At 40.6% G+C, this 57,468-nt stretch carries 61 protein-coding genes, 1 tRNA gene and 2 pseudogenes; 52 read left to right on the top strand and 12 right to left on the bottom strand.

Going from position 1 to position 57,468, the window contains the following annotated elements; genetic code table 11:
- The first annotated feature begins 44 nt into the window (after positions 1–44).
- The 14 genes from CEF17_RS09235 (at position 45) to hfq (ending at position 16,543) form a co-directional block, all read left to right on the top strand.
- Complete coding sequence (locus tag CEF17_RS09235; protein ID WP_232725479.1) at positions 45–728, top strand: GntR family transcriptional regulator; 684 nt, start codon at positions 45–47, stop codon at positions 726–728.
- A 475-nt stretch (positions 729–1,203) separates the two neighbouring features.
- The gene (locus CEF17_RS09230; RefSeq protein WP_100399276.1) at positions 1,204–2,973 is read left to right on the top strand and encodes a 2-oxoacid:acceptor oxidoreductase subunit alpha; all 1,770 of its coding nucleotides are present in this window, start codon (positions 1,204–1,206) and stop codon (positions 2,971–2,973) included.
- On the top strand, positions 2,945–3,811 hold the full coding sequence (locus tag CEF17_RS09225) for a 2-oxoacid:ferredoxin oxidoreductase subunit beta (RefSeq protein ID WP_100399275.1): 867 nt from the start codon (positions 2,945–2,947) through the stop codon (positions 3,809–3,811). Before CEF17_RS09230 ends, CEF17_RS09225 begins: the two co-directional genes overlap by 29 nt.
- Positions 3,812–3,901: 90 nt before the next feature.
- Positions 3,902–4,297, top strand: a complete 396-nt coding sequence (locus CEF17_RS20945; RefSeq protein WP_332835293.1) for an ABC-ATPase domain-containing protein — start codon at positions 3,902–3,904, stop codon at positions 4,295–4,297.
- Positions 4,270–5,583 (top strand): ABC-ATPase domain-containing protein, encoded by a 1,314-nt coding sequence (locus CEF17_RS09220; protein WP_332835292.1) that lies wholly within the window; start codon positions 4,270–4,272, stop codon positions 5,581–5,583. The genes CEF17_RS20945 and CEF17_RS09220 overlap by 28 nt, the downstream gene beginning before the upstream one ends.
- 125 nt (positions 5,584–5,708) lie before the next feature.
- Positions 5,709–7,325, top strand: coding sequence for a tRNA (N6-isopentenyl adenosine(37)-C2)-methylthiotransferase MiaB (gene miaB, locus CEF17_RS09215; RefSeq protein ID WP_100399274.1), 1,617 nt, complete (start codon positions 5,709–5,711; stop codon positions 7,323–7,325).
- Positions 7,326–7,757, top strand: coding sequence for a YlbF/YmcA family competence regulator (locus CEF17_RS09210; protein ID WP_100399273.1), 432 nt, complete (start codon positions 7,326–7,328; stop codon positions 7,755–7,757).
- Positions 7,758–8,294: 537 nt separating this feature from the next.
- The gene (gene cotE, locus CEF17_RS09200) at positions 8,295–8,870 is read left to right on the top strand and encodes an outer spore coat protein CotE (protein ID WP_100399271.1); all 576 of its coding nucleotides are present in this window, start codon (positions 8,295–8,297) and stop codon (positions 8,868–8,870) included.
- Positions 8,871–9,044: 174 nt separating this feature from the next.
- Positions 9,045–11,633 carry a DNA mismatch repair protein MutS gene (mutS, locus tag CEF17_RS09195; RefSeq protein ID WP_442857451.1) on the top strand — a complete coding sequence of 863 codons (2,589 nt, stop codon included), beginning with the start codon at positions 9,045–9,047 and terminating at the stop codon, positions 11,631–11,633.
- Positions 11,634–11,657: 24 nt separating this feature from the next.
- On the top strand, positions 11,658–13,550 hold the full coding sequence (gene mutL / locus CEF17_RS09190; RefSeq protein WP_100399269.1) for a DNA mismatch repair endonuclease MutL: 1,893 nt from the start codon (positions 11,658–11,660) through the stop codon (positions 13,548–13,550).
- Positions 13,551–13,592: 42 nt separating this feature from the next.
- The gene (locus CEF17_RS09185; protein WP_100399268.1) at positions 13,593–13,886 is read left to right on the top strand and encodes a hypothetical protein; all 294 of its coding nucleotides are present in this window, start codon (positions 13,593–13,595) and stop codon (positions 13,884–13,886) included.
- Between the two features lie 652 nt (positions 13,887–14,538).
- Positions 14,539–15,327, top strand: a complete 789-nt coding sequence (locus CEF17_RS09180) for a class I SAM-dependent methyltransferase (RefSeq protein ID WP_100399267.1) — start codon at positions 14,539–14,541, stop codon at positions 15,325–15,327.
- A complete protein-coding gene (miaA, locus tag CEF17_RS09175; protein ID WP_100399266.1) occupies positions 15,324–16,265 on the top strand; it encodes a tRNA (adenosine(37)-N6)-dimethylallyltransferase MiaA in 942 nt (313 codons plus the stop codon). Before CEF17_RS09180 ends, miaA begins: the two co-directional genes overlap by 4 nt.
- 35 nt (positions 16,266–16,300) lie before the next feature.
- Positions 16,301–16,543, top strand: a complete 243-nt coding sequence (hfq, locus tag CEF17_RS09170) for an RNA chaperone Hfq (RefSeq protein WP_054635421.1) — start codon at positions 16,301–16,303, stop codon at positions 16,541–16,543.
- Positions 16,544–16,683: 140 nt separating this feature from the next.
- Here the strand turns inward: hfq and CEF17_RS09165 are convergent, their stop codons facing one another.
- On the bottom strand, positions 16,684–17,667 hold the full coding sequence (locus CEF17_RS09165; protein WP_100399265.1) for a tyrosine-type recombinase/integrase: 984 nt from the start codon (positions 17,665–17,667) through the stop codon (positions 16,684–16,686).
- A gap of 144 nt (positions 17,668–17,811) precedes the next feature.
- Here CEF17_RS09165 and CEF17_RS09160 point away from each other — a divergent pair.
- The 4 genes and pseudogenes from CEF17_RS09160 to CEF17_RS09145 form a co-directional block, all read left to right on the top strand.
- Positions 17,812–18,411, top strand: a pseudogene (locus tag CEF17_RS09160) (AAA family ATPase); the annotation flags it as partial.
- A 79-nt stretch (positions 18,412–18,490) separates the two neighbouring features.
- Positions 18,491–19,426 (top strand): EamA family transporter RarD, encoded by a 936-nt coding sequence (gene rarD, locus CEF17_RS09155; RefSeq protein ID WP_100399263.1) that lies wholly within the window; start codon positions 18,491–18,493, stop codon positions 19,424–19,426.
- 88 nt (positions 19,427–19,514) lie between these two features.
- The gene (locus tag CEF17_RS09150) at positions 19,515–19,955 is read left to right on the top strand and encodes a Dps family protein (protein WP_100399262.1); all 441 of its coding nucleotides are present in this window, start codon (positions 19,515–19,517) and stop codon (positions 19,953–19,955) included.
- A gap of 157 nt (positions 19,956–20,112) precedes the next feature.
- On the top strand, positions 20,113–21,042 hold the full coding sequence (locus CEF17_RS09145) for a nucleoside hydrolase (RefSeq protein WP_100399261.1): 930 nt from the start codon (positions 20,113–20,115) through the stop codon (positions 21,040–21,042).
- Positions 21,043–21,085: 43 nt separating this feature from the next.
- On the opposite strand, the gene CEF17_RS09140 is transcribed toward CEF17_RS09145, so the two are convergent.
- Together CEF17_RS09140 and CEF17_RS09135 are read right to left on the bottom strand one after the other, a co-directional pair.
- Complete coding sequence (locus CEF17_RS09140) at positions 21,086–21,961, bottom strand: STAS domain-containing protein (RefSeq protein ID WP_100399260.1); 876 nt, start codon at positions 21,959–21,961, stop codon at positions 21,086–21,088.
- Between the two features lie 175 nt (positions 21,962–22,136).
- Positions 22,137–22,212: transfer RNA gene (locus CEF17_RS09135), tRNA-Asn, on the bottom strand.
- A gap of 193 nt (positions 22,213–22,405) precedes the next feature.
- Between CEF17_RS09135 and CEF17_RS09130 the strand changes: the two genes are divergently transcribed.
- Positions 22,406–22,966, top strand: a complete 561-nt coding sequence (locus CEF17_RS09130; RefSeq protein WP_100399259.1) for a general stress protein — start codon at positions 22,406–22,408, stop codon at positions 22,964–22,966.
- A 286-nt stretch (positions 22,967–23,252) separates the two neighbouring features.
- Here the strand turns inward: CEF17_RS09130 and CEF17_RS09125 are convergent, their stop codons facing one another.
- Positions 23,253–23,696, bottom strand: a complete 444-nt coding sequence (locus tag CEF17_RS09125) for a universal stress protein (protein WP_100399258.1) — start codon at positions 23,694–23,696, stop codon at positions 23,253–23,255.
- 104 nt (positions 23,697–23,800) lie between these two features.
- A complete protein-coding gene (locus tag CEF17_RS09120) occupies positions 23,801–24,550 on the bottom strand; it encodes a Crp/Fnr family transcriptional regulator (RefSeq protein WP_198508936.1) in 750 nt (249 codons plus the stop codon).
- Between the two features lie 325 nt (positions 24,551–24,875).
- On the opposite strand from CEF17_RS09120, the gene CEF17_RS09115 reads away from it, so the two are divergent.
- The 5 genes from CEF17_RS09115 (at position 24,876) to CEF17_RS09095 (ending at position 28,579) form a co-directional block, all read left to right on the top strand.
- Positions 24,876–25,517: a response regulator gene (locus tag CEF17_RS09115; protein ID WP_100399256.1), complete on the top strand. Its 642-nt coding sequence runs from the start codon at positions 24,876–24,878 to the stop codon at positions 25,515–25,517.
- Positions 25,510–26,586 (top strand): PAS domain-containing sensor histidine kinase, encoded by a 1,077-nt coding sequence (locus tag CEF17_RS09110; protein ID WP_100399255.1) that lies wholly within the window; start codon positions 25,510–25,512, stop codon positions 26,584–26,586. Before CEF17_RS09115 ends, CEF17_RS09110 begins: the two co-directional genes overlap by 8 nt.
- A gap of 111 nt (positions 26,587–26,697) precedes the next feature.
- A complete protein-coding gene (locus CEF17_RS09105; protein ID WP_100399254.1) occupies positions 26,698–27,504 on the top strand; it encodes a hypothetical protein in 807 nt (268 codons plus the stop codon).
- A gap of 2 nt (positions 27,505–27,506) precedes the next feature.
- The gene (locus CEF17_RS09100; protein ID WP_100399253.1) at positions 27,507–27,881 is read left to right on the top strand and encodes a GntR family transcriptional regulator; all 375 of its coding nucleotides are present in this window, start codon (positions 27,507–27,509) and stop codon (positions 27,879–27,881) included.
- Positions 27,878–28,579 (top strand): ABC transporter ATP-binding protein, encoded by a 702-nt coding sequence (locus CEF17_RS09095; RefSeq protein ID WP_100399252.1) that lies wholly within the window; start codon positions 27,878–27,880, stop codon positions 28,577–28,579. The genes CEF17_RS09100 and CEF17_RS09095 overlap by 4 nt, the downstream gene beginning before the upstream one ends.
- Before the next feature lie 164 nt (positions 28,580–28,743).
- On the opposite strand, the gene CEF17_RS09090 is transcribed toward CEF17_RS09095, so the two are convergent.
- Entirely contained in the window at positions 28,744–29,004 is a 261-nt protein-coding gene (locus tag CEF17_RS09090; protein WP_100399251.1) for a DUF6154 family protein, read from the bottom strand.
- 155 nt (positions 29,005–29,159) lie between these two features.
- Here CEF17_RS09090 and CEF17_RS09085 point away from each other — a divergent pair, with 155 nt between their 5' ends.
- The 5 genes from CEF17_RS09085 to CEF17_RS09065 all read left to right on the top strand — a co-directional run bounded on the left by CEF17_RS09085 (position 29,160) and on the right by CEF17_RS09065 (position 31,478).
- Positions 29,160–29,351 (top strand): hypothetical protein, encoded by a 192-nt coding sequence (locus CEF17_RS09085; protein WP_100399250.1) that lies wholly within the window; start codon positions 29,160–29,162, stop codon positions 29,349–29,351.
- A gap of 12 nt (positions 29,352–29,363) precedes the next feature.
- Positions 29,364–29,672 (top strand): spore coat protein, encoded by a 309-nt coding sequence (locus CEF17_RS09080; RefSeq protein ID WP_054635384.1) that lies wholly within the window; start codon positions 29,364–29,366, stop codon positions 29,670–29,672.
- Between the two features lie 131 nt (positions 29,673–29,803).
- On the top strand, positions 29,804–30,229 hold the full coding sequence (locus tag CEF17_RS09075; RefSeq protein WP_100399249.1) for an acyl-CoA thioesterase: 426 nt from the start codon (positions 29,804–29,806) through the stop codon (positions 30,227–30,229).
- 58 nt (positions 30,230–30,287) lie between these two features.
- Complete coding sequence (locus tag CEF17_RS09070) at positions 30,288–31,121, top strand: STAS domain-containing protein (RefSeq protein ID WP_100399248.1); 834 nt, start codon at positions 30,288–30,290, stop codon at positions 31,119–31,121.
- Positions 31,122–31,205: 84 nt separating this feature from the next.
- Positions 31,206–31,478 (top strand): hypothetical protein, encoded by a 273-nt coding sequence (locus CEF17_RS09065; RefSeq protein WP_100399247.1) that lies wholly within the window; start codon positions 31,206–31,208, stop codon positions 31,476–31,478.
- Positions 31,479–31,504: 26 nt separating this feature from the next.
- On the opposite strand, the gene CEF17_RS09060 is transcribed toward CEF17_RS09065, so the two are convergent.
- Positions 31,505–31,717 (bottom strand): methionine aminopeptidase, encoded by a 213-nt coding sequence (locus CEF17_RS09060; RefSeq protein ID WP_100399246.1) that lies wholly within the window; start codon positions 31,715–31,717, stop codon positions 31,505–31,507.
- Between the two features lie 78 nt (positions 31,718–31,795).
- On the bottom strand, positions 31,796–31,957 hold the full coding sequence (locus CEF17_RS09055; RefSeq protein ID WP_232725478.1) for a hypothetical protein: 162 nt from the start codon (positions 31,955–31,957) through the stop codon (positions 31,796–31,798).
- Between the two features lie 237 nt (positions 31,958–32,194).
- Here CEF17_RS09055 and CEF17_RS09050 point away from each other — a divergent pair, with 237 nt between their 5' ends.
- Positions 32,195–32,578 (top strand): hypothetical protein, encoded by a 384-nt coding sequence (locus CEF17_RS09050; protein WP_100399244.1) that lies wholly within the window; start codon positions 32,195–32,197, stop codon positions 32,576–32,578.
- 276 nt (positions 32,579–32,854) lie between these two features.
- On the opposite strand, the gene CEF17_RS09045 is transcribed toward CEF17_RS09050, so the two are convergent.
- Positions 32,855–33,733 carry a helix-turn-helix domain-containing protein gene (locus CEF17_RS09045; protein WP_100399243.1) on the bottom strand — a complete coding sequence of 293 codons (879 nt, stop codon included), beginning with the start codon at positions 33,731–33,733 and terminating at the stop codon, positions 32,855–32,857.
- Positions 33,734–33,910: 177 nt separating this feature from the next.
- Here CEF17_RS09045 and CEF17_RS09040 point away from each other — a divergent pair, with 177 nt between their 5' ends.
- The 9 genes from CEF17_RS09040 (at position 33,911) to glnA (ending at position 43,809) form a co-directional block, all read left to right on the top strand.
- Positions 33,911–35,656 carry a PAS domain-containing sensor histidine kinase gene (locus tag CEF17_RS09040; protein WP_100399242.1) on the top strand — a complete coding sequence of 582 codons (1,746 nt, stop codon included), beginning with the start codon at positions 33,911–33,913 and terminating at the stop codon, positions 35,654–35,656.
- Between the two features lie 95 nt (positions 35,657–35,751).
- Positions 35,752–36,747 carry an aldo/keto reductase gene (locus CEF17_RS09035; RefSeq protein WP_100399241.1) on the top strand — a complete coding sequence of 332 codons (996 nt, stop codon included), beginning with the start codon at positions 35,752–35,754 and terminating at the stop codon, positions 36,745–36,747.
- A 346-nt stretch (positions 36,748–37,093) separates the two neighbouring features.
- Complete coding sequence (locus CEF17_RS09030) at positions 37,094–37,282, top strand: hypothetical protein (protein ID WP_100399240.1); 189 nt, start codon at positions 37,094–37,096, stop codon at positions 37,280–37,282.
- Positions 37,275–38,792, top strand: coding sequence for a recombinase family protein (locus tag CEF17_RS09025; protein WP_198508935.1), 1,518 nt, complete (start codon positions 37,275–37,277; stop codon positions 38,790–38,792). Before CEF17_RS09030 ends, CEF17_RS09025 begins: the two co-directional genes overlap by 8 nt.
- Positions 38,793–38,813: 21 nt before the next feature.
- A complete protein-coding gene (locus CEF17_RS09020) occupies positions 38,814–39,221 on the top strand; it encodes a hypothetical protein (protein WP_232725569.1) in 408 nt (135 codons plus the stop codon).
- A 20-nt stretch (positions 39,222–39,241) separates the two neighbouring features.
- On the top strand, positions 39,242–40,495 hold the full coding sequence (gene hflX, locus CEF17_RS09015) for a GTPase HflX (protein WP_198509019.1): 1,254 nt from the start codon (positions 39,242–39,244) through the stop codon (positions 40,493–40,495).
- A gap of 105 nt (positions 40,496–40,600) precedes the next feature.
- Positions 40,601–41,857 carry a methionine gamma-lyase family protein gene (locus tag CEF17_RS09010; RefSeq protein ID WP_100399236.1) on the top strand — a complete coding sequence of 419 codons (1,257 nt, stop codon included), beginning with the start codon at positions 40,601–40,603 and terminating at the stop codon, positions 41,855–41,857.
- 119 nt (positions 41,858–41,976) lie between these two features.
- Positions 41,977–42,372, top strand: coding sequence for a MerR family transcriptional regulator (locus tag CEF17_RS09005; protein ID WP_100399235.1), 396 nt, complete (start codon positions 41,977–41,979; stop codon positions 42,370–42,372).
- A gap of 84 nt (positions 42,373–42,456) precedes the next feature.
- Complete coding sequence (gene glnA / locus CEF17_RS09000) at positions 42,457–43,809, top strand: type I glutamate--ammonia ligase (RefSeq protein ID WP_054635423.1); 1,353 nt, start codon at positions 42,457–42,459, stop codon at positions 43,807–43,809.
- Between the two features lie 389 nt (positions 43,810–44,198).
- Here the strand turns inward: glnA and lexA are convergent, their stop codons facing one another.
- Positions 44,199–44,825, bottom strand: coding sequence for a transcriptional repressor LexA (gene lexA, locus CEF17_RS08995; protein WP_100399234.1), 627 nt, complete (start codon positions 44,823–44,825; stop codon positions 44,199–44,201).
- Between the two features lie 157 nt (positions 44,826–44,982).
- On the opposite strand from lexA, the gene CEF17_RS08990 reads away from it, so the two are divergent.
- The 8 genes from CEF17_RS08990 to CEF17_RS08955 all read left to right on the top strand — a co-directional run bounded on the left by CEF17_RS08990 (position 44,983) and on the right by CEF17_RS08955 (position 53,033).
- Positions 44,983–45,174: a hypothetical protein gene (locus CEF17_RS08990; RefSeq protein WP_100399233.1), complete on the top strand. Its 192-nt coding sequence runs from the start codon at positions 44,983–44,985 to the stop codon at positions 45,172–45,174.
- A 76-nt stretch (positions 45,175–45,250) separates the two neighbouring features.
- Positions 45,251–45,919, top strand: coding sequence for a YneB family resolvase-like protein (locus CEF17_RS08985; RefSeq protein WP_100399232.1), 669 nt, complete (start codon positions 45,251–45,253; stop codon positions 45,917–45,919).
- A gap of 134 nt (positions 45,920–46,053) precedes the next feature.
- A complete protein-coding gene (locus CEF17_RS08980; RefSeq protein ID WP_054637204.1) occupies positions 46,054–46,281 on the top strand; it encodes a DUF896 domain-containing protein in 228 nt (75 codons plus the stop codon).
- A gap of 184 nt (positions 46,282–46,465) precedes the next feature.
- A complete protein-coding gene (gene tkt, locus CEF17_RS08975) occupies positions 46,466–48,466 on the top strand; it encodes a transketolase (protein ID WP_100399231.1) in 2,001 nt (666 codons plus the stop codon).
- A gap of 173 nt (positions 48,467–48,639) precedes the next feature.
- A complete protein-coding gene (gene sirA, locus CEF17_RS08970; protein WP_100399230.1) occupies positions 48,640–49,080 on the top strand; it encodes a sporulation inhibitor of replication protein SirA in 441 nt (146 codons plus the stop codon).
- Between the two features lie 114 nt (positions 49,081–49,194).
- Positions 49,195–49,419, top strand: coding sequence for a YneF family protein (locus CEF17_RS08965; protein ID WP_054637207.1), 225 nt, complete (start codon positions 49,195–49,197; stop codon positions 49,417–49,419).
- 70 nt (positions 49,420–49,489) lie between these two features.
- Positions 49,490–51,262 (top strand): ABC transporter transmembrane domain-containing protein, encoded by a 1,773-nt coding sequence (locus tag CEF17_RS08960; RefSeq protein ID WP_100399229.1) that lies wholly within the window; start codon positions 49,490–49,492, stop codon positions 51,260–51,262.
- Positions 51,246–53,033, top strand: a complete 1,788-nt coding sequence (locus tag CEF17_RS08955; RefSeq protein WP_100399228.1) for an ABC transporter ATP-binding protein — start codon at positions 51,246–51,248, stop codon at positions 53,031–53,033. Before CEF17_RS08960 ends, CEF17_RS08955 begins: the two co-directional genes overlap by 17 nt.
- A 180-nt stretch (positions 53,034–53,213) precedes the next feature.
- Here the strand turns inward: CEF17_RS08955 and CEF17_RS08950 are convergent, their stop codons facing one another.
- Complete coding sequence (locus CEF17_RS08950) at positions 53,214–53,411, bottom strand: aspartyl-phosphate phosphatase Spo0E family protein (RefSeq protein ID WP_232725477.1); 198 nt, start codon at positions 53,409–53,411, stop codon at positions 53,214–53,216.
- A gap of 128 nt (positions 53,412–53,539) precedes the next feature.
- On the opposite strand from CEF17_RS08950, the gene copZ reads away from it, so the two are divergent.
- From copZ to CEF17_RS08930, 4 genes are all read left to right on the top strand, one after another.
- Entirely contained in the window at positions 53,540–53,749 is a 210-nt protein-coding gene (gene copZ / locus CEF17_RS08945) for a copper chaperone CopZ (RefSeq protein ID WP_100399226.1), read from the top strand.
- Positions 53,750–53,820: 71 nt separating this feature from the next.
- Positions 53,821–54,381: a TlpA family protein disulfide reductase gene (locus tag CEF17_RS08940; protein WP_157842997.1), complete on the top strand. Its 561-nt coding sequence runs from the start codon at positions 53,821–53,823 to the stop codon at positions 54,379–54,381.
- Entirely contained in the window at positions 54,365–54,982 is a 618-nt protein-coding gene (locus CEF17_RS08935) for a prolipoprotein diacylglyceryl transferase (protein ID WP_100399224.1), read from the top strand. Before CEF17_RS08940 ends, CEF17_RS08935 begins: the two co-directional genes overlap by 17 nt.
- Before the next feature lie 117 nt (positions 54,983–55,099).
- Entirely contained in the window at positions 55,100–55,597 is a 498-nt protein-coding gene (locus tag CEF17_RS08930; protein WP_100400861.1) for a CcdC family protein, read from the top strand.
- 354 nt (positions 55,598–55,951) lie between these two features.
- Here CEF17_RS08930 and CEF17_RS08925 read toward each other — a convergent pair.
- Positions 55,952–56,155 (bottom strand): annotated as a pseudogene (locus CEF17_RS08925) (transposase); the annotation flags it as partial.
- A 794-nt stretch (positions 56,156–56,949) separates the two neighbouring features.
- Between CEF17_RS08925 and CEF17_RS08920 the strand changes: the two are divergent.
- The coding region (locus CEF17_RS08920) for a reverse transcriptase domain-containing protein (protein WP_269799478.1) at positions 56,950–57,468 on the top strand (519 nt) is incomplete at its 3' end.

Below are 57,468 nucleotides of genomic sequence, written 5' to 3'. Positions count from 1 at the left end.
GGTATACTTTTAGGAATAAGGTAGAAAACAAGGGGGGGATTTCATTGAAAGGCTGGTTTGAAGAGGAAATTATATCCATCAGGGAGCGAGCATATATATATTTGAAAAATATGATTCTAGAGGGCGAGTATAAAGCTGGTGATCGTTTGGTTGAACGAGAACTGGCTGAAAAAATGAACATTAGCCGAACGCCAATCAGGGAAGCACTATTTCGATTGGAGTCTCAAGGCTTTGTTAAAACGGTTCCTCGAAAAGGAGTGCTTGTTTCACAAATTTCCACGGAAGAAGTTATCGAAGTGTTTACGATTTTATCTTCACTAGAAGTGTTGGCGGCGAAGTTGGCTGCACAGAAAATTTCAGAGACTGAAAAAGAGAAGTTTGATCAATATATACAAAAGATAACGACAGCTCTGGAGAAAAAGGATTCAGCTGAAATTTCTCAACTTCATATTGAAATAAGCCACGCTTTATATAGAGCGGCAAGAAGCCCTAAGCTTTATGAAATGCTGACAGACTTAATGGACTATATCCGCGCTTTTGCCTCCACCGGCCATAAGCTTAAAGGGCGGATGGAGGAGTCCATGAGAGAGCATTTAGCTGTCTTAAAAGCTGTGAGAGACCATGAGGTCGAGATGGCGGAATACCTTACGAAGATTCACATCGAAAACTCCAAGAGAGCCTACATTGAAGCAATTAACAGTAAAAACAAACAAGTTTCTGAAGGGTAATGATAAATTCTTGTCATCGCCCTTTTTTTATTGCTGAAACTGTTGTCTGAAAATTCTTATTATGGTATATTGTATACCATAATAAGAATTTTTCTTTTAGGAAAGGTGGAGGAAGAAAAATGATCTTAGTTTGCAGCGACCATGTTAAGGATGGAATTGAATTGCTCCACGCACCCCATATTAAAAGAAATGACATGAAAAGCCCATGCCGGTTTTGTCACAACGAGGCAAGTTTTGAAATTTATTATTTTAAAGTTTTGGAGGAGGTAAATTAATAGTGAAAAATCGGAAGGTCAAGGGCCTCTGATTACCGGTATGCAGTGATATTTTTAAGGTTTTGCGTTCTTGCTTTTTGCTACGCTTCATTCTAAGATTAAAAAAGGAATTTAGGCGGCAATTCTGGCCTGAATAGGAATCTATATCGTTGTTTGCATATACCTTATTTCTATAAATGGACAAGAAGGAGTTGGATGATATGATTGATCAACTTTCCTGGAAAGTTGGCGGTCAGCAAGGTGAAGGGATTGAGAGTACAGGAGAGATCTTCGCTATTGCTTTAAATCGTTTAGGATATTATTTATATGGATACAGGCATTTTTCTTCACGAATTAAGGGCGGACATACTAATAACAAGATCCGTGTAAGTACCAAACCGTTAAATTCTGTCTCGGATGATCTTGATATATTAGTAGCGTTTGACCAGGAAACAATAGATGTGAATGTTCATGAATTAAAGGAAGGCGGCATTGTGATTGCCGATGCAAAGTTTTCTCCTATTCTTCCTGAGGAAGGAAAGGCAGAACTTTATCCTGTCCCTTTTTCAGAGATTGCTAAGGAATTAGGAACTTCCTTGATGAAAAATATGGTAGCTGTCGGAGCTTCTGCTGCTGTTTTGGGCCTTGCTCCTGAATTGTACCGAAACGTCGTGCAAGAGATATTCGGGAAAAAAGGGGAAGCGGTAGTTGAGAAAAATATGGAAGCTTTACAGCAGGGCGCAGCCTTTTTCAAAGACCAGGCTGGTGAAGTAGAGAGATATCATTTAATAGAAGCTGACGGGAAAAAGAGAATGTTTATGATCGGCAACGACGCGATCGGACTGGGAGCTGTCGCTGGCGGTGCCAGGTTTATGCCGGCCTATCCGATAACCCCCGCCTCTGAAATTATGGAATATCTCATTAAGAAATTTCCAGAGTTTGGCGGAACTGTTATCCAAACAGAGGATGAAATTGCGGCAGCAGTTATGGCCATTGGGGCTAACTATGCAGGGGTAAGAGCATTAACAGCGTCAGCCGGGCCCGGACTTTCTCTTATGACAGAAGCGATCGGTCTGTCAGGGATGACAGAAACTCCTCTGGTAATTGTTGATACACAGCGGGGCGGCCCGAGTACCGGACTGCCGACAAAGCAGGAACAATCGGATTTAATGGCGATGATTTACGGCACGCATGGAGAAATCCCTAAGATTGTGATGGCTCCAAGTACAGTAGAAGAAGCCTTTTACGATACGATAGAAGCTTTTAACCTGGCAGATGAGTACCAGTGCCCTGTCATTATGGTTACAGATCTGGCACTTTCACTCGGGAAACAGACAGTAGAGCCTCTTGATTATGAAAAAATCACCATTAACCGTGGAAAATTGGACTTTCATCCAGACCTTCCGGAACAGGATCCGGCAGAATACTTTAAACGTTTTGCCGTAACGGATGATGGCGTTTCCCCTCGTGTGGTCCCAGGTACAAAAAATGGAATTTTTCATGTGACTGGAGTAGAGCATGATGAAACAGGAAAGCCTTCTGAACACCCGGTTAATCGTAAAGACCAAATGGACAAGCGAATGAGGAAGCTTTCCGCTGTTTCAGACCGATTTGATACACCGGTGGCTTATACAGACACCCATGACCATGCTGACCTTTTGGTTATTGGCGTTAATTCAACAAGGGGGACGATCAGTGAAGCAATTCCTCGTCTAGAAGCAGATGGTGTCAAGGTAAACCATGCACAAATCAGGCTTCTTCACCCTTTCCCAAGCGATGAACTTAAGCCGCTTATGGACCGAGCTGATAAAGTAGTCGTTGTTGAAAATAATGCCACCGGACAGCTTGCCAATATTATTCGCTTAAATACAGGGGCTGCCCATATCGAAAATATTTTGAAATATGACGGTAACCCATTTCTTCCATCAGAAATTCATAATAAATGCAAGGAGGCTGCACATCGTGGCAACATTGAAAGAGTTTCGCAATAAGGTTAAACCTAATTGGTGCCCGGGGTGTGGAGATTTTTCCGTCCAGGCAGCGATTCAAAGAGCAGCTGCCAATTCAGGCCTGGAACCTCATGAACTAGCTTTGGTCACAGGAATTGGCTGTTCAGGACGCCTTTCCGGCTATATTAATTCATATGGGTTTCATGGCGTGCATGGAAGAGTTTTGCCTTTAGCACAAGGCGTGAAAATGGCCAATCGTGACCTTACAGTGGTTGCTTCCGGAGGAGACGGAGATGGTTTTGCTATCGGAATGGGCCATACGATCCATTCGATCAGAAGAAACATCGATATTACCTATATCGTCATGGACAACCAAATTTATGGACTGACCAAAGGACAGACTTCCCCACGCAGTGAAATGGGGTTCAAAACCAAAAGCACGCCTGGAGGATCGATTGAATCGTCACTTCATGTTATGGAAACAGCGTTGACAGCTGGCGCCACATTTGTTGCTCAAAGCTTTTCAAGTGACTTAAAAGAATTAACATCCTTAATTGAGCAAGGAATGGCTCACAAAGGATTCTCGTTGATTAACGTCTTTAGTCCATGTATTACGTTTAATAAGGTCAATACTTATGATTGGTTTAAAGAGAATCTAACGAAATTAAGTTCAGTAGAAGGATATGATCCATCCAGCCGCATGCAGGCAATGCAGACGCTCATGGAAAACAATGGCCTAGTAACCGGATTAATCTATCAAGATACTGAGAAGCCATCCTATCAGGAGTTAGTGGAAGGCTATAAAGAAACTCCTCTCGCACACGAGGATCTCGACTTGGATGAAGAAAAGTTTAATGAATTGTTAAATGAATTTATGTAATCGAAGGGAAGGATCTTCTTAGATCCTTTCCTTCTTTTTATTTCCTTTGGTAAGCTAGGGGAGGAAAATGTAAGCAGGAGGGTACACGTCATGAAAGAATTAAAACAATTGTTGCATCGAATTGATCATAAAGGATACAAAGCGTACAAAGATTGTAAAGGCACCTACCGTTTTCCTCGTTTTATTTTACACATTGATCATGTGCAGGCAGATCCCTATGCTAGTCCTTCGAAAATAAGAATTGAAATCAAGCAGGAATCGTTTCCGATGAAAAAAGAGTGGTTCTCCTCTCGTGCCAGAAAGATTGCTGTAGAAGATTATTTTGCACGAAATGCAGCCGAGAGGATAAAGAAAAATCATTTTCGCTCTTTAACCATAGACGCACCTGGTCAGGAGGTCTTAGAGCGCAGTGCTTGCGTTGCAGCTGATAAAGGTCTTGAGCTTCGTCTGTCCCTTCCTTGCCGGCAAGGGGACGGACAATCTTAGGAAAGCAGGCTGCAGTTATTCTTACTGAAGAACTGCCTGTTCTAATCAATGAGGCAGTCTTTGGTTTTGAGGAAAGCAGGCTAACAGAACAATTAATCCTTACTGACCAGCAAGAAGCCATTCGTACCTATTTACATAAAAACAAACTCGTTTCTTTTGTAGCCAATGGCTCAATTCTTCCCAGGGAAAGCGGGATAAGCAATAAACCGTTGCAATCTTCAAGGACAGTGAGCTTTCAATCCCCGCCTTCCATGGAAATTGAGATACCAGTTCCCCACCGTTCTCCCATCAAAGGCATGGGATTGACCAAAGGAGTAAACTTAGTCGTTGGCGGCGGATACCACGGGAAAAGCACTCTCCTTGAAGCCATTGAGCGAGGAGTATATAACCATAGACCAGGTGATGGCCGTGAATACGTGATTACCGAAGAAAGTGCATGTAAAATCAGGGCTGAAGATGGACGCAGTGTGAAGGGAGTGGATATTTCACCTTTCATTTCGAATCTTCCCATTCAAAAGAATACACAACACTTTTCCACTGATAATGCCAGCGGGAGCACGTCACAGGCAGCAAATATTATGGAAAGCATTGAAGCAGGTGCAGAAACATTGCTTATTGATGAGGATACAAGCGCTACTAATTTTATGATTCGAGACAGTCGAATGCAGGCTCTTGTTGCTAAAGAGAAAGAGCCGATTACTCCGTTTATAGATAAGGTTACAAGTCTGTACCAAGAGCACGGCATCTCAACAATCCTTGTCGTAGGAGGATCAGGAGATTATTTTGAAGTTGCTGATAAAGTGGTCATGATGGATGAATACACCCCTGTGGATGTTACGGAGAAGGCCAAAGAAATTGCAATGGGCGGCAAACAAAGAAGGGATTTATTTGATGAATCGTTTGGAGATTTCAAAAAAAGAATGGTGAAAAAAGAAAGCTTTAACGCCAGAAAAGGCAAGAAGGAAAAAGTGGACGCCAAAGGGAGAACCACCATTTTTTATGGCCGGGAAGCGATCGATCTTTCTTTTGTCGAACAACTGGTTGACCCCAGTCAGACAAGGGCTGTAGCTGCCGTTATAAAGTACTGTGCTGACAAGCTTTTTGATGATCAAACATCTCTGCCTGAAATTCTTGATAGAGTTGAAAAGGAAATGGAGGAAAAGGGAATTGACATGGTTTCTTCTTTTCAAGGTAAGCATCCGGGGGAGCTTGCCAAGCCAAGACGCTTGGAAGTAGCCGCAGCCATCAACCGCCTTCGTTCCCTTCAAGTGGCAAAGCCCCGTTAAATATAAGGAATTATTGTGTTTGTAGTCATTTGGAGTTATAATTTACTATTGTATCTTTGTCTTCCAACAGATCATTTTGTTTATATAAATAGAAGTGTACCACCTGTAAGAAAGGAGTTAACACAATGAATGAAGAACAGCGCAGGCAGCAGCAAGGGTTAGAACCTGAAGCTGAGACAGAGTCAGTGGAAAAGAAACAGACTCCAAAGGAATACAATAAATACTTCGACTTTTCAAAAGCAAGCATTGAATCTTCAGAAGACGGCAAACAATATATGAAAATAGGCGGCCGCAGTATTTTAATTAATGACCAGCCTGATTATAAAAAGGGAAAGCGAAGAGGGAAAGAGGAAGTGGAGGTTCATTATGATTTCTCTATCCCTGAAGAAATGAAAGAGATTGGCAAAGGGAAAAAGTACCTCATTCGCACATATGGCTGTCAAATGAATTACCATGATACGGAAAACATGGCTGGCATACTAGAAGGTATGGGCTTTGAAGCAACAGAAGAAACAAACGAAGCCGATTTTATTTTGCTTAATACCTGTGCAATCCGGGAAAATGCGGAAAACAAGGTGTTTGGCGAAGTAGGACACTTAAAGCCTCTCAAGCAGGAAAAGCCCGAGCTTATGTTGGCAGTATGTGGCTGTATGTCCCAGGAAGAAGCCGTAGTGAACCGAATTATGCAAAAGCATCAGCATATTGACTTAATCTTTGGAACGCACAATATTCACCGCTTGCCTCAACTCGTTCAGGAGGCACTTTATGGGAAAGAAATGGTGATTGAAGTCTGGTCCAAGGAAGGTGACGTTGTTGAAAATATGCCGCGAAAGCGGGAAGGCAAAACCCAGGCGTGGGTGAACATTATGTATGGATGTGATAAGTTCTGTACGTACTGTATTGTACCCTACACTAGAGGCAAAGAACGAAGCCGGGTACCAGAGGATATTATCGCTGAAGTAAGGGATCTTGCCAGACAGGGATACAAAGAAATTACCCTCCTTGGCCAAAATGTTAATGCATACGGCAAGGATTTAGATCAAGAGTACGGCTTGGGAGATTTGATGGATGAAATCAGAAAAATAGATATCCCCCGTGTTCGCTTTACGACAAGCCACCCGCGTGACTTTGATGATCATTTAATTGAAGTACTTGCAAAAGGCGGAAATCTGGTTGAGCATATTCATCTGCCGGTTCAGTCAGGCAACAGTGAAGTGCTGAAGCTTATGGCCAGAAAATATACAAGAGAACACTATGTGAAGTTAGCTAAAAAGATTAAAAAAGCTATTCCTAATGCTTCCTTTACTACAGACATCATCGTTGGTTTTCCTAACGAAACAGAAGAACAATTTGAGGATACCCTTTCGCTGATGAAAGAAATGGAATATGATAGTGCATATACGTATATTTATTCTCCTAGAGAAGGAACGCCAGCAGCTAAAATGAAAGACAATGTTCCCATGGAAGTAAAAAAAGACCGCCTGGCCAGGTTAAACAAAGTGGTCAATGATATTGCAGCTAAAAAGAACCTGGCACTTCAGGATCAAGTGGTTGAGGTGCTTGTGGAAGGTGAAAGCAAAAAGAATCCAAATATCTTGTCAGGAAGAACACGTACCAATAAACTCGTAAACTTCGCTGGTCCAAAGTCTGTAATAGGTGAAATAGTATATGTAAAAGTAACAGAGGCTAAAACGTGGTCGCTCGATGGCCAACTTGTTGAACATGCAGAGGTGAATAAGTAGATGTCAGAACAATTTGTTTCAAAAAAAGAAGTTCTTTCCCAGGCAAAGGAACTAGGAAAGTTAATTGCAGGAACAGAAGAGGTTGATTTTTTTAAGCGAGCCGAAAAACAAATCAACCAGAACTTAAAGGTGCAGGAATTAATTGGTCAAATTAAGAAAAAGCAAAAAGAGGCTGTTAATCTTCAACATTACCAAAAAGGTGAAGCATTGAAGAAGGTTGAAAAAGAAATTGATGAATTGAATGTCCAGCTTGATGAAATTCCAATTGTCAATGAGTTTAAAAGCAGCCAGACAGAAGTGAATGAACTTCTGCAGCTTGTTTCCGGAACCATCTCTAATAAAGTGACAGATGAAATTATTACTTCGATGGGCGGAGATATGCTTCAAGGCACAACAAATAAGAATCCGTTTTTAAACATTAATAACAAATAAGATCCAAAGAGGGTATCTCCAAAAGGCTGACTTTTGGAGATACCCTCTTTTTTTGGTCTAGATAGGATCCACGTAAACGATTACAACTGATTTCAAGAGCAAGGGCAGCATCCTTCCTGACCCTTTAGATCCCCATTTACCCGACAGGTCTTTCTTCCTGGAAAGCCTGAGCAGATTTCGCGATACTCTTTCGGTAAACAAGAAGTTCAAGACCCTGCAGCTCATAATTTTCAGCTTGAAAAATCGAAGCGGCCTGGCTCCTCTCCCTAAAAAAGGCGCAGAAGGGCAACGTCTTGATAAGTAAATTATTTTTTTCCTTACACTTGTATTTTTCTTCATTTGCTGAGGAGTCGGACAATATTTTGTTCATGTTTTTAGAGCCTGTGCATAGGTATTAGGGGTGAGGACTACTTTTCTTATTTACATCATGAGATAAAGGATAGGCAAATTCACCATTAGTTCTGCATAGGTATAGGTAAAAGCCTGATTGTACGTGCTGCGTCCAACAGGGGGCTATTCAAGAAGGAGGGAAGGGAAATGTCTCACAGTGAAGAAATAAAATATCGAGAGATTATCACGAAAGCAGTTTGCGGGAAAGGGAAAAAATATTCAAAAGAGCATCATGTCGTTAAAACGCCGCACAAACCTTCAAGTATTTTAGGGTGCTGGATCATTAACCATAAGTATGAAGCTGACCGCAAAGGAGATAGTGTTGAAATAGCCGGGTTCTACGATATTAACATTTGGTATTCTTATGAGGATAATACAAAAACGGAGGTTACCACTGAGAATGTGCAATATAAAGAGTATGTCCCTTTAACCATGAGAGATAAAGAAGTCATGTCTGATGATTTTGATGTGATTGCAAGGACCATTAAACAGCCAAATACATTGGAAGCATCCATTGGAGACAAAGACAGAGAGGTAAGGGTAGAAGTGGAGCGCGAGTTTGCAGCTGAAATTGTCGGAGAAACAAAGGTATGCATCCAAATTCATCCTGATGCTGAAGACCATGATTATGAGGACATTAAGTGGGATGAGCAAGTATCTGATGAAGAATTAAAAGAAATTGATACGGATTTTCTAGGAGGCAAACACGATTATAAAGACTAAACACCTGTAACCCAGGTGTTTTTCTTTTGTCTTTGTTTTTTCCATTATTACTATTTATTCTTCATGTACTGCCCCTCTGATGAAGAGAAAGAGAGTATGATATAATATGTGACAGCAAAATTGTACGAGTAGAAAGATAGACTTGGAGGAATTGTTGTGGCGAAAGAAACACCTATGATGAAACAATATAAACAAATAAAGGCCGATCACCAGGATGCCTTTCTTTTTTTTAGACTTGGAGACTTTTATGAGCTCTTTTTAGAAGATGCGGTAAAGGCCGCCCAAGAGCTTGAAATCACGTTAACAAAAAGAGGACAGGGCGAAGACAGCATTCCGATGTGCGGTGTTCCTTACCATTCAGCCGAGCATTATATTACACAGCTGATAGCTAAAGGATATAAAATAGCCATCTGTGAACAGGTGGAAGACCCTCGGACAGCCAAAGGAGTAGTGAAGAGGGAAGTCGTTCAATTAATTACCCCAGGCACTGTAATGGATGGAAAAATGATTGATGAGAAGGAAAACAATTTTATAGGAGCTGTACATGACTTTGAGGACGGAACGGTTGCGTTGGCAAGAATTGACTTGACTACAGGGGAGTCTGTGGCCTCTCTTCTTACTGATGATCCAAAAGATTGGACCAGAGAACTTGCCGGGACCTCTGTGAAAGAAGTAGTTGTCTGCAGGGAAGCACCAGAACGGATTCTTGAAGAAGTCAAGAAGCTGGGGATCACGGTTTCCTATGAAGACAATGCGGAGGTTGACCATGCGTTTCACTCCTTATGCCGCCATGTACAGCAGGATAAGATTATACAAACGTATGCCAGGCTGACCAACTATTTGTCAAGCACCCAGAGAAGGTCGCTAGATCATCTGCAGGCCGTGGAAATCTATAACCCTAACAATCATATGCAAATCGACGTTTTTTCTAAACGCAATCTGGAACTCACTGAAACGATCCGTGAAAAAACAAAAAAAGGCTCCTTGTTATGGCTGCTTGATAAAACAGTGACTGCGATGGGAGGACGATTACTGAAAAGATGGATAGAGCAGCCTCTATTAGAAAAAGACAGTATTAAGGAACGCCATTCACTTGTGTCCTCCTGGCTTGAAAATTTTTTTGCAAGAGAAGATGTCAGAGACAAATTAAAAGAAGTCTATGATCTTGAGCGTTTATGTGGGAAGGTAGCATACGGAAATGTCAATGCGAGAGAGCTTGTGCAATTAAAACGATCTCTTTTACAAGTTCCAGGAATCATTGAAATCATATCTTCTTTAAATAATGAGTACGCGAGCAAACAAATAGAAAGCGTGGATATATGCAGCCCATTAGTAGACTTACTGGAAAAAAGTCTGGTAGACGAGCCACCCATTTCTATTAAAGAAGGCGGCATGATTAAAGACGGCTACCACGAGCAGCTGGATGAATACAAGCATGCCAGCCGAAACGGCAAGGAATGGATTTCTTCTCTTGAGAAAAAAGAAAAAGAACGAACTGGCATCAAATCTTTAAAAATTGGCTACAACAAAGTATTTGGATACTACATAGAAGTCACCAAGGCAAATATCCCTTACCTTGAGGAAGGCTTATATGAAAGAAAACAAACGCTCACGAATGCCGAACGCTTTATTACTCCGGAACTTAAAGAGAAGGAAGCTTTAATACTGGAAGCGACCGAGAATATTGAACAATTGGAGTATGATCTGTTTCTTGCCATACGCGAACGGGTGAAAGACTACTTGGCTCCTTTACAGCAATTGGCAAAAATTATTAGTGAAATAGACGTTCTTCAGGGCTTTGCTGTGTTAAGTGAAGAACAAAACTATGTAATGCCTTCGTTTTCAGAGAACAGAAAGGTTGTAATCAGAGAAGGAAGACACCCTGTCGTAGAGCAAATGATTGAGCGGGGTGAATACGTGTCCAATGATGTCACCATGGACAAAGAATGTGAAATGCTGCTTATCACTGGTCCAAATATGGCGGGGAAAAGCACGTACATGAGACAGCTTGCCTTACTTTCAATTATGGCTCAAGTAGGGTGCTACGTACCAGCTGCAAAGGCAGAGCTTCCTTTATTCGACCAGGTCTTTACAAGAATAGGAGCAGCAGATGATCTGGCAGCCGGGCAAAGCACCTTTATGGTAGAAATGCTTGAAACTCATCATGCGTTATCCAAGGCTACAGAAAACAGTTTAATCTTATTAGATGAAATTGGACGAGGAACCTCTACCTATGATGGCATGGCCCTGGCACAAGCGATTATTGAACACATTCATAATAACATTGGAGCCAAAACCCTGTTTTCCACCCATTATCACGAGTTGACAGCCCTGGATCAGAATCTTCCTCGTATGAAAAATGTGCACGTATCCGCGATGGAAGAAGACGGAGAAGTTGTTTTTTTGCATAAAGTCATTCCAGGGCAGGCTGATCGAAGCTACGGAATTTATGTAGCGAAGCTTGCGAGCCTTCCTGATTCTGTCATAGAGAGAGCTGAGGTGATCTTAAAAGAGCTTGAAGGTGGACAGTCTTTAGTAAAAACAAGATCTCTTGAAGATAATGAGAAAGAGTCGTCTCCTCAGCAGCTTTCACTGTTTCAGGAAGAGCCAGCTGCTTTAAAGCACACAAAAGCTTCTGAAGAAAAAGCTTCCTCCCAGGCAAAGGGCGTGCTTACAGAGTTAAAGAAAGCAGATGTGTTGAACATGAGCCCTATTCAGGCACTGCAGACTTTATATGACTTGCAGCAAAAAATAAAAGACTGATAGACGCAGTATGGAGGTGAGGGCATGGGAAAGATTATTATGCTTAATGATGAGCTTTCAAATAAGATTGCCGCAGGCGAAGTTGTAGAGAGACCAGCTTCTGTGGTGAAAGAGCTGGTTGAAAATTCAATTGATGCTAATAGCTCAAGGATTGAAATTGATGTGGAAGAAGGCGGGCTTTCAAAAATCCGCATCTTAGATGACGGAGAAGGAATGACGAGAGAAGACGCAGAAAATGCTTTTTTCCGCCATGCGACAAGCAAAATAAAAGATGAGCAGGATCTTTTCAAGATTTCCACACTTGGATTTAGAGGAGAAGCTCTGCCAAGTATTGCCTCTGTGTCCCGGCTGACCGTTGAAACCGGAAATGGAGAGGGGCCGGGCACAATGATTCGTTATCAAGGCGGCAAGCGAATCGCCTCCTCTTCTTCAAAAAGCAGGAAGGGAACCGAAATTACGGTTTTGGATTTGTTTTTTAATACGCCAGCCCGCTTAAAGTATATGAAAACCATTCATACAGAGCTCGGCAATATTACGGACGTGGTTAACCGTCAGGCCCTTGCCCATCCGGATATTTCTTTTCGGTTGACTCATAATGGACGCCAGCTGTTATTTACTAATGGAAATGACGATCTGCTCCCGGTGATTGCAGCCATATATGGAAGGCAGACGGCAAGGAAGTTTTTACCTTTATCGGTGAAGACTCTTGATTACGAGATAAAAGGATACATTGCAAAGCCAGAAGTGACCAGAGCCACGCGCCAGTACATTTCTATTTTTATTAATGGACGATATATCAAGCATTTCCCTCTTCACAAAGCCATTGAGAAGGGATACCACACCTTGCTTCCCATTGGCAGGCATCCTCTTGTGGTGCTTCATATTACAATGGATCCGGTTCTTCTTGACGTCAATGTCCATCCCTCTAAATTGGAAGTCCGTTTAAGCAAGGAAGAGGAACTGTTAAAAGCCTGTGAAGAAGGAATACGAAATGCTTTTCGAGGGGAACAGCTGATTCCCCAGGCGGAACTTCCAAAAGCAGCAAAACCAAAATCAGAACAAATAAGTCTCTCTTTGAATCGTTTTTCCTCTTCTTCTGAAACGAGGACACACGCTCCTGAGGATCAGCCTCCTCCCATGGAAAGAAAGATGGTTCCTCCGATTGAAGAAAGGAAAGAAGAGGAAGATGAACATCCGGTGATAGAATCGACGGTTAAAGAATCATATCCACTTTCAGAGCTATCATCTGACGTTCAAAAAGGTACTAAAGATAAAGATTTGAAAGAGACCGAAATACAGGAGGATTGGACGTCAGCAGAAGAAACACAGGCCGCTCGCGTGCCGCCTATGTACCCTATCGGCCAGCTTCACGGGACATATATCTTAGCTCAAAATGAACAAGGATTGTACATTATAGATCAGCATGCAGCTCAAGAACGAATTAAGTATGAATATTTCAAAGAAAAAATTGGAGAAGTAGAACCATACTTGCAAGAGTTGCTGGTTCCTATTACTCTGGAGGTTTCACAGCCTGAAGCAGCCATTCTCGAATCCCACTCAGAAGCATTACAGGAAGTCGGGATCTTTCTGGAGTCTTTTGGTCCTTTAACCTATAGAGTGACGTCTCACCCTGTTTGGTTTCCTATAGGAGAAGAGGAAGAAACCATCAGAGAAATTCTTGATCAGCTTTTTGAGGAAAGAAAGATCGATCTTCATCAGCTTCGTGAAGAAGCAGCTATTCTTATGTCGTGTAAAGCGGCCATCAAAGCGAACAGGCATCTAAAAGAGGAAGAGATCTTTTCCTTACTGGAGACGCTTAGAAAAAGCACAGACCCGTTTACTTGTCCTCACGGACGCCCTATCATTGTTCATTATTCCACCTATGATATGGAAAAAATGTTTAAGAGAATTATGTAGGTTGAAGCACCAGGACAATGATGGTTTTAAGGAGGGAGCTTTGTGGAAAGATATAAGCTTGAAAGTGTCTGGATTGACGGGGAAGAGGTACATTTTCATACAGGTCTGATAAAGGTCCCGAACTCTGGAGAAAATCACTCCTGGACGATTACGATTGAAACGGCCTATAGTGATTTTTTAAGTGATCTGCAGCAGCAAGGGAAGTTAGCCACGATAGAAATGAATGATGAAATTGGCAGAAATCTGAAAGGACGGATATTTGTTTCCAGCTCGTCGTATACAAAGGAGTATCAGCGTTTTTTACTAACTGGAACGGCCCGGCTTTCCGTCTCATAATGTTCACTTTCTCCTCGTTAATCAATCGGGAAATGTGGTATAATAAGTCAAAAAGACGTAAGGGGAGCGTGAAAACATGACAGGATTGGATCTAATCGCGATCTTAGGAATCTCCGCTTTTGTAATTGGAGTTGGTATTATCATGGGGATTTACTTTCTTAAGCAGTCTGAATCAGATAAGTCTTAATTGGACAAGCAAAAAGCACCGGATGCCGGTGCTTTTTTTGGTGCCTCTTTTTGTGGTGCCTGGCACCCTTATCTTATGTAATATTACTGTAACACGGAAGAGAGCAAAACCCTTGGTAGATAGGGATTCTATTATTTTTTAAACTTTGGGTGCCAGGCACCGGCATAAAAAGAAACAGCTGACATAGAAATAAAGAAAAGCTTTCCTATAAAAAGGAGGAAGATACAATGTCGGCTGGTGAACTGCTTCTCATTATCAGTTTATCTACATTTATGCTTGGCATCGGCTTAATGGTTGCTTTTTCATTTTTATACCAGGCAAGAAAAAAAGACAGGTAAAAGAAATGAAAATCGCAGACATGCGGTTTTTTTTCTTTTTAAGGGCTAGGAAGCTTTTTATAGTCAAGTTGCCTCTTCAAGGGGTGAAAAATGGTATACTTGGAAAAGATAAAAAGCAGGTGATACCTTGATCATTACGACAAGTAAACAAGCAAAAGGCAATAAAATACAACGAGCTCAATACCTTGCCGACAAGTGGGAGGTGCCGTTTGTCATTCGCAAAAAGGCATCGATGAAAGCATTATTAAGAGAATGGAATCAGCCGGTCTACGTAGTGGAAAACGATACGGAAAAAATCTATCATCCCGATGAAGAGCATCCGTTTTATTTTCATCCAAGCATGGCCTGGTTGAGAGCAAAACGGCTTCTCAATAATGAAAGGGACACTTTCGTGGAAGCTGCTGGCCTTCAGGAAGGTATGTCGGTATTGGACTGTACAATGGGGCTGGCTTCAGACAGCATAATAGCAAGCTTCTCTGCAGGAAAAAAGGGAAAGGTGACCGCTTTAGAAGGGAATCGGTATATGGCTGAAGCCGTGACCTGGGGACTTAAGGAGTGGAAAAGCGGGAATGACTCTTTTGATGAAGCTTGTCAACGAATAAACGTGGTGGTCTCTGACCATGTAACGTTTCTTCAAAAGCAGCAGTCAGAAAGCTTTGATATCGTATATTTTGACCCTATGTTTCATGAAACGATTGATGCATCGACTCATCTGCATCCCCTCAAAAAGCTTGCATGGTATAATGATTTGACCGCGGAAGCAGTAGAAGAAGGAAAGAGAGTGGCCAAGGAAAGAGTTGTGTTAAAAGATGAGGTCCATAGTCCTCGTTTTCATCGTCATGGCTTTACACCAAGAAAAAGAAAGAGCTCAAAGATTGCTTTTGGAACCATTGAAAAGAAAGAAGGAAACACATGAAGGAAAAATTGATCGCTGTGGTAGGACCGACTGCCGTAGGAAAAACAAAAGCAGGAGTGGAAATCGCCAGGCATTTTAATAGTGAAATCATCAGCGGCGATTCCATGCAAGTTTATAAAGGTCTTGATATCGGAACAGCTAAGGTGACTCCTGAAGAAATGGGGGAGGTCCCCCATCATATGATCAACATTAAAGAGCCAGGTGAATCTTTTACCGCTGCCGAATTTCAGGAAAAAGCCCGCCGTCTGGTTACACATATAAACCAAAAGGGAAGTATACCTATTGTGGTAGGAGGGACCGGATTATACATACGAGCACTGACAAGAAACTTTTCATTTAATGAAGCAGAGAAGGATGAAGATTTCAGAAAGAGCCTGGAGGAGAAAGCAGAGAAATTTGGGAAAGAGGCAGTACACCAAAAGCTTTGGGAAACAGATCCAAAGAGCGCCAAAGAGATCCCGCCTCAAAACCTTAGAAGAGTAATACGTGCTCTTGAAATCCACCATCTGACAGGCAAAACAATGGATCGATTTTACGAACAAGAAGAGGATGAAACGCCCTATGATCTCCAATTGATCGGGTTATCGATGGAGCGTGAAAAATTATATCAACGAATAAATGAACGAGTAGATAAAATGATGAAGGAAGGCCTTCTTGAAGAAGTTCAGTGGCTCTACGATAGAGGGCTTCAAGCCAGCCAGTCAGCTAGAGGAATTGGCTATAAGGAACTTCTTATGCATCTCGAAAGGAAGGTGTCATTGCCAGAAGCCGTAGAGCTGCTGAAAAGAAATTCACGAAGATATGCCAAGCGGCAGTTAACATGGTTTCGAAATAAGGAAAACGTGGAATGGTTTGATATGTCTCAAGACAATTATGATGAAAAAATAATAGAAATGATAAGCTTTTTAGAAGGAAAGTATGAAAAGGGCGTCGAATGAAAAGAAGTAGAGAAAAGAGAAGGGGATGGAAGCACATGAAGCAATCTGTCAATATTCAGGATCAATTTCTGAACACATTACGCAAGGATAATATCCCTGTGACTGTTTTTTTACTTAATGGTTTTCAGCTGCGGGGCACCGTAAAGGCATTTGATAATTTTACAGTTGTACTAGAAAGTGATGGAAAGCAGCAGCTAGTATACAAGCATGCCATTTCTACGTTTTCTCCCCAGCGAAATGTATCATTGCAAATTGACCCGGAGAACGCGAACAACTAAAAGAACATGCTCCTATGGAAACATAGGAGTTGTTTTCTTGCCAGTTATAAAATTTCACGTACCGTATTAAGTGTAATAAAGGTAAATATGTCTGTCTAGGGAGCAGTTCTAACTACCTCCTGTCTAAACAGCCTGACACCCTAATAGTAGGATGTCAGGCTGTTGTTTTTACTGGAAGCCGATTGTTCCACATACTGAATATATTTGGTTAACGTTAAAATAGTGCGTAAACCAAGTTTTTCTTTGACGGCTTCAGGAGGGACCCCCTTTGTAAGTTCATTTACTATATACGTATTTCTAAAATGCTGGGCTGAAAGGCCTTTTCTCACCCCGGCTCTCTCAAGTTCCTGCCTGATCATCTTTTGAATAGCGACCTCAGTAAGCATTTTAGGAGAGTCATTTTCATAAGACCACCGGTATGTTTGTCTTTGAAAATCAAAAGCCACGAATAAGGGGTCATTGTCACGCTTAGGACGGACAGCATCAGGAACGGCCCTTAAATATTGAAAAATCAATGCCTGATCTTTCCTGGAGAGGAGTACTTTTCGGCCGTTTCCCGAATCTTTAGGCACCAGGATAACTTTTTGAGAAAGATTGACATCTTTCATTCGCAGATAAGCCACTTCCTGCAACCTGAGACCATATTTTATAAACAGACGGAGCAACACGATATTACGAGGTGCGAGCAGCGGCCTGGAGGCCTGTTGTTTCACAGACAATCCGGCATCTGAGGAAATAGAATCGAGAAGTTGTTTTTCCTCTAAGGGACTGATTAAGTCTGCTTTTTCCAATTCATTATGGACCGCTTCCTCAATATGAAATCCTTCCATTGGGTTTGAAGAAAGGCGTCCACTGGATTTCAAGTAAGCTCCGTATTGAGCTAGAACTGTTTGAATCCTTTTCAGAGTTCTCAGCTTATATCTTCTTTCCGTCTGCAGAAAGTGAAAATACTCTTCTATATTTTTTAATGTCAATTCATTTTTTTCGTGTTCGTGATCAGTGACTTCGACGAATCGATTAAAATCTGCAAGGTCATATTTGTAACGCTTAATGGTGCTGTCTCGTTTATCTCTGCTTTTTAAAAAGCGGAGGAACTCCTCGGCAGATGCTGACAAAGTAGACATGCTGCTTGTACCTCCTTTTCTTTTTTCCTTATTATAGCAAAGGTCTTCAGCTCTTCGTCACCAATTTTTTCATTTTGCGTATGATATGGGTAAACACCCAACCTGCATAACAGGCTAGTGAAAAGGAAAGCGGGGTGTCAGTCTATGCAGGCTTTTACAAATCGCAGGGAAAATGGGCAAATCCAAGTTCTTTTAAACAGAAGCACTCCTGATAATTCGTTGAAGAATAAAAGTGAAACACAGGAAGTAAGCGGTATAGAAGAACATTACCCTTTGCAGAAAACAGAACAGCGTCTGGATCAGTTAATTGGGTTAACGAACGTAAAAGAATATATACGAGAATTATATGCCTGGATTTATGTCAATCAATGCAGAAAAGATGCAGGACTGAAAACAGAAAAGCAGAACCTTCATATGATCTTTAAAGGAAACCCTGGGACTGGAAAGACAACAGTGGCCCGCATGATGGGTGAAATGTTAAAAGATATGAATGTCCTGTCCAAGGGGCATTTTATTGAAGCTGAACGCGCGGATCTAGTAGGAGAATACATTGGGCAAACAGCTCAGAAAACAAGGGAGATCATAAAAAAGGCCGTCGGCGGTGTGTTGTTTATCGATGAGGCTTATTCTCTGTCTCGCGGTGGGGAAAAGGATTTTGGCAAAGAAGCGATTGATACGTTAGTTAACACTATCGCACGGCTTTTGACTAAAACCGTAACCGCATATGAAGGGGCCGAGAAAAAAGACAAGGAAAAGGGAATCAGGTATACTGAAGTCATACATAAGGATTCAAGAAGTGAGTTGTAGAATAGAGGAGTAAAGAGTGAGAGAACAACAAACGGCAGGTGTTATCGCTGCGATATCAGCATATTTGCTATGGGGATTTTTACCCTTATATTGGAAAGTTTTAAGTGAGGTTCCTTCAAGTGAAGTGTTAGCCCAGAGAATTATCTGGTCTCTCTTGTTTATGATGGCAGCTTTATTTGTTATGGGCAGATTAAAAGATGTCCTTCAGGAAGTAAAAGGGGTTTTTGCATCAAAACAAAAGACTGGGGCTGTGATTTTAGCTTCGCTTTTTATTTCTACAAACTGGTTTATCTTCATATTTGCTGTAAACAGTGACAGGGTAATTGAGGCAAGTTTAGGGTACTATATTAATCCATTGATCAACGTATTATTGGCAGCCGTTTTTCTAAAGGAACGACTGACCATGGGAGAAAAATCGGCATTTATATTGGCAGCCGCAGGGGTTTTTCTTTTAACAACACAGTATGAAGGCTTTCCCTGGGCAGCATTAGCTCTGGCTTTAAGCTTCGGTTGTTATGGATTGATAAAAAAAGTAGTGAACCTTGGCGCATGGGCAGGGCTGACCATTGAAACGTTAATGGTCACGCCATTTGCTTTATTATTTATATTTTTCTTTGTCGAGGGCGAAGGATTTATTAGGCATTACGAGATTAAACAATCCTTGCTGTTAATAGGAGCAGGAGCTGTTACAGCAATCCCTTTATTGTTGTTTGCTGCTGGGGCAAGGCGGATCTCTTTTTCTTTAATTGGTTTTTTACAGTATTTGGCTCCTACAATTATGCTGGGGCTAGGGGTATTTCTTTTTCATGAACCATTTTCCGGTCTTCAGCTGGCTTCATTCATCATTATTTGGATAGGATTGTTTATTTTTACAATCTCACGCTCAGCAGTTTTCCGAAAGGAGAAAAGGAAGAAGCGTGACATCCAAAGGGAAACAAAAATGTCCGGCTGACCGCTAATGATAATTAATTTATTTTGATAATAATTATAAATAGTGATATGATGTAATAGAAAATAAGAAAACTTGAGGGGGATATCTCATGTCAAATGAACTAATTAATTTATTAAACACTCAATTAGCAAACTGGAATGTGTTGTACACAAAGCTTCATAATTATCACTGGAACGTAACGGGCAGTGACTTTTTTACTCTCCATGCAAAGTTTGAAGAATTTTACAATGAAGCAGGCACGTATATAGACGAAATAGCTGAAAGAATATTAACAATCAATGGCAGGCCGATTGCTACACTTAAGGAATACCTTGAGCATTCCACGATAGAGGAAGCATCTGGCACAGAAGATTCAACGGAAATGGTGAAGGCTGTAGTAAATGATTTTACACACTTGATAATAGAGGCAAACGATGTGATTGAGAATGCTGAAGCCAATAACGATGAGTCTACAGCCGATATGTTTATTCAGATAAAAACATCCTTAGAGCAGCATGCATGGATGTTGAATGCCTTCTTGGGAAAGTAAATGACTAATGGACTTTTGCGTTATGCAAAAGTCTTTTTTTGTGGGGGGTTCTGCTTCGGGGATTGTTTGAACAATGATGGCGAGCGAGGTAGTTGTATAATTATAGGCATGTGCCTTTTTTCCATTCATACAATGAAGTATGAATGGGGGTGGGTGTGTGGAAAAGGTACTCTTATTTGCAGATCCGGGTATTGATGATTCCGTGGCGATCATATATGCACTGCTTCATCCTAGTATTGACGTCATTGGAATTGTAGCAGGTTACGGGAATGTGGAGAGAGACCAAGCTGTTCAAAATGCAGCGTATCTCATATCTTTAGCAGGAAGAAGTGATATTCCTCTCTTTGCAGGAGGCGAATTCCCTTTAACAGGAGAAGTTGCCCCTTATTATCCTGAGATTCATGGAGAAGAAGGACTCGGTCCCATTGTCCCTCCAGAAGGCATTCCTGCAGAATTGCTTCCTTTTACAGAGCTGTTTCCTTTGATAGAAGAACATAAAGAAGAATTAACGATTATTGATATAGGACGGTCTACTTCCTTGGCACTGGCATTTGTGTTGCAAAATGAGTTAATGAGTGAAGTGAAAAGGTTCATTATTATGGGAGGAGCCTTTCTAGTTCCTGGCAATGTCACTTCCCTTGCTGAAGCAAACTTCTTCATTGATCCTGTTGCCACTCAGGTGATCTTAACGAGAGCTCGTCCTCTTACCATCATACCTTTAAACGTGACCAGCTACGCGTTAGTCACAAATGATATGATAGAAGAAGTTACCGAAACTAATTATAATCCTTTTACGTTTTTAATTAGGCCTGTTTTCGATTATTACGCTTCTGCTTATCAGGAGCTTGCACCCGGTATAGAAGGTGCACCTTTTCATGATGTGGCAGCAGTAATGGCTTCACAGTATAATGGAATGTTTGATTATATTAAAAAGGATGTCAGTATTTCGTTAGAGGGAGAAACGAGAGGGTTAAGTATAGCTGACTTCAGGCCGGGGGCTGAGGCAGGAGATATTAGCATTGCTGTCAATATGGATTACCCTAGTTTTAGAAATTCCTTTGTCAATGTATTAAAAAGAAGACTGTAATAGTTTACTATAGAAAAGACGCTCTTTTAAGAGCGTCTTTGTACTATGTATTTTGTTTTTGCTTAGTAAGGCGTTCAGCGATCGGCGAGGAAGAAGTATCTAATTCATAACGGATACCTATTTCCACTAAAGCCTGCTGTAAGGTAGCAAATGTTTTAACATTTGAGAAGTTAACCCCTAACGACACAACTGTTTGGGCAATAGCAGGGCTTAGTCCAGTTAAAATAGCTTCTACCCCAAGAAGACGAAGGGCGTTGATGACCTGGAAGATGTGATGGGAGACCATAGTATCTACCATTGGAACGCCGGAGACATCAATAATTAAATACTTTAGTTTTAATTCTCTGCTTTGCTCTAGTGATTTTTCCATGACCATTTTTGCGCGGTGAGTATCGATTTCACCTGTTATCGGCAATACGGCAATATTCCCGGCAATAGGCACCACTGGAACTGACAACTCCTGAATCGACTCCTGGGCGGCCTTCATTAGCCGTTCGTTTTGTTGTACGTAATGCCGGCTGTAGATCTTCATTATCTCTTCCAAAATAACGTCAACTTTCTTTGTAGCTTGTAGAACAGCGGAAGCAGAAATATCGCTTTCCTTAATTTGTGTTTCAAAAAAGTCCCATAAGAGACTTCTGTATTTTGGCAGATTATTCATTGCTTCATCTATAGACAAACCAAACGAAACAGTACTATCAGCAATTGACTTCATCCAGGGGCGTATTTCTTCTAACACAGTATTTTCATCTTTAATAAAAATGTCCCCTAGAAATTGAAATAATTCAATTCTCCACTTTCTAACTTTCTCTTCATCTAAGTAGGAACGGCCGCTAGTTATTTTTTCCGTAATACTCTCTGCAAATACTTCTTTCTCATTTATGATCTTCTCTCCAAGTAATTTAAGATCATCTGACATGTTATCCCTCCTTTCTATTCTATAGCCATTTTAAAGAAAACATCACAGAATTACAAAAGAGAAGGATGATCCGATGTGAATCAATACTTGAGATAAATGGGATGTAAGAAGTGAAAAAGGGCTCAGCGTCCGTTTTTAATGCATCTAAGGAACGCTGAACCTTAAGTATGAAAAATGGCTCCACCAGCAGGACTCGAACCTGCGACATATCGGTTAACAGCCGACCACTCTACCAGCTGAGTTATGGTGGAACGTTGTTCACTTTGAGCTGCCTTAGTATCTTATCCACCTCTTAATTTTTTATACAAGAAAACAATAAGCAAGGATTACTATAGTCTTGAAATAATTTTTCTCTTTTATTGAATGATTAAGATTAACATGTCCAGGGTACACGCAGTAATGTAGACACACCATAACTTACACATTACAAAGGAGGATTACGTCATGGATAAGAAGATTATTGGTGGTGTATTTAGAAATGAACAAGATGCGGTAAATGCTATTGAAGGATTAGAAAAAAACGGGTATAACAAAGATGATATTTCAATTTTTGTAAAAAATGATGAAGATGCGGATGCAATTGAGGATAAAACAGATGCCAATGTGACGGATAATGCTGATGACAATAACCGTGGCAAAGGTGCCGGGAAAGGACTTGGAATTGGTGCAGGAAGCGGTGCTGTATTAGGCGGCATAGCAGGTCTTGGCGTTCTGGCGATCCCTGGTATTGGACCAATTGCTGCAGTAGGTCCGATTGCAGCTGCAATCGAAGGTGGTGCAATTGGTGCAGCAGGCGGCGGTATTGTAGGTGCCCTTACTGGCGCTGGCGTTCCGGAAGAAGAAGCTAAAGAATATGATAAATACCTTGAAGAGGGAAATATTCTTGTACTAGTTGAAGCAGACGAAAAGCAAGAGTCATCTGTTTATGATACCTTTACCACTCATAATACAGTAAATACAGATATGTATCCTGATTATGCTGGCAGAGACAAAAATAACTTATAATCGGCCATTGAGATAATAACTGAATCAAAAGTAAAAAGAGGCTGGGACATAACCCAGCGAATAAGAAAGGCCCTCACTATCCGGTGAGAGCCTTTTTTTTGTCTCCAGTATTTTAGTAGTTGCTTGTTCAAAATATACTCTCTTGCACTTAAAGGCAGAAGGGAGACATCCGTTCAGCTTCATTTCATTCGCTTTCGTCCACCCGGATAGCCAAACTGTTTTGAATCAAAAAACTCCAATTATTTCCGATTCTTTTCTATAGGAAGGGGTGAGGCAAAGAAAAAATTTATTCGCCTTTTCTTACCAGCAACACATCACATGAGGCCCGTCTTGCGATATTTTCAGATACGCTTCCTATCAAGAATCGTTCCGCAGCATTCAATCCTGTAGCTCCAACGACAATAAGATCAGCATGATAAAGAGGTGCAATGCTTTTTGTGATTTTAATTTTAGGAGAACCAAAATCCAAGGCAGTAGAAACATTTTCTATTCCTGCTGCTTCTGCTTCCAGTTTGTATTGCTCCAATAATTCTTTCCCGTATTCCTCAGCTTTTGATACAACCGTTCGGTCATATTGTTCAATGGTGGCAAATACCCTTGTGTCAATGATATGAGTAATGATAAGATTTGCTTCACTTTCTTTCGCTATAGAAATAGCTTTCTTTAAAGCGAGCTTAGCTTCCTCGGAACCATCTACAGCCGTCACGATATTTTTATAATTTGAAATCATTTGAAATCACTCCTTATTTATTATCCTTTGCTTTATTCTACAAGACAATCAAACCTTCTATAGTGAGAAAGATCACATGACTTTGCTTTTTTTCTAGTAAACGTTTATAACCTGCAAATTTCTAACGGGCATGTTGATGGGCATCCGCAAATTTTCTTCAGTTCACATAGGTTTTTTATGACAATGAACCCATTATCCATAGTGAGAATTCCTTCATTTTTCCAGGAGTTAAGTGTTCGATTGACACTTTCTCTTGTTAAACCAATAAATTCTCCTATTTCAGTATTAGTTAATTTGATTTTTAACCTGATCCCATCTGTGTCAACTATCCCATACGTATTACTCATGCGTATTAACGTAGAAGCCAAAGCGCCGCTTTTTCCATATAAAAGGAGGTCCCTGATCTTTGTTTCATTTAGTCTATTTGTCATACTAAGCCAGTTCATATATTCCACAGCAAACGTGCCAACATTTTGTAAAAGTGCTTCAATCTCTTTTTTATGAATGAACGCTACTTTGCAGTCTTCAATAATTTCACTGCTGGCATTGTGAACCTCTTCGGAGAACCCAAACTCTCCTAGAAGGTCCCCTTTTTGCTTTAAAGCCATGGTAATTTCCTTTCCATCTTCCATCGTTCTTTTCAGTTTTACTTTTCCTGAGTAAATATAATACAGTTGATCAGCGTAATCACCTTCCATATATAGAAAGCTTCCTTTTTTAAACGTTCTTGGCGAGGAAAATTTATTTTTAAGGTGTTGAAAATTGGTATCGGACAGGTAGTGATGAATCGTTCCGGTTCCTTGGGTTTTTTGTCTCTCCTGAAAACGATTTATCTCTTGAACAGTTATAGCCATTTTCGCCATCTCCCTTACGTCGTTCTTGTTAACTTAATCATGCCAAAATGTATTAGAAAATGTTATCAGGGAACCTCCCTATTTCTCTGCATATTTTTCCTGATTTTAATATGAGGTACATCACATTATTAAGGGAAATAAAGATTAAAAAGCCACTTATAGCCCGCACCTAAAAAACAAGATGAGAAGTGAGGAGTAGGGGATTTCCCTGAAGGGAAAGCAGGAACAGTGCAGAAATTATGTAGGAAATGCCTTAGTACAAAAGGTAATTTTGGTACAATAACAATAAAGGATGTAAGATTTTGAGAGTAAAAGGGGAATGGGTATGATTAACGTCTTAGTAGTAGATGATCATATGGTAGTAAGGTCCGGCCTTAAAACATTATTAGATGGAAAACATGAGATAAGAGTCATCGGGGAGGCCGCGGATGGTGAAGAAGCAATAGAGAAGGTAAAAGAATTAGCTCCGAATGTTGTGCTGATGGACTTAAGCATGCCTCATGGGATGGGCGGCCTTGAAGCAACAACTGAATTAAAAAAAACCGCCCCCTCTGTTTCAGTCCTGATTTTAACGATGCACGATGATGAAGAATACTTATTCCAAGCCATCCATGCTGGGGCATCAGGGTACCTGTTAAAGAGCGCTCCCCACGAGGACCTTGTTTCGGCCATTACCTCTGTTTCAGCTGGTGAGGCCTATTTATCTCCAGAAGCAACCAAAAAACTCATGAATCAGTACAATGAGGGGAAAAGCAGTTCTTCCTTTGAAGTATTATCTGAACGGGAAAGGGAAGTTTTGGAGTTTATTGCAAAAGGTTACTCCAACAAAGAAATTGGGGAACAGCTTGTGATCAGTGTTAAAACAGTGGAATCACACAAAAGTAATTTAATGGAAAAGCTAGGGTTGAAGACGAAGCCTGATTTAGTGAAATACGCTTCAAAGAAGGGGCTGATTAAATTTGATTAAAAGAGAGTCGGAAACCCTTCTTTCAGATATCAAAAGAATAGAAGATCCCCAATTTCGTAAGGCACTGCAGAACACCTTAAAAGAGCTGACAGATTTAAAATTTGCATTAGATGAATCAACCATTGTAGCCATCACAGACCATAGAGGAAAAATCATATACGTAAACGATAAGTTTTGTGAGATCTCTAAATACAATAGAGAGGAAGTATTGGGAAAAGATCACCGCATTATTAATTCAGGTTATCACAGCAAGGAGTTTATGAAAGGACTGTGGCAGACGATCCTTTCTGGAAATGTGTGGAAGGGGGAAATAAAAAATAAAGCAAAAGATCATACTTATTACTGGGTTAACACTACCATCGTGCCTTTTTTAGACGAAAATAATAAGCCGTATCAATTTCTTGCGATCCGGAATGAAGTAACGAAATTAAAAAAAACAGAAGAAGAATTAAAGCAAATGATGAAAAAGGTTATAGGAATTCAGGAAGAAGAAAGAAAACGCTTCTCCAGAGAACTACATGACGGTATTGGCCAAAGCTTATATTCACTGCTTATTCAAATGGATCAATTGATTAGTGAAGGGGATCAGGAAAGAGTCACTGCCCTTCGGGAACAAGTAACATATATTATTGAAGAGGTACGGAATATGGCTTGGGAGCTGAGGCCTGCTGTTTTAGATGACTTGGGTATAGTACCTGCAGTTCGTAAATATGTAACTAATTTTTCAAATCATTATGGGATCATGATTGACACAGAATTTGATGTGAAAACAAGGCTTGAAATAGAAAAAGAAACTGCAATTTACCGAATCATCCAGGAGTCATTAACCAATATAGCAAAGTATGCCGATGTCTCCAGAGCGTATGTGTCGATAATAGAAAAACAAAAGGAGATAGAAATCTTCATTATTGACAAGGGCAAAGGGTTCGTTCGCAACCGCCACCATAAAGGAGTAGGGTTGTTTAGTATGGAGGAAAGAGCGAACGCTATTGATGCTCATTTCTCACTGCAAACGGAAAAAAACAAGGGGACAAGTATTTCCTTGCAGGTTCCTAAGGAGTCACCATAAAAGAACAGGAAACAGAAAACCGGGTTACTTCCCGGTTTTTTTGTTGACTTGTTTAAAAGTATTAGTGTACTATTTAACTAGTACACTAATACAGAAGGAGTGAACTAAGGTATGAATAAATGGCTGAAACTTGTTCAAAAAGAATTTAAAACGACTCAAGTACTTTTTTACTTTGGACTTGTTTTAATTGGGGCTGTCCTTGTATTTGCTTATTTTTTAGCTCGAGGAAATCCAGGGACTGACACGCCGACTTTAATGCTCATTTTTTTAACGGGCGGTCTTTTTATGCATGTCTTTTATGCACCTGCTTACCTTTTCATTAACATGCAACAGGAACTGAAGACACTTCATCTCTGGCTTCACACGCCAAGGCCGGGGTGGCAGCTGTTAGCTGCGAAAATAACAGCTGCCCTCACAGCATTGACAATAAATTTGTTTATTAATGGCCTGCTGTTTTTAATGTTTACAGCTTATCTATTAGATGCTGATATGATTCCAAGTGCCGCTGAAGTGATCCAGCTGATTACGTTAAGCTTTTTGGTTATTTTAGGGGTTTCCACATTGATTGCTATGTGGGTTTTATTTTACTATTCCGTGTATTTTGCTTTGCGGAGAACGATCGGCCGCCTAGGGTGGATAGCAGTCATCCTAGTCGTTATGGCAATTTCCTGGGTGTATGTGAGATATATAGATTCAGCGATGTACGCAGCATTAACGAGCTGGGGTGAAATTGAACTTAGTTTCGAAACAGGTTTGTTTCAGCAAACTCAATACTTTATCGAGAGCGGAAATGCAGAAGTCACCGTAGGAAGTGGTATAGGTGTTATCACTTTAGGATTGTTTGTTTACCATGCTGTTGAATTTCTGCTGTTATTCTTATTCACATCCTGGCTCATCGACAAGAAGGCGGAGGTGTAAAAATGACTCAGCCTTTTGATACATCTAAGCCTATATATCGGCAGCTGGCTAACAGATTATACTGGAAAATACTACGTAAGGAATTATCAGCCGGTGACAAGCTTCCTTCAGTACGTGATACAGCAGTAGAATTCGGTTTAAATCCAAACACAGTTTCAAGAACTTATAGTGAAATGGAGAGGGATGGTGTGGTGGAGACAAAAAGAGGACAAGGAACATTTGTCACACAAAGTGAGGAAGCTCTTACAGAGTTAAGAGAGAGGTTGAAAGATACGCAGATCAGGCAGTTTGTTAAAGAAATGGAAGCGATGGGCTTTGAGGCCGAAGATATGATTAATGGAATTCAAAAATATATCGCTGAGGAGAGAGACTCATGATTGAATTTCAAAATGTAACGAAAAATTATGGCAGAAAACGAGCTGTTCGTGATACTTCTTTTTCGGTTTTGAAAAACGGTGTTACCGGCCTCGTAGGAGCCAATGGAAGCGGTAAGTCTACTTTGTTAAAAATGGCAGCCGGGCTCATTCGTCCTTCTAGTGGAAAAGTTACTGTAAATGGAAAGCCAGTGACACGGCAGATAGCCAATGACATTTCATACTTATCTGAATTGGATGAATACTATCGTTATCAAACAGTAAGCCAGCTTCTTGATTTACAGGAATCTTTATTTAATGATTTTAATAAAGAAAAAGCAAAGGACATATTAAATTTCATGGAAGTGGAAAAAGAAGTTAAGCTTAAAAATTTATCTAAAGGAAACAGAGGAAGAGTGAAAATTGCGATTACGCTTGCAAGAGAAACACCAGTTGTCCTGATGGATGAGCCTCTTTCTGGTCTGGACCCAATGGTGCGCAAGTCGATCGTGAAAGGGTTAATTTCTTTTATCGACTTAGAATATCAGGCATTGATTCTGACTACTCATGAAATTAGTGAGATTGAAACGTTACTTGACAGAGTAATTGTAATAAAAGAAGGAAAAATTATCGGAGATCAGGAAACGGAAACCATCAGAATTCAGCGTCAGCAAGGCGTAGTGGATTGGATGACGGAACTGTATAAAGTGGAAGAAAAATAAGAAAAATTTAAAGGTCAACTATTTATGCCTGGGAAGTTCTTATGATATGTAACTATAAGGCTGGCTGTGTCATCCGGATCCGATTCCTCTTTTTATGTTTTAGATGATATCCATTTAACCTGCCGGTTGCATTGACATGGAGTGTAACTTGGCAGGTTATTTACTTAGTGAAGGTTTTTGCTGATTTGATCATCCTCATTTTTCGTTGTGCCTAAGCCTTTTTCGGCAGCAAGGCTTATAAACTCATAATATAAGTAATGCAGCAAAATTGAATATCTTTCTTTATAGGAGGCTTGGTTGAATATAGTTTTTAAATCTTTATCACTCAGTTCTGAAAGCACTCCCTCAATAATTATAAAAGCATCTTCTTCATCCCCAGTAATGTGATCCTTATACATATCATACAACTCTTCCACCAGTTTCATGTCATCCCTCCCTTTCCTGATTGTATACCCTTACTATGAGCGAGTCCTGTGCCCTTTATTCTGAAAAAAGGGGTGAATTATGTACAGTTGCCAAAAAGAATTCAAGAATAAAACCATAGGCAATTACCACAATAAAGGAGAAAGGTGGTGAGACGGTGGAACAAAAACTTGGTGTTCATGAAGCAGCAGAACTTCACGAGTTAGTCATGTTCAAAAACCTCTGTTTAACGAAGTCTTCAACGATGCAAGGACTAGTCAATGATAACGAACTGCAAACTTTAATGCAGCAGGATATACAAAGCTCTACACAGGCAATACAACAGCTGCAGGGGTTACTGCAAAAATAAGGAGGGAAGAAAATGAATAATATGGTACAAAGTATGGCTGGAATGGGTGCCATGACAGATCAGGTGATTGCAACAGACTTACTGATTTCTGCAAAATCTGGAGTGAGAAATTGTGCGATTGCATTAACAGAAGCGGCTACTCCGGAAGTAAGGAATGTCCTTCAACAACAATTGACACAGGCAGTGCAATTTCACGGGCAAGTATCCCAGTATATGATGGAAAAAGGATATTATCATCCCTATCATCCTCAGGAGCAATACAAAATTGATTTTGCTGCCTCGCAGGCTGCACTAAATACGTCACAAGATCAGCTCCAATAAATAAGAAAAGAGAAGAGGATAAGCGTTCTTCATGCTGTTTTTTCCTTTTCTCTTTTTTTATAATTATATAAGCGTGTCTAAGAGTAGTGAGCTATAATAAGGAAAGAAACTATTGGTAAAGGAGCAACAGGATGTACATTTCCGAAGTAGGTATTCAGCTTTCCTATGCTGATACAGATATGATGGGTGTGATATACCATGGTAATTATGTGAAGTGGCTAGAGCTTGGCAGAACCCAATTAATTGAGGATGCCGGTTACAGTTACTTAGAAATGGAGAAAGCGGGCTGCTATGCGCCGGTTCACCATCTTGACATTACATATAAACACGCTGTGCGCCTTGGGGACCAGATTACTGTACAAACGTGGGTGGAAGAAAATCATCGAACGAAAACGATTTACGGGTTTTCTATTGTCAATCAGGAGGAAAAGGTTTGTGCACTAGGAAGTACCACACATATTGTAGTTAAGAAAGAGAATTTCAAGCCCACCTCTTTTAAAAAGGCGTTTCCAGAATGGTTTCAAAAATATGAGGAAATAAAAAAGTCTACAACCTAACAAAAATTTTTGCAGAAGAGAAATAAATACGTTGTTCGTTTAAAAAGGAGAGAAAAAAGTGAAAAATCAAGAAGCTTTATATTCCTTTTTACTGGAGAATTCCAGAACATTAACGGAAGAGTGGTATGAGTCCTTAACGGAAACAGATCCTTCCTCCGTTTATGCTTCCACGAATCCAGAGGTCATTCGTACCCTGAAAAATCAAAACCATGAATTTCATCTTCATTTTATTGAGATTTTTGCAGAAGAAGAAAATCTATGGTTTGAGAAGTCTTTGCCATGGATAAATGAAATAGCCCGGGATAGTGAACATTTAAAAACACCTCATCACCAGGTTATTCGAGAGTTTATGAGAGTGCGGGCCCAGTATTTAAACTACATTCAGCAGTTTGTTGATAGTGTGGAAAGACCTGTTTCTCAAGAGGAGATCTCTTCCTGGAACGAAAAAGTGATCTTTGGGTTTGATAAAACAATACTCACGTTTGTTGAGGAAGCACAAAAAAACGCGAAAAAGCTCTTAAGTGAAAAGCAGGATATGATTAATGAGCTAAGTGCACCAATAATCAAGCTGAATCATAATACAGCATTATTGCCTATTATAGGAGCAATTGACAGTGAACGCGCTGCTATTATATTGGAGCATACTCTTCATCAATGTTCCGTGGAAAGTATTACCCATTTATTTATCGATTTATCAGGAGTTGCAGAAATCGATACAATGGTTGCCCACCAGATTTCACACTTACTGAAAGCTTTGAGCCTCCTTGGAATAGAGTCAACCCTGTCTGGCATTCGTCCGGAGATTGCTCAAACAGCCGTTCAGTTAAATATTTCCTTTGACAAGGTTGAGATCAAATCGTCTCTTTCTCATGCTTTATCACTAAAAAAGTAAGGATTCTAATATCATTAGAAGAAGGGAATACTTGAGAGGAATAGAGGGAATACCATTTACAAGACAACAATAAGGAGGTCTTGTATGAGCCCCCCTTTACGGATTAAAAGCCAGCTGAATAAGCAGCTTGGTGATCAACTTGATGAAGAAATCATCTCACTTATGTCAGAAGCCATAGAGCAGGAGATTCATAAATTTCAAGTGGAAAGAGGTTGGGCTGGCTATATTAGGGCCTACTATAATTCCCATACTCACAGGGTAAGGGTTAAGGTCGGGCCAAGAGACTTAGAGTTTACAAGCAACGGAGAACTCATGTCTTCAGGAGTCTTTGTTATCTCAGGACAGCTGCGTGTATAATCTCATCAGAAAGAGCCAGTATGCCACTATGGCTGCTGGCTCTTTTCATGCCAGGTTGTAAACGAACCGTTTCCTTCACAGCCTGAACATTTCTCTGGAGGAGCATAATGGTACTCATTAATATGAAGAGAATATCCTTTTCCTCTGCAGTCGGGACAAAGCCCTTTGGACTCCATTTTGGCAATTCTTCTTTGATATAACGCATCCTGCCAATCTGTTATGGTTTGAAGCAATCCCATATTAAAATCTCACCTCTTTTTGTCTTATCAGTTTGTGTAGTGAACTAAATCTTTATACACCATAAAGACAATTGTGAGTTATTGGTTCTCTTTACTTGTTTTTTTGAGGTTTTCCCAGTCAGTGAATAAACCGCTGCCGTTACATCCTGAGCAATCGTATAAAGCAGAGTACATCGCTTCCATTGCAGAGATTTGGTATCCCGTCCCTCTGCATTCAGGGCATTTCCCTTGTTTATCCATTTTTTCTATTCTTTTCCTGTATCTCTTACTATGCCACTCTTTGAGCTTCTGACAAAGACTCATTTCTTTCACCTCAAATCTTTTTGACTGATTGTGTTAACAGTATATGTAAAAGTAAAGAGAAGGTACGAAATGGTTGAAAGCAAGGCTGCTGTACCTTGAAGCGGGTTCTTTTAAGAGCATTGCGGGTATAGATTGCTGTAAAAAGGTTTGTTGATACGAACAGGAGAGATAAATATGAATGTGTTCTATTTGCTGGCAGGCTTTGTGGCTGTGGCGACTGCTTTTACGCATGCAGCCTGGGGGGAGAGAATGATTGTTCCTGAGTTGAAGAAGTCCAAAATGAATGAATTAGCAAAAGCTGGTTTTCACATTGCATGGCATCAAGTGACAGCTCTTTTGTTTGCCGGAGGAATCGCCTTAATCCTGGTATCCATGTTTGCTGGGGTTATAGGCGATATGGCAGCCGTTCTTTTGGTCGCTTTTATCTTATTTAACAATATTATTGTTTTCCTTACAGTAAGCCGGTTAAAATATCCTGAGGTTACATCCCGGACTCTTCCACCTATAATTAACTCGATTGTTATGATTCTCCTTATTATAGGAGGATGGTTTTATTAACCTACTTACCCTTACAAGCTTTTAATACTAATGATGTAATACAAATTTAAAAAGCCTGGTTTGGAAAATCCAGGCTTTTGTTTATGTAAGAAAGTATTTAATTATTGTTAAAATCCTCTCACATGCACTCAAAGCAACTAGTGCGCTATGATGCCTTTAGTTGTGCAGTTTTTTCTGGGAAGCCACCCTGCGAGATCTTCGGCTTATGCTATTTCGAAGTCTCCCGCTTTTCTCTACAATCAAATGGCTTTCAAAATTAAAAATTGGGCTTTTAACTTAGTGTATAAAGTGGTTAATTCGTTCTTGGACATATGATACATAATGATGTTTCTTTTCTATGGCAAATATTAATTTAGAATTTTCAAGATGCTGTAGGCCTTTTTCTTTATAGTGAAGCTCAAAGTAAGCATTTCCTGATTGGTAAAAAAACTCTCCTAAAAGATACAACGATTCATTTTCTAAGCAAAGCTGAATGCCTTCCTTACAATATGATATACAAGGCTTGAACTCCTCTAAAGCAGTAAGGGAATTGGTCAGTCCGAAATATATTCTTGCCTTCACTAAGTGGGTTTGTGGCAGAGTTAATTTAGTAAGATGCTGCAAGGCTTCTTTAAAGATGTCAACAGACTGTTTAGAGTTTCCGGTTTCATAATGAATAATACCAATACTATTCAAAATTTCTATTTCTGTCATGGTGTAAAGAGTCCGGTCTTCTCGTGAATGAACCGCCAAGGCCTCATGTAACAGTTCCAATGCCTTTGCTCCATCCTGATACAAATGAAAATGTACGATTCCTTGATGCCAAAGTAAAAACTGCTTATTCTCTCCTTCCTGAAATAACGGGTTATTATCTTCTGCTTTCACAATTTCTTCTACGGTATGGTAATCTCGTTCACGAATTGCCTTTCGGACTACTGATTTCACATCTTTAATATAATCGCTTCGGGGGCTGCTTCCTTCTTCAAAGAAATAATTGATGTCCACCCCTAATTTCCGTGCAATTTCATACAGGGTTGTTGAAAGAGGGACGACTTCTCCTTTTTCAATTTTACTAATTTGGGCCTGTGTACAAATGTTTTCTGAAAGTTTTTTTTGAGTAATTTTATTTTTCTTGCGTAAATAATAAATTGATTTTCCTATCAAACTGGAATCCATATGTATCTCCTTATAACATACTGTATAGGACTAGTATAGGACAAAACAGGAGGAATAAGAAACAAATGAAACGCAATAACAGGGAAAAAATACCTAAAAAAAAGGGTGTAGAACCTTCATGTAGAATATGAGAAGTAGGTAAATCTTTTCTTATTAATATTGAAGGAAGTTGATCATATGTTAAAACCTCAGGAGATTGATTCCCACTCTATATTAAACGGTGTGGGAGAAAGCATATTTATTACTGACAGAAAATTTATCATAAAATGGGCAAATCGTTATACCAACACGGTATTGCAGGACATTCCATTTTCTATTAAGAGAAAAGAAGATTTGTACGGGTTAAACGTATTGGAGCTCTTTGAAGATGGGACTGAAAGATGGAATGAAGTGAATAGCAGCGCTTATCCGAAAGAGATAAAGGTCTCCTTATCTCTCTTTAAAACTGTCTATTTATACATAGAAAAATGGCAAAAAGATGAGTTTATTATCACCTTTAAACTCATGGATCACAACATTTCAACGATTTGGCAAAGAGTGATTGACAATTACGTTGGGATGTTATCTATTGACAGGACAGGAAGAGTCCTATTTGGGAATAACAAGAGCTGTAAATTATTGTTGTATTCAAGTGAGGAACAGTTGAACCAGGTATTTACAGAGCTGTTTTTTGATCCTTATTTACAAAACACCTATAGCGAATTTTTCCAAGCTTTTACCCAGGGAGAACAGTGGGACGGTGCCCTGGAAGCAAAAAGAAAAGACGGCAGGTACATATGGATAGATGCTATTTTGATTCCGATAAAAGAAGACGGAGGTAACACACAATATGTATTATTTTTTAAAGAAGCTTCGTCGGACAAGCTGAAGGATGCCAAACTAAAAAAAGCGCTGAAGGAACTCTCAGCCATTAAGTATGCTTTAGACCAATCCTCAATGATAGCGATTTATGATGAAAACCAAGTCATCACTTACGTCAATGAAGCGTTTTCAAACCTTGTGAAATACAGTAAGGAGGAGCTCCTTGGAAAGCACTACAGTTATATGATGCCAAAGGAAGACTATAACAAAGTATTTCATAATGAACTGATGGAACCTTTGGACAAAGGAAAGGTTTGGAAGGGGGAAGTGAGGAAAATAGCCAAAGATGGCAGAGAGCTTTGGTTTGATACAACCGTTGTTCCTTTTTTAAATAAACAAAATAAGCCGTATCAATATGTGTCCATTCAAATGGACATTACGTATAAAAAAAAGACCGAGGAGTTGCTCCAGCGTGCTGAAAAGCTGTCTGTTATTGGAGAGTTGGCTGCAGGAGTCGCACATGAAATACGTAACCCCCTTACTTCTATAAAAGGATTTGCTCAATTGCTCGAAGGCAATGACTTTTACAAGCAGATCATTTTAGACGAAATAGACCGGATCAGCAGTATTGTCAGTGAATTTATGGTATTGGCAAAGCCTCATGCAGTAAACTATTCCAGTAGAGATATAGGGGCTTTGCTTAGGCAAGTGATTACATTTTTAGAATCTGAAGCAAATTTGAATAATGTCTCTATTCATTATCACCAAGAAGTTGAAGGTCAATTAAAAATGAAATGCGAAGAAAATCAGCTGAAACAGGTCTTTCTAAACCTAATTAAAAATAGTATAGAAGCCATGCCAAATGGCGGGCCCATTCATGTCATTCTCAGCGGAGATGGTAATAAAGCAAAGATTTCTATTTCTGATTACGGAGTAGGAATGACAAGTGATAAGCTGGAAAAGCTGGGGGAACCTTTTTTTTCAACAAAGGAAGAGGGGAACGGTCTTGGTTTAATGGTTAGTTATAAAATTATTCATAATCATGGCGGGGATATTTCAGTGCGGAGTAAAATAAACCAAGGAACTACGTTTACTATTACATTACCTTTGTTAAAAGGGTAGAACTTTAGCAAGGGGCCACAAAGCTGACTTTCACTGCTTTTGCCTGTTACAATGAAACATGCACCCATGATAGTATCTTGGAAGGAGATTTTAACATGAACTATAAAATGCTTGGCAAAAGCGGCGTGGCAGTATCTGAATTATGCCTTGGCACCATGACCTTTGGAAAAGCTGCTCCTGAGGAGGAAGCAATTTCAATAGTTCATCAATTTTTAGATGATGGAGGTAACTTTATTGATACAGCTGATACATATGTAGGCGGCGAGTCTGAACGTATCGTAGGAAAAGCAATCAAAGATAGACGTTCTGAAGTTATCCTTGCATCGAAAGTAAGGATGAAGGTGGGCCCGCATATTAATGATGTGGGATACTCGAGGAAACGAATTATGGATGGAATTGATCAAAGTTTATCTCGTCTTGATACCGACTATCTGGATTTGTATCAATTACACGTCTGGGACCATCTTACACCTATTGAAGAAACCTTACGTACACTGGATGATTTGGTTACAGCAGGAAAGGTACGTTACATAGGATGCTCGAACTTTTTAGCATGGCAGATAATGAAATCTCTCTCAATTAGCGAGCGGGAAGGCTATGCAAAATTTATTACAGTCCAGCCTCAGTATAGTCTGTTGCATAGGGAGATGGACAGAGAAGTAATGTCTTTGTGCAAAGAAGAAGGGATCGGCGTTCTACCTTGGGCTCCACTTGGAGGAGGATTTTTAACAGGTAAATATAAAACCCCCGAAAAGCCTGATACTGACTGGAGGCTTGCCCAGGCAGGCCCTGGGGAGTATAACTGGGAGACAAAAGCCGTAGATCGGAACTTCGAGATCCTTACTAAAGTGGAAGAAATTGCAGAAAAAGAAGAGAAGACTCCTGCTCAAGTAGCTCTTAACTGGCTTATAATGAAAGAGGGAATTACATCGCCGATTTTCGGGGCCAGAAATATGGCACAATATGAAGAAAACATTGGCGCTGTAGGGTGGAAGCTTCAGGATGAGCATGTGGAGGAACTAGAAGCATTTACTGCTCTGCCTCCAGAGTATCCTCAGCGTTTTATTGATAAATTCAAGCGTCCTTTGTAATATCCAAACAGCCTGACACACAAATTAGGAAAATGAATGTTCCTCACAGTTTGAACTGCACCCTGTAAGTAAGACATTATTTTAAAAATGATTGTAGCGGTCTTGGTCCTATATTAAATAGGGCTGAGGCCGTTTAGTTTTCTCGTAGTCGATCGTGGGTATTGAAAATGATAAGTTCAACAAACAATCCTTAGAAACCATACAATGAGCAGAGTTATTTCATTACTAAGACTATTTGTCCCATCCGTATTTCTTTCCGTTATACATATATAATGCCTTCTTTAGTAAAGTGAGGAATGAGACAACTTTTCACTCTCATAGCCATGGATAAGGCGAGGTGAGAAGAATGAAGAAATCACCCTTGAAGGCAAAGGATATAACAACGAAGATTAACGTGCTTGCTGACAAGGAAACGAATGAAGAAGTTTGGAGAGAAATTATTCGAATAGTCTTTGATAATGAGAGTGTGGCAGAAAAAAATGACATAGATAGTTTACCTTTAAAAGACCAGAACAGGAGGCATGACCATGGATGAGGGAAAACTAATCATCTATGGCAGGGTGTCAACTGAAGAGCAAAAAGAAAAAGGGTACAGCTTGGAATCACAAATTGAACAGTGTTTACTCAAAGCAAAGAGCATGGGATACAAAGAAAATACGATTCACGTGATAAGAGATCAAGCTTCAGGTGCAACCTTAGAGCGCCAGGGACTGAAACTGATGCGACAATATGTAAAACAGCAAACAATAGATATAATAATCATTTATGATCCTGACAGGCTGTCTAGAAACCTGACTCATCAATTGCTGCTTACAGATGAATTTGTCAAACAAGGAGTCAGACTGGAATTTGTGAACTTTGAATGGAAAAACACTCCTGAAGGAATGATGTACTATCAATTGAGAGGAATTTTTGCTCAGTATGAAAGAGAAAAAATAAGAGAACGAACGATCAGAGGACGGATAGAAAAGATTAAAAAGCATGGGAAGCTAAGCTTTGATCCAAGGCTCTTTGGCTATACCTTCAATACAGAAACGGATCAATTAATGATAAATAAAAAAGAAGGAGCGGTAGTCAAGCTTATTTTTCAATGGGCCAGCGAGGGACAGAGCGGAGAAAAAATTGCAGAAAAGCTTGCCAGACGAGGAATACCTGCACCTAGAGGTGAAACGTGGTATGGTTCGACTGTAACTAGAATTTTAAAAAACCAAAGCTATTTAGGAACGTATTACGCGTATAAATCCGACTATCACCAGGGATTTAAAAGAGAGAGACCATTGAATGAACAATTTCCTCTTCCAATTGAAGCACTAGTTGACCAGAATACATTTGAAAAAGTTCAGAAAGTGATTGCTTCTCACCGATCTCATGCGGGGAGGCCGGCGGTTTATTCTTATCTTATAGAGGGTACAGGAGTTTGTTATTGCGGTCGCTCTATGGGGACAACCGTGAAATCCGGCAGGCGTTCCTATACGTATTATGCATGCACAGGAAAACATAAAAAAAGCTATTGTTCTCATCGGAGAGAATCACAAACAGCCTGCAAAAGTCCCTATTGGAACTCTGCTATTGTAGATCAGGTTTTGTGGGACACGATTGTGGAATATATAAAACAACCTCCAAAGGGGAATGAAAGATATAACAAAGGAAAAAATAGCCATGCACATACTCAAGAAGCCTATGTCTTAAAAAAAGAAAAAGAAGAATTACTTGAGAAAAAACAAAGGCTTCTTGATCTATATCTAGATGGGAAAGTAGATAAAGTGCTGCTCGAGAAGAAAATGACGGAAATTAATGATAAACTCGTACTAGTATCTGCTAATGAAAAGGAATCCTCTGAAAACAAAGTGGAGAAACAGGATATAGAAAAGAAGACAGGTAAGGCTGCCTGGGAGGATGAATACAGACATAAGCTTAACAACCTGTCTTACACTCAAAAAAAGCGAATCACAAAATTGCTTGTCCGGCGTATTATCTTTAAGCCCGACAGAGAACTAGTTGTTGACCTGAATATCTCTGGGGGAAATGAAAATATTATTGTCTAAAGTCCTTCCATAGTGAAAGCTATGGAAGACCAGCAGCATGAGTTTGTTTTAATTCTCGCCGGATACCCAAGGGAAATGGATCATTTTCTGTCGTTAAACCCCGGATTGCCGTCTCGCTTTCCAACGTCTTTAACTTTTAAGGATTTTTCTCAACATGAGCTTTTAACACTCCTTGAAATGATGGTGAAAGAAAGAGAATATGAGTGCAGCCGGGAAGCATTATATAAAATGAAACTGCATTTTGAAAAAACAGGGCGGCAGGGGGTTCGTCATTTCAGCAACGGCCGATATGTACGAAACTGTGTTGAAAAAGCCATCAGGATGCATGCCGTTCGGGTTATGAAGCAGAGAAAAGATAAAGACAGGGCTTCTCTTCTCAGGTTAGAAGCCGAAGATTTTAATGTAGATGAGATAGAATCTGGATTATAGTTTGTATACAGAAGGTTGGGATAGCAATGGAACAAAAAATAATCATAGTTGGATGCCGGCTGCAAGATGAAGATGAAGAAAGGTTTCAATCTTCGCTTGATGAACTAGCTTCCCTGGTCAAAACAGCAGATGGAATTGTAGCCGCTTCCCTGATCCAGGCTCGCCACAAGCTGGAGTCCTCCACCTATATTGGTAAAGGGAAGGTGGAGGAACTTTCCCAGCTGGTGGAAGAGATAGAAGCTGACATTGTCGTTTTTAATGATGAATTGACTGGAAGCCAAATCAGAAATTTGTCAAGAATGATTGATGCTTTTGTGATAGACCGAACTCAGTTAATCCTTGATATCTTTGCAAAACGAGCTCAAACAAAAGAAGGTAAGATACAAGTGGAGCTGGCACAGCTTAGTTATCTCCTGCCGAGATTAACAGGACAGGGGGCTTCCCTCTCCAGGCTTGGAGGAGGGATAGGAACAAGAGGTCCCGGAGAAACAAAATTAGAAACTGATCGTCGCCACATTCAAAAAAGAATGGATGATCTTAAAAAACAACTTGCTCAAATTAGTTCCCAGAGAACAAGCTACCGTAAGCAGCGAAAAAGAAACAGTGTCATTCAATTTTCATTGGTTGGTTACACCAATGCAGGGAAGTCAACGTTATTAAATAAGTTGACAAACTCTCAGGCTTTTGAAGAAGATTTGCTGTTTGCCACTCTTGACCCTTTAACAAGACAAATGAAACTTCCTTCCGGATATAACGTTCTGTTAAGTGATACGGTTGGCTTTATTCAGGATCTTCCGACCACATTGGTAGCTGCATTTCGTTCTACACTGGAAGAAGTGAAAGAAGCAGACGTTCTTCTTCATGTAGTCGATTCGTCAGACGCATCAGCTTCTTCACAAATGGAAACAGTAGACAAGCTTCTTCAGGAACTTGAAGTAAGCCACCTTCCTGTCCTTACAGTATTTAATAAAGAAGACCAGCGTAATAAAGAAATACCTTTGCCTCCAGCAGACAGCTCTTCTATCTTAATTTCTGCATTCGAGCATATAGATATAGAAAAATTAAAAGAGAAAATGGAAGAAGTTCTAAAAGAAGCCATGGTCTTTTACCATGTAAGGGTGCCACTTAAGAATGGTAAGCTTGTGTCTTCCCTTAAAAAAGACACGTTAGTGAGCGAAGAAACTCTATCTGAGGAAGAAGAAACGTTTTATGTAAAAGGCTATGTAAAAGAAGACCACCCCATTCACGGGGAGATTTCAAAATATATGATGTGAACGAGGATAAACAAGGGAAACATGAGGGTCTACGAGGAGTATTCGTCTTCGTTAACGAGTAAAAGTTACGATATAAGCTTAACAATCAGAAAGTAGGAACCACAGATGACCAGTCATTATAGTGACAAGATAAAAAAACTAGCTGAACTAGCGGAAAAAAAAATAGAGAAACAGCATAAAGAAGTAGAAAAAATAGAAGAATATAATCAAGGGCGTTTGCTAACGATCTATAAGGAAGAGGGAGTTTCGGCTTTTCACTTCAATCCTTCGACAGGATATGGATATGACGACGCTGGCAGGGAAACATTGGACAAGGTTTATGCCAGAGCCTTCGGAACAGAAGACGCATTAGTAAGGCATCAATTTATCTCCGGGACTCATGCGATAGCCACTGCGCTGTTTGGCAGCCTCCGGCCTGGGGAAGAGCTGGTATACATAACAGGGACTCCTTACGACACCCTGCAGCAGGTCATTGGATTAACGGAAAATGAACCAGGCTCTTTAAAGGATTATGGTATTGCGTGTACCATAGTCCCTTTAACAAAAGAAGGGAATGTAGATTACCCAGCTGTCAGCAAAGCCATAACGAAAAAAACAAAGGTAGTCGCTATTCAAAGGTCCCGAGGATATGACACACGTCCTTCTTTTAAAATAGAAGAAATAAAAAACATGACTCACTTTGTTAAGGAAGTTAATCCTGAAGCTATTGTATTCGTTGATAACTGTTACGGTGAATTTGTGGAAGAAACAGAGCCAGGTCATGTCGGTGTTGATTTAATGGCAGGTTCCTTAATAAAAAATCCAGGTGGAGGCCTTGCAAAAACAGGAGGCTATATTGCTGGAAGGAAAAGGCTGGTAGATCAGGCTGCCGGAAGACTTTCAGCACCAGGGATCGGAAGAGAAGGCGGGGCAACGTTATCCATGCTCCTAGAAATGTACCAGGGGTTTTTTATGGCCCCCCATACTGTTGCCCAGTCTTTAAAAGGAGCCTTTTTCACAGCTGCTTTACTTGAAGAAGCTGGTTTAACTACAACCCCTTCCTCTCAAGAGAAAAGAACAGATTTGATCCAGGCGGTACAGTTTGAGGACAAAGAAAGAATGATTTCATTTTGCCAGGCAATCCAAGGAGCCTCTCCTGTAGATGCTAAGGTTGTACCTATGCCTAGTCCGATGCCTGGTTATGAGGATGAAGTTATTATGGCAGCGGGCACTTTTATTCAAGGAGCAAGCATTGAGCTGTCTGCGGACGGACCCATCCGTCCTCCCTATACTGCATTTGTGCAAGGCGGGCTGACGTATACTCATGTCAAAACAGCAGTCATGCTGGCCCTTGATGAATTGATAAAAAAGAATATGATATAGTCTATTTGGCAAGGGATAATCTGTCTGAAAAATCTGATGTAAAAAAAGGTAACATGTGTTGACGGCAAAGCTGACATGATGTATGATATAGTTAAATCAAGGGAAAGGGGGACGGAAATATGAATGATCACGTTCGCCGCAATATGCCTCTGTTCCCGATTAGCATAGTAAAGCAGCTCACTGAATTATCCGCCAGGCAAATCAGGTATTACGAAGAACATTCACTTATTCACCCAGCCAGGACAAGCGGTAATCAGAGGTTGTTTTCCTTTAATGATGTGGATCGTCTCTTGGAAATAAAGAGCTTGATTGAAAGAGGCATTAACATTTCAGGTATTAAAGAAATTTTTGAACTTAGAGCACAAGAAAGCAGTAAAGAAAATCCAGCTCTTGCACCGAAAACAGAGATTTCTCAGAAAGAATTACGACGCCATTTGAAAAATGAAGTGATGATGGCTGGAAAACATGGGAAGCCATCAATGATCCAGGGGCAGTTGTCCCGCTTTTTCAATTAATAAGGGGAAGACCTTTTGTTCTCCTTACATAATGGAGCTGCAAAAGTTTTATTAGATAACATACTTAGAGAGGAGCCAGTTAACATGGGCAGCAAGTACACAAAAGAGGATATTTTGAGAATTGCAGAAGAAGAAAATATCAAATTCATCCGTTTACAATTTACTGATTTGCAAGGAGTTATCAAAAACGTAGAAATTCCTTATGATCAGCTTACAAAAGCATTGGATAATCAAATGATGTTTGACGGGTCTTCCATTGAAGGGTTCGTCCGCATTGAAGAATCAGACATGTACTTATATCCAGAGCTTGATACGTGGGTCGTATTCCCTTGGACTCCAGAAAAAGGGAAAGTTGCTCGTTTGATTTGCGACATTTATGAGCCGGGAGCACCTGGAGAAGAGCCAACACCATTTGAAGGGGATCCTCGCGGGATCTTAAAGCGTGTATTGCAGGAAGCAAAAGATATGGGGTACACAGCCTTTAATATTGGTCCTGAGCCTGAGTTTTTCCTTTTCAAAAATGATGAAAAAGGCGAGCCGACTATGGAACTAAACGATAAAGGCGGATATTTCGATCTTGCTCCAACAGATCTTGGTGAAAATGCCCGTCGTGACATCGTGCTTGAACTTGAAGACATGGGCTTTGACATCGAAGCTTCCCACCATGAGGTAGCTCCTGGCCAGCACGAAATTGACTTTAAATATGCTGATGCTGTAACTGCTTGTGACAATATCCAGACCTTTAAGCTTGTTGTAAAGACTATTGCCAGAAAGCACGGTTTACACGCAACATTTATGCCAAAACCATTGTTTGGCGTGAACGGTTCCGGAATGCATTGTAACATGTCTTTGTTTAACGAAGACGGGAATGTATTCTATGAGCCAAATAATGAAACTCAATTGAGCGAAACTGCCATGCAATTCCTATCTGGCATCCTGGATCATGCTCAAGCGTTTACTGCAGTAACGAACCCAATTGTTAACTCTTATAAGCGTCTTGTACCTGGATACGAAGCTCCAGTATACGTAGCTTGGTCAATGAGAAACCGCAGTCCGCTTGTTCGTATTCCATCTTCTCGCGGAATGAGCACTCGTATTGAAGTCCGCAGTCCAGACCCGGCTGCTAACCCATATTTGGCTATGGCTGCCCTTCTTGCTTCCGGTCTTGACGGAATCAAAAAGAAAGGCCAATCTCCAGAGCCTACAGACCGCAATATCTATGTAATGGATAAAGAAGAGCGTGTGGAAGAAGGAATTAAAGATCTTCCAGCTAACTTGAAAGAAGCTATTGATAATCTTAAAAAAGACGAAGTGCTTGTGAAAGCGTTAGGCGAGCATGCAGTTGAGCACTTTGTTGAAGCAAAAGAAATCGAGTGGGATATGTTCCGTACGCAAGTGCACCCATGGGAGCGCGAGCAGTATATCCAAACTTATTAATACCTATCAGACCCTTGGTGCCTCAGGCATCAAGGGTCTTTTAGTGATGAAAGGAAAAGTCCTCTCTTCTAATGGGGATGTGAATTGTCATCTAGGTTGATATATTGCGGTTGGAATATCAAATAAGCATATTAATACATCGACAGGCAGGATGTTTGTTTTATTAATGGCAGTTCTCTCTATGACTTTTATTCATCGTGCTCAAAGCAATGAGCTCTGCTTATTGTGCAATATTGTAGTCGTTGCATCCCCCTCCCTATAGGTGAGCATTTTCACTATAAAAAATAGAATAACAAAAATGCCCCCGTCTGTTTCTAAGACGGGGGCATTTCTGCAAAAAAAGATATATCTTTGCTTGATATTATTAATAGAATACTAGAAAAAATAGCTTAATGAATAGTCCTGAATACACCGATCACTTTTCCTAATACGATGCAACTGTCAAGAATGATAGGATCCATTGCACTGTTTTCCGGCTGCAATCGAATATAGTCTTTTTCCTTATAGAACCTTTTCACCGTAGCTTCGTGCTCTTCTTCTGTCATAGCTACAATAATATCTCCGTTATCAGCTGTTTGCTGCTGCCTGACAATAACCAGGTCTCCATCAAAGATTCCCGCTTCTATCATACTGTCTCCCTGGATAGTCAGAATGAATACTTTCTCTTCTGAAACCATACGTTCAGGTAAAGGGATATACTCTTCTACATTTTCAATGGCTGTAATAGGCTGTCCTGCTGTAACTTTCCCGATCACCGGCACATAGACCGCGTTGCTTTCTGAAATGATAGGCTGTTCAGGCTCAAGCTCAATAACTTCAATTGCTCTCGGCTTGGTAGGGTCTCTGCGGATGAGTCCTTTTTTCTCTAATCGGGAGAGGTGTCCGTGCACGGTTGAGCTTGATGCCAGGCCGACTGCTTCACCAATTTCCCGAACAGAAGGAGGGTACCCTTTTTGGCGGACTTCGTCTTTAATATAGTCTAATATTTGCTGCTGCCTAGTAGACAACTTACTCATAGTTCCGCACCTCTTTTTATTCTGTGAATTTAAGCAAATTATACCATGGAAAACATATGTACGCAAACATTCGTTCTAATTTTGTTGACGGGAACAATAGTTCTCGTTATAATCAGCATTAAATAAGAACATACATTCTCATGAAAAGGTGATTCATATGATAAGAAAGTTTCAGCAAATTTCAGGACAAGAATGGCTTATCCTTTTATTATTTATTCTTTCTATTATCCTTCTTGTCACTACTGTCCAATTTCAAAGCTCTGTAGATGAGCCTGGGAACCTTCCAGCGGCTGCCGTTGAAGAAGAACTCAGTGACACTGCACTTCTATCTTTCCTGCCGGAAAGATAGGCAGTTTTGATCGATGATTGAACACAATGTTATAATAGTACGTGATACAGCAGGTGTATGATAAGGCGGTTATTCAATGAAGAAATGTATTATTTATTGCCGGGTAAGCACGGTTAAAGAAAGCCAGCAATCCTCCTTGAGCAGACAAGAGGAAGAGCTGAAGAAACTGGTAGAGGAAAAGGGCGACCGAGTCTATAAAACTATTAAAGAAGAAGCAAGCGGCTATACAGTTGAGCGTGTAGGCTTGCTTGAAGCTCTGGATGATCTGTCAGAAGGAAGAGCCGATGCGCTCTGTGTCCAAGACGACACGAGAATAGGAAGAGGAAATGCTAAGATTGCTATATTGCACCAGCTTCATAAACAAGGTGTTGAGGTGTATTCAGTCCGTGATGGAGGAAAGCTTCAGCTATCAGAAACGGATTCCATGCTGATGGATATCATTTCTGTGGTGGAAGAGTATCAACGGAAAATACATAACCTTAAAATCCAGAGGGGGATGAAGCGGGCTGTTGAAAAGGGTTACAGACCTGAAAGGAATTTAAAAAACATGGATCAGGGAGGGCGCGATCGAAAAGAAGTGCCTATCGAAGAAATTGTAAATTTAAGAAAGCGTGATTTAACTTTTCATGAAATTGCTGCCACGTTAAGAGGTCTGGGATTTGAAGTCTCAAAAGCAACAGTTCACCGCAGGTATGTGGAATATATAAAATTAGAAACCCAGGATTTGGAAAGTGGAGAGAAATAAACAATGTCTTTCTATTTCAAAGCATTAGCTTTGTCAGGTCATGTAACAACACGCCTGGACATTTGCATTTACCTTGACTCATACGTTACCATGTACATATATTTCGGTAAAAATAGGGAGGTCTTACATCTGTCATGTTATCCCAAGATAAGATTGCTCGAATTAATGAACTAGCGAAACGAGCTAAGACGACAGGACTAACTGAAACAGAAGAGGCTGAACAACAAAAGCTAAGAAATGAATATTTAGCTAAGTTTCGTTCTTCTTTTAAAAGTCAGCTTCAATCAGTGAAAGTAGTTGATGAAAAAGGCAACGATGTTACGCCAGCAAAACTTGAAGAAGCCAAGAAAAGCGGAAGGTAACTTATCACATATAGAGAGCCTTAGACAATTGTCTAGGGTTTTTTATTTTTATTAAGTATTAATATACCGATTCTTTTTTGGCAAGGTGGAAGATTAAGGTCTCTCTAGCCTTGTTAAAAACAAGCAGAAAGGATATCATAAAACAGGAATACATATACAGAGGAAGAAAGGATGAATTTCAGGAATGTCAACTAATGTTGAGCAGCTAGCGATAAACACCATTCGTACACTATCTATTGACAGTATTGAGAAAGCAAATTCAGGTCATCCTGGTCTGCCTATGGGGGCGGCTCCTATGGCTTTTGCCTTGTGGACAAAAGTAATGAAGCACAATCCGTCTAACCCCGAATGGTTTGACCGGGACCGTTTTGTATTATCTGCTGGACACGGGTCTATGCTTTTATACAGCCTGCTTCACCTTACAGGTTATGACCTGTCTCTTGATGAACTAAAAAACTTCAGGCAATGGGGAAGTAAGACCCCAGGCCACCCTGAATACGGACACACTCCTGGTGTGGAAGCAACGACAGGCCCATTGGGTCAGGGAGTCGCAATGGCAGTGGGGATGGCCATGGCTGAAAGACATTTAGCTGCGACTTATAACAAAGAGGGCCATGAAATTGTTGATCATTACACCTATGCTCTATGCGGTGACGGTGACTTAATGGAAGGTGTATCCGGTGAGTCAGCCTCATTAGCAGGGCATTTGAAACTTGGACGTCTGGTGGTTTTATATGATTCAAATGATATTTCCTTGGATGGGGATCTTAATAAATCGTTCTCCGAGGACGTAAGAAAGCGTTATGAAGCATATGGCTGGCATACGATTCTAGTAGAAGATGGCAACGACATAGATGCTATTACGAAAGCCATTGAAGAAGGAAAACAAGATGAGCGTCCGACACTCATTGAAGTAAAGACCACCATTGGTTTTGGTGCTCCTAAAAAAGGAGGAACAAACGCAGCTCATGGTGCTCCTCTTGGCTCAGAAGAAGTGCTTGCCACTAAAGGAATGTACAAATGGGAATTTGAAAACGACTTTCACATCCCGCCTGAGGTAGCAGAATTTTATGCAAACGTGAAAGCTGAGGGAGCAGGGAAAGAAGTTGAATGGAATAAATCGTTTGAAAAGTATCAGAAGGCATTCCCGGAACTTGCTGAGCAATTTACTCAAGCGGTAAAAGGCGAGCTGCCAAATGGATGGGACAGTAACCTTCCTGTTTATAAGGCTGGCGAGGATAAGCTTGCAACACGTGCTTCTTCTGGAGAAGCGATTCAGGCTCTATCTTCTGCAGTTCCTGCCCTTTTCGGCGGGTCAGCTGACCTTGCATCCTCTAACAAAACTCTCGTCAAAGAAGAAGAGGATTTCACACGACTTAATTACAAAGGAAGAAATGTCTGGTTTGGAGTTCGTGAGTTTGCAATGGCGGCAGCAGTCAATGGGTTGCTTCTTCATGGCGGAGTAAAACCTTATTCTGCAACGTTCCTGGTCTTTTCGGATTACCTCCGTCCTGCCCTTCGCTTAAGTGCACTTATGGAGATTCCGGCTACCTATGTATTTACTCACGATAGCATTGCAGTGGGTGAAGATGGTCCAACCCACGAGCCGATTGAACAAATTGCTGCATTAAGAGCAATTCCTAATCATTCTGTAATCAGGCCTGCAGATGGCAATGAGACAGTGGCAGCCTGGCGTGCGGCTCTTGAAAGCCAAAACAAGCCAACCTCTCTTATCTTGACTAGACAAGGACTGCCAACACTAGAGGGAACAGCAGAGAAAGCCTATGAAGGAGTGAAAAAAGGAGCTTATGTGATTGCTGAAACAGAAGGAACTCCTGATGCTCTTTTATTAGCTACTGGGTCTGAAGTGTCATTGGCTGTCGAAGCTAAAAGCGCCCTTGAAAAAGACGGAATTAAAGTCAATGTAATAAGCATGCCAAGCTTTGATCGCTTTGATGAGCAAAATAAGGATTATAAAGAAGAAATTCTTCCTAGTGACGTAGAAATTCGTCTCGGTATCGAAATGGCTGCTTCTCAAGGCTGGCATAAATATGTAGGCCTAAAAGGAGATACCTTAACCATTGATCGCTTTGGAGCTTCTGCGCCTGGAGACAAAGTTATTGAAGAATATGGGTTTACAGTGGAGAATGTTGTAGCAAAAGTAAAGGCATTACTGCAAGGATAATGATACACGATAGAAGGAGCTCTCTTTTGGAGAGCTTCTTCTATCTTTTTTCTGAATATTAATGAAATAATTTTACATTCGACAAAAAGAATGGTAGATTAAAACCATAAAATGACACTCCTTGCTTTTTTTATCCTGTATGATGAAAAAAAGATTCCAGGAGGGATACGGCAATGAATCGTTATGTACTATACTTAATGGAAAAGGAAGTGGCGGTTCAATACTACCAATCTGAGGATAAACTATATCGCCTGTTCCAGGACTATGAAAGAGCGTATAAGTGGGCAAAGCCATTACTAGAAAAACAAATAAAATACGTCACTACCCCGATTCCAATTGAAGATTGGCTTTTGAGCATGGAGGGAATGTTTCAGGACCAGGGGTTTAGAAAAGCGGTTAAAGAGGATCAAAGCTTAATGTTTAAAAATACCGACGAAACTGCTTCCCTTACGGTGACTCCAACGTTTATGATCCTTGAAACTGACGGGGATTACCAAAAAGAGTGGATAGTATTTGATATCATCAAGCAGCTAAGCGACTATATCTTTGCAATTAATTACAAAAAACAAACCTTCGGGTGGCTGAAGCCGTTAAAAGTTTACACGGTTTTATAAAGTTTTTCATCCCTCCTCTTTCATTAGGACTTTGGATACGTTATAATATACAAGGTTATACTTGCATTCATGACATTATTTCCGTTAATGGTCTTAGAAGGAGGAACATAAGTAATGGATTGGCTTTGGTTTGTGCTTGTGGGGCTTGCTTGCCTTTTAGCTGGTTTAGCATTAGGTTTTTTCATTGCCCGCAAGACCATGATGAATTACATGAAGAAAAACCCGCCTATTAATGAACAAATGCTGCGGGTAATGATGATGCAAATGGGTCAGAACCCTTCACAGAAAAAAATTAATCAAATGATGAAAGCAATGCAGCGGCAGCAAGATAAGAAATAACACAAGCACCTCAAATATGAGGTGTTTTTATTTTGCGATTAGAAATTTTGATGGGAGAGCAGGTGGTGTTATGAAAGTATTTTTAGATTTATGGTGGTATTTCAAAAAAGAGAGGAAACAGTATGGAACAGGAATTTTTCTTCTCGTATTAGTCTCCTTCTTATCCCTGCTACCTCCCTATGTGGTTGGCGTCTTTGTTGACCATATATTAGAAGAAACATTAACACAGGAAATTATATGGCATTGGACAGGGATTTTATTCATACTTGCTGTCTTAATATATATTCTCCGCTTTCTTTGGCGCTTGCTGATTTTTGGCTCTGCCATCCGACTGGCACGCTTGCTTAGGAACAGACTTTATGAGCATTTTACAAAAATGTCGTCAAGCTTTTACAACAAAAGACGAACAGGTGACTTAATGGCTCATTCAACAAACGACATAAGAGCTATAGAACAGACAGCGGGAGTAGGAGTATTAACTCTTGTTGATTCTCTGACCATGGGCGGATTTGTCATTCTTACAATGGCTATTACGATTAGCTGGGAACTGACACTGATCAGTTTAATCCCTATGCCATTTATGGCACTCATGACAAGTTATTATGGAACGTTGCTGCATAAAAGGTTTGGAAAGGCCCAGGAAGCTTTTTCTTCATTAAACGATAAAGTTCAAGAGAGTGTTTCAGGAGTCAGAATAACGAAAACATTTGGCCATGAGAATCTGGAAATAGAGTCCTTCAGGGACAAGTCAGAGGACGTGGTGAAGAAAAATATTTCGGTGGCCAAGGTTGATGCATTATTCGATCCTACGATCTCTTTTATTGTAGGTATCTCATATTTTCTATCTATTTATTTTGGGGCTCAATATGTATTAGCTGGAACAATTACAATAGGGGAGCTTACGAGCTTTACGATCTACCTTGGATTATTAATATGGCCCATGCTTGCTTTTGGCTGGCTCTTTAACATAGTGGAAAGAGGCCGTGCTTCCTACGGCAGGGTTGAGAAGCTTCTCAAAGAACCACAAGTAATTTCAGATAAAGACGGAGCGGTATCTATCCCGCCTGAAGGTGATGTAAAAGCTCATATTCACACAGTATATTATGACAACAGCCAGGATCCTGCTCTTCAAAATATCTTATTTTCCTTGAAAAAAGGGCAGACGTTAGGAGTAGTGGGGAAAACAGGGAGCGGAAAGACTACGTTAGTAAAGATTTTCTTAAGAGAAATTGAGATTAATAGAGGGGAAATTTTGTTTGGAAAGCATTCTCTTAGCACATATACTTTGGATGCATTGAGGAAATCTATTGCTTACGTGCCTCAGGATCATTTTTTATTTTCTGCTACGATTGCTGATAACATTGCATTTGGAGATCCAGATGCTTCCTTTAGCAGCCTGATCAAAGCAAGCAGGCTTGCGAGCGTTCATGAAGATATCATTTCACTTCATAAAGGATATGAAACGGTAGTAGGAGAAAGGGGAGTTACCTTATCCGGAGGACAAAAGCAGAGAATTTCTATCGCAAGAGCTCTTTTGCTTGATCCAGAAATGCTTATATTAGATGACTCTTTATCTGCGGTCGATGCTCAAACGGAGGAAAATATTTTGCATGCGTTAAGAAAAGAAAGAAGAAACAAAACAACGATTATTACGGCTCATCGTTTAAGCGCAATCAAGCATTCAGATCTTATCCTTGTGCTTGATGAAGGAAAAATACTGGAAAAAGGGAGCCATGAGGATTTAATGCAGCAAAAAAACGGCTGGTATAAGAGGATGTATGAGCAGCAGCAGCTTGAATCACTCGTTACCAGAGGAGGGAGGCAGGATGAAGCACCAAGATGATTTTTTGGATCCCAAGGAACAAAGGGAAGTGTTTTTCAGGCTTATGGCTTATATAAAAGGGCATAAAGGGCTTGTTATTCTTTCTTTTATCTTCCTGTTACTTGGAACAGGAGCCGAACTTGTTGGTCCGATTTTAATTCAAATTTTTATAGACGATTACCTTACGCCACAAAACTTCCCTTTTGAGCCGCTTTTATGGTTAGGTGCTGCTTATATTATCCTGCATGTAACTTCGGTTATTTTTAACTTCTTTCAGCGTTTTTGGTTTCAAAAGATTGCGTTACGGATTATTCAGCAGCTTCGAATAGATGTTTTTTCGAAGACGCAGAAATTTGGCCTTTCCTTTTTTGACCGTACTCCGGCAGGCGGGATTATTTCAAGGGTGACCAATGACACCGAGGCAGTTAAAGATATGTTTGTTGACGTATTATCGACATTTGTTCAAAATATTGTATTTCTTATTGGTGTTTTCATAGCTATGTTTTATTTAAATGCACGTCTTGCGATTCTATGCTTATTTCTCCTTCCTGTGATTTTTGGTCTTATGTATGTATACCGTCGTTTAAGTGCCAGGTTTTACGGAGCAATGAGCGGTAAGCTAAGTCAGTTAAACGGAAAAATCAATGAATCGATTCAGGGAATGACAATTATTCAAGCTTTCAGGCAGCAAAAAAGAATGAGAAGAGAATTTGAACAGGTAAACGAAGAACATCATCGTGCCTGGTTGAAGGGCATGAAACTTGATGGGCTGCTGCTGCGGCCTGCTGTAGATTTTATATCTATTCTTGCTCTTATTTTGGTTTTACAATATTTTGGTTTTGCATCGTTTCAAGGACCAGTTGAGATTGGAGTGTTGTACGCATTTGTAAATTACCTGGATCGTTTTTTTGAGCCTGTTAATCAAATGATGCAGCGTCTTTCATTGTTTCAGCAGGCCATTGTATCAGCTGGACGTGTTTTTCGATTAATTGATCATAATGAAACTGCCCCTTTTAAGATTGGCAAAGACCGTCCAACTATCCGGGAGGGAGAAGTCCGTTTTGAAAATGTTTCTTTTTCATATGATGGAAAAACAGACGTATTGAAAAATATTTCCTTTACGGTTCGCAAAGGCGAAACTCTTGCTTTAGTGGGGCATACTGGGAGCGGGAAAAGTTCGATTATAAATCTGTTGATGAGGTTTTACCCGGTAGAACGAGGACGTATTTTGATTGATGGAGCAGATCTTTCCTCCTACGAAAACAGTGAGCTTAGAGAACATCTGGGTCTGGTTCTACAGGATAATTTCTTATTTACTGGAGATGTGAAAACAAATATCAGGTTATATGATAAAGCATTGACTGATCAGGACATCGAAAAAGCTGCACGCTTTGTGAATGCTGACAAATTTATCAGTCGGCTTCCGAAAGGGTATAACCACCCTGTTGGAGAACGAGGCGCTACTTTTTCCAGCGGAGAAAGACAGTTGATCTCCTTTGCAAGAACTATGGCGCGCTCACCAAAGATATTAATTTTAGATGAAGCAACGGCCAATGTTGATACAGAAACAGAAGAAGCGATTCAAACAGCATTACAAAGAATGAAAAAAGGCAGGACCACGCTCGCCATTGCTCACCGGCTGTCCACAATCAAGGAAGCTGATCATATCCTTGTTCTTCACCAAGGAGAAATAGCCGAGGAAGGAACCCATGACCAGCTCCTGAAAAGGAAGGGACTTTATTACAATATGTACTTGCTTCAACAAGGGATTAATAAAGAAATGCCTGGATGACAATTCGTGTGATAAACGATTATAAAGTTTGAAAAAGTACACCGCCCGATCATATCTATGATCACCAAAAAAGGGTCCAATTATCAAATAACGATAAATGGACCCTGCTTTCTTTAAAGAGGCTGTTTTTCCAAGTCTCAGTAATTATTTCTCTACCTGAGAAATCCATTGCTCTTCGTCTCAAAAAGGGTGTGCGGTCAGTGCTTTTTCATTTTGATACAAATTAAGCAGTTCATCCAGTTCCTGGCTTGCTTGCAAAACTTTTCCAGAGGTTAAACCATAGTGGCGGCCAGCATTTATCATTTGGTTTCGTTTGGCTTCTATTTTGATTATGAGCTCTTGTGCATGCATGATCATCTTCACCTCAAAAAGTATCATTGAAAAATTATACAAAATTTAATCATCTCTGGCAAGCCGTATAAAGAAAGATGAGTAGTTGCTAATCAAGAGTGTCTTTTGTCATAATAATATAGAAGAATTGATAAACTTACAAACGGGGTGAAGAAATGGCGACGGAAGTGATACATGTAGAAGGAATGACATGCGGTCATTGCAAAGCTTCTGTAGAAAGAGCATTAACAAGTTTGCAAGGCGTAGAAAAGGCTGAAGTAAGTCTTGATCATAAAAACGTAAAAGTTTCTTATGATAACGATAAAGTGACACCTGCTAGGATGAAAGAAGAAATAGAAGACATTGGGTACGACGTGGAAAAATGAGTCAAAGCCGCCTGAAAATAAGGCGGTTTTTTCCTTCTTCCACATGGTACAGAAAAAAGGAGGCGGCAGCTGTGACATGGCAAAAAATATCTTCTGCTTTTCTTTTCGTACTCTTTATCATTTTCTTTATCTGGTTAGGGTCCGCCCAGCCAAAGGACTCCCAGGAATCAGCATTGCCTTTGGAAGGTTTTCAGGCACCGCCTTTATCCTTATACAAAAATGGTTCGATGTATGATCCGATAACAGAAGATGAGAAACGCCTCCTTGTCGTAAACTTCTGGGCTTCCTGGTGTCCTCCTTGTCACGAAGAGATGGAGGATTTAATAGCAACCTCTCACCTGTTTGAAGAAGAAGAGGTGAAGTTTGTTGGAGTAAACATGCTTACCCAGGATAACATGGAAGATGCCAAGAGCTTTATAGAGGAATATGAAGTTCCTTACCTAAATCTTTTTGATGAAGAAGGGACTGTAAGCAGAGAGTATCAGGTGAGATCAATACCGACTACCTTTTTAATAGATGCAGAAGGATACATAAGATGGAGGAAAACAGGTGCTCTAACAAAGAATGAATTAATACATGCTATACATATAGTAAGAGAAGAAGGGGGCAGAAGTGATGATGAAGAGGCATGATTTAATCACCATGGGACCTTTTCAATTTCCAGGCTGGCTCATTGCTTTGGCCGTTGCTTTTGCTCTCTCCTATGCGTTACTAAGCATTATCTTAAAAAGAAAGTGGGGAAACAATGCAAAGGAAGAGATTACTTCAGCTGTAATAGGTGTAATTGTGGCAGGGTTTATCCTATACCATATTTGGCCCTTATTTGGAAATTGGAGTATGATACTTAACCCATCCCAGTTACTGTTTACTTCTGGAGGTCCTTTAGCAAAAGAGGCTGCTGTCTTATTAGGTGCTATTGTGCTTGGTTTAATTTGGAAGAAAAAGAAATGGTCTCTTCATGCAGCCGATGACATTTCATTGTCTGTTTTCCTTGGTTATTCGCTCTATTCCATGATATTAATCCAGCCAGGCCTATCGACCGGGGGTTCATGGGGACTGATGTATGATGGGAATTTTCATCATCCCCTTCATGTGTATGAAGGGACACTGGGGCTTGTTTTTTTATGGTTTGGAGCAAATTGGGTTACAAGCAAACAGCCATTTATCTTTACTCTTTACCTGGCTTTTAGCGTCGTTGCTATCGAATTACTGTTAAAGCCTGTTTCCCCTTAAAACGACATTGCATCTTTCAGGCTGCTCGGTGTATGATTAATAATAGGAAACTTACGGAGTTTTATAGTAGCCGTAAAACGGAAAAGGGAGGAGGCATACACCTTGACAACATCGGTGATGCTTGGAACCTTGGGCGCTGCCATGATGGCTGCCTTAGCGATCATCATACGCTTAAAAGCAATTAAGAAGCCGGCCACACTCAAAAAGATTGTTCTTCCCCCGATTTTTATGTCGACGGGATTTCTCATGTTTTTATATGAACCTGCCCGGTTATCTCCTCTTCAAATTATGGAAGCACTGGCAGTTGGCTTGATTTTTTCTATTTTCTTAATTAAGACGTCCAAGTTTGAAATAAAAAATAATCAAATTTATTTGCGCCGTTCAAAGGCATTTGTGTTTATTTTAATATTTTTGTTACTCGCTCGCATTACTTTTAAAACCATTATTGGCGATGCGATTCACGTGGCAGAACTGGCTGGGATGTTTTTTATTTTAGCTTATGGGATGATTCTTCCTTGGAGAGTAGCGATGCTTCTAGGGTATAAAAAGGCAGAGAAAGAGTTGTTGGTGAAGGATCCGATTGAAAAGCCTTCGCCGGCTCCAGCAACAAGGTAAAGATGACTATCTCACCTAAATGAAAATAAGGCTCCCATTATCGTCTTTTGATAAAGGGAGCCTTATTTTTGGATTTAAAACTGTTTGGTTATCCTGCTGGAAAGTAGACTTCGTTGATGGTAAAAGCAAGAGCTATCCACTGGGGGGCCTTCCCTGGCCCCGGTTAGCCGAAGTCTTGGTCGCGCATAGAAGACACCGTGAAAGCGAATGAAAAGAAATTTGAACGGCATTTGAACAATCAGCCAACAAAATACCCTTGACTAAAGGTAAGAAAGAGGCTGGGACAAAACAGTCTCTGAAAAGAAATAAAAGGTGTCAGTTATCGATTTTCGATAGCTGGCACCTTTTTGGTGATCAGAATTGGGTATGATGGGGCTTATGAGCGGTGTACTTTCTCAAGTTCACCGCCATTAATGCAAATCCAATTTCGTTTTTCACCTGTTTTTTTCCTCTGACCGACATTCGGGTGAAACGCAAATTAGCCTTCAGAAATCCGAAGGTTGGCTCCACAACGACCTTACGCTTCCCGTAGATCTCGCCGGTTTCTTCATCTGAAAGTGTACATAGACGTTGATTGTTCAAACATCACGAGACGCCTGCGGGAAAAGCAAGAGCTGAAGATCCGCCGGGGGGTTCACCCGGCTAGCTGAAGCCTTGCACGCGGCATAGAAGACACCGTGAAACCGAATGAAATGAAGCTGAACGGATGTCGCACTTGTGCCTTTAGGTGCAAGCGAGTGTATTTTTAACAATCAACCAACAGAATTATAATATAAGTAAGGGCCCTCACCGACGGTGAAGGCCCTTCTATTGTGTGCCCGGCATGGGTATAAACTCTAGGGTTAAAGTCCCGAACGGTGAAGGTCGTTGTAACCGCTAGTCAAAGGCAAGGGTGTCCAGGGTGACCTGGAATCTGAAGGAAGCCGGAGACAAACTTCCGCCCCGAGGAATACGAACCTCATAGAAGGCTGTCTGTCTGGGATGAGTCTGCAATACAAGACAAAGCCCCAACGACCAAAGGGATAGGCAGTAAATGAGGCGGGGATATGGAAGGGAAGTTTATGCCCTTACCCGGGGAGGTCTGATGGGAACGCCGCACACATGCGGTAACCGATTCTCAAAGAATCGCTGAACCATCAGAAGTCAGCCGAAGCCATAGTACCTTACCTTCCGGAAGGTAAGGGAAGGGCTGAATCATAAAATGAGTACCATTTCCCTGGCGTACGCGTCATCCGATGACACAGAATAGACCAACTACCTACGAAAGAGAAGTGAAGTCTTCGAGGGCGCAGGTAGGGTGGAGGATGGTCGCCACACAAAAGAACGAAATGGTCACGTGGAGGGTGAGCAACATGTTGGAACACATTCTACACCGAAACAATCTGAATGCCGCCTACTACAAGGTGACAAAGAATAAAGGAAGTCACGGCGTTGATGGAGTTCCCACTTCCGAACTGAAAGCTCAGATTTCGGAAGAATGGGACACCATCCACGACCAACTTCTGAAGGGTACGTACCAACCGTCTCCCGTCCGTCGAATCGAAATCCCGAAAACGAACGGAGGCAAACGGAAGTTAGGTATCCCTACGGTGATGGATCGTACGATCCAACAAGCGCTCAACCTCTATCTTCAATCGATGTATGACCCTAAGTTTTCTCCGCAAAGCTATGGGTTCCGACCAGGAAAGCGAGCACATGATGCGGTGAGACAGGCGAAAGCCTATATCAATGAGGGGTACACCTGGGTGATAGACATCGACCTCGAGAAATTCTTCGACCAGGTTAACCATGACCGGTTGATGCGAACGCTAAGCTTCCGCATTAAAGACCCCCGGGTGCTTCGTCTTATCCGAAAATACCTCCAAGCAGGC

It is taken from the genome of Bacillus sp. FJAT-44742 (assembly GCF_002797315.1).
Taxonomy (GTDB): Bacteria; Bacillota; Bacilli; order Bacillales; family Marinococcaceae; genus Thalassorhabdus; species Thalassorhabdus alkalitolerans.
The sequence above is the reverse complement of the archived record's forward strand: the minus strand, read 5'-3'. Positions and strand labels throughout refer to the sequence as shown.

Bases quoted from the DNA above. Each gene is read 5' to 3' on its own strand.
- CEF17_RS09230 (WP_100399276.1), top strand. From the start codon at position 1,204: ATGATTGATCAACTTTCCTGGAAAGTTGGCGGTCAGCAAGGTGAAGGG.
- CEF17_RS20945 (WP_332835293.1), top strand. From the start codon at position 3,902: ATGAAAGAATTAAAACAATTGTTGCATCGAATTGATCATAAAGGATAC.
- miaB (WP_100399274.1), top strand. From the start codon at position 5,709: ATGAATGAAGAACAGCGCAGGCAGCAGCAAGGGTTAGAACCTGAAGCT.
- CEF17_RS09210 (WP_100399273.1), top strand. From the start codon at position 7,326: ATGTCAGAACAATTTGTTTCAAAAAAAGAAGTTCTTTCCCAGGCAAAG.
- cotE (WP_100399271.1), top strand. From the start codon at position 8,295: ATGTCTCACAGTGAAGAAATAAAATATCGAGAGATTATCACGAAAGCA.
- mutS (WP_442857451.1), top strand. From the start codon at position 9,045: ATGATGAAACAATATAAACAAATAAAGGCCGATCACCAGGATGCCTTT.
- mutL (WP_100399269.1), top strand. From the start codon at position 11,658: ATGGGAAAGATTATTATGCTTAATGATGAGCTTTCAAATAAGATTGCC.
- miaA (WP_100399266.1), top strand. From the start codon at position 15,324: ATGAAGGAAAAATTGATCGCTGTGGTAGGACCGACTGCCGTAGGAAAA.
- hfq (WP_054635421.1), top strand. From the start codon at position 16,301: ATGAAGCAATCTGTCAATATTCAGGATCAATTTCTGAACACATTACGC.
- CEF17_RS09165 (WP_100399265.1), bottom strand. From the start codon at position 17,667: ATGTCTACTTTGTCAGCATCTGCCGAGGAGTTCCTCCGCTTTTTAAAA.
- CEF17_RS09150 (WP_100399262.1), top strand. From the start codon at position 19,515: ATGTCAAATGAACTAATTAATTTATTAAACACTCAATTAGCAAACTGG.
- CEF17_RS09140 (WP_100399260.1), bottom strand. From the start codon at position 21,961: ATGTCAGATGATCTTAAATTACTTGGAGAGAAGATCATAAATGAGAAA.
- CEF17_RS09130 (WP_100399259.1), top strand. From the start codon at position 22,406: ATGGATAAGAAGATTATTGGTGGTGTATTTAGAAATGAACAAGATGCG.
- CEF17_RS09125 (WP_100399258.1), bottom strand. From the start codon at position 23,696: ATGATTTCAAATTATAAAAATATCGTGACGGCTGTAGATGGTTCCGAG.
- CEF17_RS09120 (WP_198508936.1), bottom strand. From the start codon at position 24,550: ATGGCTATAACTGTTCAAGAGATAAATCGTTTTCAGGAGAGACAAAAA.
- CEF17_RS09115 (WP_100399256.1), top strand. From the start codon at position 24,876: ATGATTAACGTCTTAGTAGTAGATGATCATATGGTAGTAAGGTCCGGC.
- CEF17_RS09105 (WP_100399254.1), top strand. From the start codon at position 26,698: ATGAATAAATGGCTGAAACTTGTTCAAAAAGAATTTAAAACGACTCAA.
- CEF17_RS09100 (WP_100399253.1), top strand. From the start codon at position 27,507: ATGACTCAGCCTTTTGATACATCTAAGCCTATATATCGGCAGCTGGCT.
- CEF17_RS09095 (WP_100399252.1), top strand. From the start codon at position 27,878: ATGATTGAATTTCAAAATGTAACGAAAAATTATGGCAGAAAACGAGCT.
- CEF17_RS09090 (WP_100399251.1), bottom strand. From the start codon at position 29,004: ATGAAACTGGTGGAAGAGTTGTATGATATGTATAAGGATCACATTACT.
- CEF17_RS09080 (WP_054635384.1), top strand. From the start codon at position 29,364: ATGAATAATATGGTACAAAGTATGGCTGGAATGGGTGCCATGACAGAT.
- CEF17_RS09075 (WP_100399249.1), top strand. From the start codon at position 29,804: ATGTACATTTCCGAAGTAGGTATTCAGCTTTCCTATGCTGATACAGAT.
- CEF17_RS09065 (WP_100399247.1), top strand. From the start codon at position 31,206: ATGAGCCCCCCTTTACGGATTAAAAGCCAGCTGAATAAGCAGCTTGGT.
- CEF17_RS09060 (WP_100399246.1), bottom strand. From the start codon at position 31,717: ATGGGATTGCTTCAAACCATAACAGATTGGCAGGATGCGTTATATCAA.
- CEF17_RS09055 (WP_232725478.1), bottom strand. From the start codon at position 31,957: ATGGATAAACAAGGGAAATGCCCTGAATGCAGAGGGACGGGATACCAA.
- CEF17_RS09050 (WP_100399244.1), top strand. From the start codon at position 32,195: ATGAATGTGTTCTATTTGCTGGCAGGCTTTGTGGCTGTGGCGACTGCT.
- CEF17_RS09045 (WP_100399243.1), bottom strand. From the start codon at position 33,733: ATGGATTCCAGTTTGATAGGAAAATCAATTTATTATTTACGCAAGAAA.
- CEF17_RS09040 (WP_100399242.1), top strand. From the start codon at position 33,911: ATGTTAAAACCTCAGGAGATTGATTCCCACTCTATATTAAACGGTGTG.
- CEF17_RS09035 (WP_100399241.1), top strand. From the start codon at position 35,752: ATGAACTATAAAATGCTTGGCAAAAGCGGCGTGGCAGTATCTGAATTA.
- CEF17_RS09030 (WP_100399240.1), top strand. From the start codon at position 37,094: ATGAAGAAATCACCCTTGAAGGCAAAGGATATAACAACGAAGATTAAC.
- CEF17_RS09025 (WP_198508935.1), top strand. From the start codon at position 37,275: ATGGATGAGGGAAAACTAATCATCTATGGCAGGGTGTCAACTGAAGAG.
- CEF17_RS09020 (WP_232725569.1), top strand. From the start codon at position 38,814: ATGGAAGACCAGCAGCATGAGTTTGTTTTAATTCTCGCCGGATACCCA.
- CEF17_RS09010 (WP_100399236.1), top strand. From the start codon at position 40,601: ATGACCAGTCATTATAGTGACAAGATAAAAAAACTAGCTGAACTAGCG.
- CEF17_RS09005 (WP_100399235.1), top strand. From the start codon at position 41,977: ATGAATGATCACGTTCGCCGCAATATGCCTCTGTTCCCGATTAGCATA.
- glnA (WP_054635423.1), top strand. From the start codon at position 42,457: ATGGGCAGCAAGTACACAAAAGAGGATATTTTGAGAATTGCAGAAGAA.
- lexA (WP_100399234.1), bottom strand. From the start codon at position 44,825: ATGAGTAAGTTGTCTACTAGGCAGCAGCAAATATTAGACTATATTAAA.
- CEF17_RS08990 (WP_100399233.1), top strand. From the start codon at position 44,983: ATGATAAGAAAGTTTCAGCAAATTTCAGGACAAGAATGGCTTATCCTT.
- CEF17_RS08985 (WP_100399232.1), top strand. From the start codon at position 45,251: ATGAAGAAATGTATTATTTATTGCCGGGTAAGCACGGTTAAAGAAAGC.
- CEF17_RS08980 (WP_054637204.1), top strand. From the start codon at position 46,054: ATGTTATCCCAAGATAAGATTGCTCGAATTAATGAACTAGCGAAACGA.
- tkt (WP_100399231.1), top strand. From the start codon at position 46,466: ATGTCAACTAATGTTGAGCAGCTAGCGATAAACACCATTCGTACACTA.
- sirA (WP_100399230.1), top strand. From the start codon at position 48,640: ATGAATCGTTATGTACTATACTTAATGGAAAAGGAAGTGGCGGTTCAA.
- CEF17_RS08965 (WP_054637207.1), top strand. From the start codon at position 49,195: ATGGATTGGCTTTGGTTTGTGCTTGTGGGGCTTGCTTGCCTTTTAGCT.
- CEF17_RS08960 (WP_100399229.1), top strand. From the start codon at position 49,490: ATGAAAGTATTTTTAGATTTATGGTGGTATTTCAAAAAAGAGAGGAAA.
- CEF17_RS08955 (WP_100399228.1), top strand. From the start codon at position 51,246: ATGAAGCACCAAGATGATTTTTTGGATCCCAAGGAACAAAGGGAAGTG.
- CEF17_RS08950 (WP_232725477.1), bottom strand. From the start codon at position 53,411: ATGATACTTTTTGAGGTGAAGATGATCATGCATGCACAAGAGCTCATA.
- copZ (WP_100399226.1), top strand. From the start codon at position 53,540: ATGGCGACGGAAGTGATACATGTAGAAGGAATGACATGCGGTCATTGC.
- CEF17_RS08935 (WP_100399224.1), top strand. From the start codon at position 54,365: ATGATGAAGAGGCATGATTTAATCACCATGGGACCTTTTCAATTTCCA.
- CEF17_RS08930 (WP_100400861.1), top strand. From the start codon at position 55,100: ATGCTTGGAACCTTGGGCGCTGCCATGATGGCTGCCTTAGCGATCATC.